General features: G+C 60.0%; 51 protein-coding genes and 3 pseudogenes (2 of these 54 running past the window's edge). 30 read left to right on the forward strand and 24 right to left on the reverse strand.

Annotated features, from left to right (window positions below; translation table 11 throughout):
• The 3 genes from AC13C2_RS01345 to AC13C2_RS01355 all read left to right on the forward strand — a co-directional run.
• On the forward strand, positions 1-2,648 hold the 3' portion of the coding sequence (locus AC13C2_RS01345; RefSeq protein WP_482885703.1) for a polysaccharide deacetylase family protein. Its footprint begins 1,279 nt before the window's first position; 2,648 of the gene's 3,927 nt are visible here — the last part of the coding sequence; its start codon lies off the left edge, out of view; its stop codon occupies positions 2,646-2,648.
• Positions 2,649-3,007: 359 nt separating this feature from the next.
• Positions 3,008-4,054 carry a UDP-glucose 4-epimerase GalE gene (galE, locus tag AC13C2_RS01350; RefSeq protein WP_482885704.1) on the forward strand — a complete coding sequence of 349 codons (1,047 nt, stop codon included), beginning with the start codon at positions 3,008-3,010 and terminating at the stop codon, positions 4,052-4,054.
• Positions 4,055-4,238: 184 nt separating this feature from the next.
• A complete protein-coding gene (locus tag AC13C2_RS01355; RefSeq protein ID WP_482885705.1) occupies positions 4,239-5,228 on the forward strand; it encodes an endo alpha-1,4 polygalactosaminidase in 990 nt (329 codons plus the stop codon).
• On the opposite strand, the gene AC13C2_RS01360 is transcribed toward AC13C2_RS01355, so the two are convergent.
• Together AC13C2_RS01360 and AC13C2_RS01365 are read right to left on the reverse strand one after the other, a co-directional pair.
• Positions 5,170-6,525 (reverse strand): tetratricopeptide repeat protein, encoded by a 1,356-nt coding sequence (locus AC13C2_RS01360; protein ID WP_482885706.1) that lies wholly within the window; start codon positions 6,523-6,525, stop codon positions 5,170-5,172. The genes AC13C2_RS01355 and AC13C2_RS01360 overlap by 59 nt on opposite strands.
• A gap of 1 nt (position 6,526) precedes the next feature.
• Positions 6,527-8,800: a polysaccharide deacetylase family protein gene (locus AC13C2_RS01365; protein WP_482885707.1), complete on the reverse strand. Its 2,274-nt coding sequence runs from the start codon at positions 8,798-8,800 to the stop codon at positions 6,527-6,529.
• Between the two features lie 315 nt (positions 8,801-9,115).
• Here AC13C2_RS01365 and AC13C2_RS01370 point away from each other — a divergent pair, with 315 nt between their 5' ends.
• From AC13C2_RS01370 to AC13C2_RS01405, 8 genes are all read left to right on the forward strand, one after another.
• Positions 9,116-10,687: a polysaccharide biosynthesis/export family protein gene (locus AC13C2_RS01370; protein WP_482885708.1), complete on the forward strand. Its 1,572-nt coding sequence runs from the start codon at positions 9,116-9,118 to the stop codon at positions 10,685-10,687.
• Positions 10,684-11,709, forward strand: coding sequence for a hypothetical protein (locus tag AC13C2_RS01375; RefSeq protein ID WP_092758783.1), 1,026 nt, complete (start codon positions 10,684-10,686; stop codon positions 11,707-11,709). Before AC13C2_RS01370 ends, AC13C2_RS01375 begins: the two co-directional genes overlap by 4 nt.
• The gene (locus AC13C2_RS01380) at positions 11,702-12,574 is read left to right on the forward strand and encodes a hypothetical protein (RefSeq protein ID WP_482885709.1); all 873 of its coding nucleotides are present in this window, start codon (positions 11,702-11,704) and stop codon (positions 12,572-12,574) included. The genes AC13C2_RS01375 and AC13C2_RS01380 overlap by 8 nt, the downstream gene beginning before the upstream one ends.
• Entirely contained in the window at positions 12,571-14,082 is a 1,512-nt protein-coding gene (pelF, locus tag AC13C2_RS01385; RefSeq protein WP_482885710.1) for a GT4 family glycosyltransferase PelF, read from the forward strand. Before AC13C2_RS01380 ends, pelF begins: the two co-directional genes overlap by 4 nt.
• Positions 14,082-15,506 carry an exopolysaccharide Pel transporter PelG gene (gene pelG, locus AC13C2_RS01390; RefSeq protein ID WP_482885711.1) on the forward strand — a complete coding sequence of 475 codons (1,425 nt, stop codon included), beginning with the start codon at positions 14,082-14,084 and terminating at the stop codon, positions 15,504-15,506. The genes pelF and pelG overlap by 1 nt, the downstream gene beginning before the upstream one ends.
• A 283-nt stretch (positions 15,507-15,789) precedes the next feature.
• Positions 15,790-16,635: a LuxR family transcriptional regulator gene (locus AC13C2_RS01395; protein WP_092758789.1), complete on the forward strand. Its 846-nt coding sequence runs from the start codon at positions 15,790-15,792 to the stop codon at positions 16,633-16,635.
• Positions 16,636-17,085: 450 nt separating this feature from the next.
• Positions 17,086-18,831: a type I secretion system permease/ATPase gene (locus AC13C2_RS01400; RefSeq protein ID WP_482885712.1), complete on the forward strand. Its 1,746-nt coding sequence runs from the start codon at positions 17,086-17,088 to the stop codon at positions 18,829-18,831.
• Positions 18,828-20,186 (forward strand): HlyD family type I secretion periplasmic adaptor subunit, encoded by a 1,359-nt coding sequence (locus AC13C2_RS01405; protein ID WP_482885713.1) that lies wholly within the window; start codon positions 18,828-18,830, stop codon positions 20,184-20,186. The genes AC13C2_RS01400 and AC13C2_RS01405 overlap by 4 nt, the downstream gene beginning before the upstream one ends.
• Positions 20,187-20,525: 339 nt before the next feature.
• Here AC13C2_RS01405 and radC read toward each other — a convergent pair whose 3' ends face one another.
• On the reverse strand, positions 20,526-21,488 hold the full coding sequence (gene radC, locus AC13C2_RS01410; RefSeq protein WP_092758797.1) for a RadC family protein: 963 nt from the start codon (positions 21,486-21,488) through the stop codon (positions 20,526-20,528).
• Positions 21,489-21,646: 158 nt separating this feature from the next.
• Here radC and AC13C2_RS01415 point away from each other — a divergent pair, with 158 nt between their 5' ends.
• Entirely contained in the window at positions 21,647-22,438 is a 792-nt protein-coding gene (locus tag AC13C2_RS01415) for an inositol monophosphatase family protein (protein WP_092758799.1), read from the forward strand.
• Between the two features lie 34 nt (positions 22,439-22,472).
• Here the strand turns inward: AC13C2_RS01415 and AC13C2_RS01420 are convergent, their stop codons facing one another.
• Positions 22,473-23,492, reverse strand: a complete 1,020-nt coding sequence (locus AC13C2_RS01420; protein ID WP_482885714.1) for a hypothetical protein — start codon at positions 23,490-23,492, stop codon at positions 22,473-22,475.
• Between the two features lie 181 nt (positions 23,493-23,673).
• On the opposite strand from AC13C2_RS01420, the gene deoC reads away from it, so the two are divergent.
• Both deoC and AC13C2_RS01430 read left to right on the forward strand, forming a co-directional pair.
• Positions 23,674-24,594, forward strand: a complete 921-nt coding sequence (deoC, locus tag AC13C2_RS01425) for a deoxyribose-phosphate aldolase (RefSeq protein ID WP_482885740.1) — start codon at positions 23,674-23,676, stop codon at positions 24,592-24,594.
• 54 nt (positions 24,595-24,648) lie between these two features.
• Positions 24,649-26,958 carry an aldehyde dehydrogenase family protein gene (locus AC13C2_RS01430; RefSeq protein WP_482885715.1) on the forward strand — a complete coding sequence of 770 codons (2,310 nt, stop codon included), beginning with the start codon at positions 24,649-24,651 and terminating at the stop codon, positions 26,956-26,958.
• 45 nt (positions 26,959-27,003) lie between these two features.
• Here the strand turns inward: AC13C2_RS01430 and AC13C2_RS01435 are convergent, their stop codons facing one another.
• Together AC13C2_RS01435 and AC13C2_RS01440 are read right to left on the reverse strand one after the other, a co-directional pair.
• Entirely contained in the window at positions 27,004-27,753 is a 750-nt protein-coding gene (locus tag AC13C2_RS01435; RefSeq protein ID WP_482885716.1) for a TSUP family transporter, read from the reverse strand.
• A gap of 48 nt (positions 27,754-27,801) precedes the next feature.
• Positions 27,802-28,722: a hydrogen peroxide-inducible genes activator gene (locus AC13C2_RS01440; RefSeq protein ID WP_092758807.1), complete on the reverse strand. Its 921-nt coding sequence runs from the start codon at positions 28,720-28,722 to the stop codon at positions 27,802-27,804.
• Between the two features lie 97 nt (positions 28,723-28,819).
• Between AC13C2_RS01440 and AC13C2_RS01445 the strand changes: the two genes are divergently transcribed.
• The 7 genes from AC13C2_RS01445 to mnhG are packed head-to-tail and all read left to right on the forward strand — an operon-like array spanning position 28,820 to position 34,506.
• Positions 28,820-31,057 carry a putative monovalent cation/H+ antiporter subunit A gene (locus AC13C2_RS01445; RefSeq protein ID WP_482885717.1) on the forward strand — a complete coding sequence of 746 codons (2,238 nt, stop codon included), beginning with the start codon at positions 28,820-28,822 and terminating at the stop codon, positions 31,055-31,057.
• Positions 31,054-31,473, forward strand: coding sequence for a Na+/H+ antiporter subunit B (locus tag AC13C2_RS01450; RefSeq protein WP_092758811.1), 420 nt, complete (start codon positions 31,054-31,056; stop codon positions 31,471-31,473). Before AC13C2_RS01445 ends, AC13C2_RS01450 begins: the two co-directional genes overlap by 4 nt.
• Position 31,474: 1 nt before the next feature.
• Positions 31,475-31,834 (forward strand): Na+/H+ antiporter subunit C, encoded by a 360-nt coding sequence (locus AC13C2_RS01455; protein ID WP_092758813.1) that lies wholly within the window; start codon positions 31,475-31,477, stop codon positions 31,832-31,834.
• A complete protein-coding gene (locus tag AC13C2_RS01460; RefSeq protein ID WP_482885718.1) occupies positions 31,831-33,330 on the forward strand; it encodes a Na+/H+ antiporter subunit D in 1,500 nt (499 codons plus the stop codon). Before AC13C2_RS01455 ends, AC13C2_RS01460 begins: the two co-directional genes overlap by 4 nt.
• The gene (locus AC13C2_RS01465; RefSeq protein ID WP_092758817.1) at positions 33,327-33,803 is read left to right on the forward strand and encodes a Na+/H+ antiporter subunit E; all 477 of its coding nucleotides are present in this window, start codon (positions 33,327-33,329) and stop codon (positions 33,801-33,803) included. Before AC13C2_RS01460 ends, AC13C2_RS01465 begins: the two co-directional genes overlap by 4 nt.
• Positions 33,800-34,165, forward strand: coding sequence for an MrpF/PhaF family protein (locus AC13C2_RS01470; RefSeq protein ID WP_245737458.1), 366 nt, complete (start codon positions 33,800-33,802; stop codon positions 34,163-34,165). The genes AC13C2_RS01465 and AC13C2_RS01470 overlap by 4 nt, the downstream gene beginning before the upstream one ends.
• Positions 34,162-34,506: a monovalent cation/H(+) antiporter subunit G gene (gene mnhG, locus AC13C2_RS01475; protein WP_092758819.1), complete on the forward strand. Its 345-nt coding sequence runs from the start codon at positions 34,162-34,164 to the stop codon at positions 34,504-34,506. Before AC13C2_RS01470 ends, mnhG begins: the two co-directional genes overlap by 4 nt.
• A gap of 12 nt (positions 34,507-34,518) precedes the next feature.
• Here the strand turns inward: mnhG and AC13C2_RS01480 are convergent, their stop codons facing one another.
• The 8 genes from AC13C2_RS01480 to AC13C2_RS01515 are packed head-to-tail and all read right to left on the reverse strand — an operon-like array spanning position 34,519 to position 41,430.
• The gene (locus AC13C2_RS01480; protein ID WP_482885719.1) at positions 34,519-35,169 is read right to left on the reverse strand and encodes a DUF1523 family protein; all 651 of its coding nucleotides are present in this window, start codon (positions 35,167-35,169) and stop codon (positions 34,519-34,521) included.
• An 11-nt stretch (positions 35,170-35,180) separates the two neighbouring features.
• On the reverse strand, positions 35,181-35,447 hold the full coding sequence (locus AC13C2_RS01485; protein WP_339640445.1) for a hypothetical protein: 267 nt from the start codon (positions 35,445-35,447) through the stop codon (positions 35,181-35,183).
• Between the two features lies 1 nt (position 35,448).
• The gene (locus AC13C2_RS01490; protein WP_482885720.1) at positions 35,449-36,765 is read right to left on the reverse strand and encodes a DUF6638 family protein; all 1,317 of its coding nucleotides are present in this window, start codon (positions 36,763-36,765) and stop codon (positions 35,449-35,451) included.
• Positions 36,762-36,965 (reverse strand): hypothetical protein, encoded by a 204-nt coding sequence (locus tag AC13C2_RS01495; RefSeq protein ID WP_339640447.1) that lies wholly within the window; start codon positions 36,963-36,965, stop codon positions 36,762-36,764. The genes AC13C2_RS01490 and AC13C2_RS01495 overlap by 4 nt, the downstream gene beginning before the upstream one ends.
• Before the next feature lie 11 nt (positions 36,966-36,976).
• A complete protein-coding gene (locus tag AC13C2_RS01500) occupies positions 36,977-37,282 on the reverse strand; it encodes a hypothetical protein (protein WP_482885721.1) in 306 nt (101 codons plus the stop codon).
• Positions 37,279-39,195 carry an AAA family ATPase gene (locus AC13C2_RS01505; RefSeq protein WP_482885722.1) on the reverse strand — a complete coding sequence of 639 codons (1,917 nt, stop codon included), beginning with the start codon at positions 39,193-39,195 and terminating at the stop codon, positions 37,279-37,281. Before AC13C2_RS01505 ends, AC13C2_RS01500 begins: the two co-directional genes overlap by 4 nt.
• Before the next feature lie 49 nt (positions 39,196-39,244).
• The gene (locus AC13C2_RS01510) at positions 39,245-40,363 is read right to left on the reverse strand and encodes a hypothetical protein (RefSeq protein ID WP_482885723.1); all 1,119 of its coding nucleotides are present in this window, start codon (positions 40,361-40,363) and stop codon (positions 39,245-39,247) included.
• The gene (locus AC13C2_RS01515) at positions 40,360-41,430 is read right to left on the reverse strand and encodes a coiled-coil domain-containing protein (RefSeq protein ID WP_339640451.1); all 1,071 of its coding nucleotides are present in this window, start codon (positions 41,428-41,430) and stop codon (positions 40,360-40,362) included. Before AC13C2_RS01515 ends, AC13C2_RS01510 begins: the two co-directional genes overlap by 4 nt.
• A 128-nt stretch (positions 41,431-41,558) precedes the next feature.
• Between AC13C2_RS01515 and AC13C2_RS01520 the strand changes: the two genes are divergently transcribed.
• The 7 genes from AC13C2_RS01520 (at position 41,559) to AC13C2_RS01550 (ending at position 47,282) form a co-directional block, all read left to right on the forward strand.
• Entirely contained in the window at positions 41,559-42,827 is a 1,269-nt protein-coding gene (locus AC13C2_RS01520) for an acetylornithine deacetylase/succinyl-diaminopimelate desuccinylase family protein (protein WP_482885724.1), read from the forward strand.
• On the forward strand, positions 42,824-43,171 hold the full coding sequence (locus tag AC13C2_RS01525) for a YigZ family protein (protein WP_339640453.1): 348 nt from the start codon (positions 42,824-42,826) through the stop codon (positions 43,169-43,171). Before AC13C2_RS01520 ends, AC13C2_RS01525 begins: the two co-directional genes overlap by 4 nt.
• Positions 43,172-43,364: 193 nt before the next feature.
• Positions 43,365-43,820: a hypothetical protein gene (locus tag AC13C2_RS01530; RefSeq protein ID WP_482885725.1), complete on the forward strand. Its 456-nt coding sequence runs from the start codon at positions 43,365-43,367 to the stop codon at positions 43,818-43,820.
• Entirely contained in the window at positions 43,817-44,392 is a 576-nt protein-coding gene (locus tag AC13C2_RS01535; RefSeq protein ID WP_092758843.1) for a hypothetical protein, read from the forward strand. The genes AC13C2_RS01530 and AC13C2_RS01535 overlap by 4 nt, the downstream gene beginning before the upstream one ends.
• The gene (locus tag AC13C2_RS01540) at positions 44,392-44,982 is read left to right on the forward strand and encodes an SCO family protein (RefSeq protein WP_482885726.1); all 591 of its coding nucleotides are present in this window, start codon (positions 44,392-44,394) and stop codon (positions 44,980-44,982) included. The genes AC13C2_RS01535 and AC13C2_RS01540 overlap by 1 nt, the downstream gene beginning before the upstream one ends.
• A 60-nt stretch (positions 44,983-45,042) precedes the next feature.
• Positions 45,043-46,500, forward strand: coding sequence for an ABC transporter substrate-binding protein (locus AC13C2_RS01545; protein ID WP_482885727.1), 1,458 nt, complete (start codon positions 45,043-45,045; stop codon positions 46,498-46,500).
• 77 nt (positions 46,501-46,577) lie between these two features.
• Positions 46,578-47,282: a hypothetical protein gene (locus AC13C2_RS01550; protein WP_092758849.1), complete on the forward strand. Its 705-nt coding sequence runs from the start codon at positions 46,578-46,580 to the stop codon at positions 47,280-47,282.
• Between the two features lie 6 nt (positions 47,283-47,288).
• Here AC13C2_RS01550 and AC13C2_RS01555 read toward each other — a convergent pair whose 3' ends face one another.
• A complete protein-coding gene (locus AC13C2_RS01555; RefSeq protein WP_339640459.1) occupies positions 47,289-48,068 on the reverse strand; it encodes an SDR family oxidoreductase in 780 nt (259 codons plus the stop codon).
• A gap of 144 nt (positions 48,069-48,212) precedes the next feature.
• Here AC13C2_RS01555 and AC13C2_RS01560 point away from each other — a divergent pair, with 144 nt between their 5' ends.
• The gene (locus tag AC13C2_RS01560; protein WP_482885728.1) at positions 48,213-49,205 is read left to right on the forward strand and encodes a Hint domain-containing protein; all 993 of its coding nucleotides are present in this window, start codon (positions 48,213-48,215) and stop codon (positions 49,203-49,205) included.
• Between the two features lie 3 nt (positions 49,206-49,208).
• On the opposite strand, the gene AC13C2_RS01565 is transcribed toward AC13C2_RS01560, so the two are convergent.
• The 7 genes from AC13C2_RS01565 to AC13C2_RS01595 form a co-directional block, all read right to left on the reverse strand.
• On the reverse strand, positions 49,209-49,670 hold the full coding sequence (locus tag AC13C2_RS01565) for a molybdenum cofactor biosynthesis protein MoaE (protein WP_245737459.1): 462 nt from the start codon (positions 49,668-49,670) through the stop codon (positions 49,209-49,211).
• On the reverse strand, positions 49,670-49,921 hold the full coding sequence (locus tag AC13C2_RS01570; protein WP_092758855.1) for a MoaD/ThiS family protein: 252 nt from the start codon (positions 49,919-49,921) through the stop codon (positions 49,670-49,672). Before AC13C2_RS01570 ends, AC13C2_RS01565 begins: the two co-directional genes overlap by 1 nt.
• The gene (gene pgsA, locus AC13C2_RS01575; protein WP_092758857.1) at positions 49,918-50,586 is read right to left on the reverse strand and encodes a CDP-diacylglycerol--glycerol-3-phosphate 3-phosphatidyltransferase; all 669 of its coding nucleotides are present in this window, start codon (positions 50,584-50,586) and stop codon (positions 49,918-49,920) included. The genes AC13C2_RS01570 and pgsA overlap by 4 nt, the downstream gene beginning before the upstream one ends.
• Before the next feature lie 87 nt (positions 50,587-50,673).
• Positions 50,674-52,542 (reverse strand): excinuclease ABC subunit UvrC, encoded by a 1,869-nt coding sequence (gene uvrC / locus AC13C2_RS01580; RefSeq protein WP_482885729.1) that lies wholly within the window; start codon positions 52,540-52,542, stop codon positions 50,674-50,676.
• A gap of 304 nt (positions 52,543-52,846) precedes the next feature.
• The gene (locus tag AC13C2_RS01585; protein WP_482885730.1) at positions 52,847-53,617 is read right to left on the reverse strand and encodes an SDR family oxidoreductase; all 771 of its coding nucleotides are present in this window, start codon (positions 53,615-53,617) and stop codon (positions 52,847-52,849) included.
• On the reverse strand, positions 53,614-54,540 hold the full coding sequence (locus AC13C2_RS01590) for a calcium/sodium antiporter (protein ID WP_092758863.1): 927 nt from the start codon (positions 54,538-54,540) through the stop codon (positions 53,614-53,616). The genes AC13C2_RS01585 and AC13C2_RS01590 overlap by 4 nt, the downstream gene beginning before the upstream one ends.
• Positions 54,541-54,709: 169 nt before the next feature.
• Entirely contained in the window at positions 54,710-55,513 is an 804-nt protein-coding gene (locus tag AC13C2_RS01595) for a S49 family peptidase (protein ID WP_092758865.1), read from the reverse strand.
• Between the two features lie 257 nt (positions 55,514-55,770).
• On the opposite strand from AC13C2_RS01595, the pseudogene AC13C2_RS01600 reads away from it, so the two are divergent.
• Positions 55,771-56,026: pseudogene (locus tag AC13C2_RS01600) on the forward strand (IS481 family transposase); the annotation flags it as partial.
• A gap of 104 nt (positions 56,027-56,130) precedes the next feature.
• Here AC13C2_RS01600 and AC13C2_RS01605 read toward each other — a convergent pair.
• Both AC13C2_RS01605 and AC13C2_RS01610 read right to left on the reverse strand, forming a co-directional pair.
• Positions 56,131-57,084: pseudogene (locus AC13C2_RS01605) on the reverse strand (IS5 family transposase); the annotation flags it as partial.
• A 428-nt stretch (positions 57,085-57,512) separates the two neighbouring features.
• A pseudogene (locus tag AC13C2_RS01610) lies at positions 57,513-57,671 on the reverse strand (IS481 family transposase); its annotated part runs 16 nt beyond the window's last position; the annotation flags it as partial.

A 57,671-nucleotide genomic window follows, 5' to 3' on the forward strand; every position in this document is an offset into this window, starting at 1 on the left:
TCGATTTCGGATTTTCCGCCGACGGAACAGGGTTTGAGGTCGCGATCTCGAAAGATCTCCTCTCGGGGGCACCTGATCAGGTGCGGATTCTCGCCGACGTCAACGACGCTGTTTTCCTTCCGGGCGACTATAGCAGTGCGAACCTTGTCGTAGGTGCTCCCCTGCCGCCGCCGACGGATGCGCCCGAGTCACGCATTGCGATAGTCTATTCGGCGACCACCGCTGCAAACTTCTATGACATCACGGCCTATGGTCAGCTTTTCATGGCCGCGCAAAATCAGGCCATGCAGGCCGGAATCCCGTTCGACCTGCTGACCGAGGCCGACCTGCTCGATCCGACCGGCCTGGCCGGTTACGATGCCATCGTATTCCCCGGCTTTTCGAACGTTCAGGCAAGCCAGGCTGCTACCATCGCCGCATCCCTGACGACCGCAGCGCAGGATTATGGAGTCGGCATGATCGTCGCAGGTAATTTCCTGACCAACGATGAAACCGGCGCGGCCCTTCCCGGAAATTCCTATGCCCGCATGAACGCTCTACTGGGTGTCACTCTCGAAGGTTTTGGCGCCACTCAGGGAATTACACTTAACGCCTCCAATGCGGCCAACCCTATCCTCGATGGCTATACCAACGGGCAGGTCGTGGGCAATTACGGCAACCTTTCATACCTGAACTTCACCGACACCACCGGATCAGGGCAGGTTCTTTTCGAACAAGTTGTGAGTGATGGCACCTACGATGCCGTCATTGCGACACAGACCGCCGGGCGCAATGTCCATTTCGCGACCGATGCGATCATGGGCAACAACAACATCCTGGGCGAGGCGATCGACTGGGTTCTTCAGGATAATGCGCCGGACATCTCGCTGCTGATGACCCGCAACAGCTCAATCTTCTATTCGCGCAATGACATGGACCAGTCGCAGGAGACGTGGGACGTCAGCGGACAGACTCCCGGCATCTATGATGCGATGCTGCCGATCATAGAGACCTGGTACGAAAACTACGGCTTCGTCGGGTCATACTATGTCAATATCGGTTCCAACCCGCCCGATCAGCAGACCGACTGGTCTGTCTCGAAGCCCTATTACGATCGGCTTCTGGCGCTTGAGAGCGAGATCGGAACCCATTCCTATACACATGCCGTTGATACGAACCTGCTTTTCCCCGATGTGGTGACGGATGAGCTTCTGCAGGCGCGGAACTTCGTTTATCCGGACATGACAGCGAGCGAGTTCAACGCCATTCTGGCTGACACACTGGCACGGACCGACCCCACCAACCCCAACGCCATCGACCCCGCCGACCTGACCGTTCAGGAAAAGGCGGTCCTTGAAGCATCATACCGTTTCCAGTTCGAATATTCCAAACTGGTTATCGAACGCGAGATGGGTATCCAGGTCACTGGGGCCGCAGTATCCGGTGCGCCGGAACGGATCGACGCCACGCGTGAGATCATCCAGTTCTTCGACTATATCAGCGGCGGGTATTCGGGGACCGGGGCGGGCTACCCCGGTGCTTTCGGATACCTGACGCCCGGTGAGAACGATCGGGTCTATCTGGCCCCCAACATGTCTTTCGATTTCTCGCTTGTCGGCTTCAACGGCATGACCCCAGAACAGGCCGAAGCCACGTGGCTTGCTGAATTTGCCGCACTGACCGCCAACGGCACGACCCCGATCCTTGCATTTCCCTGGCATGATTACGGACCTACCGAATGGAACCTCGGAACCCCTGGGCAGGTCTATAGTTTTCAAATGTATGAAACGCTTATCGCGGCCGCGGCTGCATCCGGAGCCGAGTTCGTCACAGGAAAGGACCTGGCCGAACGTATCGCGAGTTTCTCGGCAAGCAGCCTGACCACATCACGTGTGGGCGATGTTGTGAACGTGACTGTCGGCTCCAGCGACGCGGGGAAATTCGCGATCGACCTCGGCAAGGAGGGCCAGATTGCATCCGTCACCAACTGGTACGCGTGGGACAGCGATTCCGTCTTCCTGCCCAGCTCCGGCGGAACCTTCGAGATTACGCTGGGCACTGAGATGGCGGACGTGACGCGTATTTCCGCACTACCGATGCGTGGCGATCTTCTGTCCGTTTCTGGCGACGGGTCCGATCTCGACTTCAGCTTCTCGGGGCGCGGAGAGGTTCTCGTCACTCTCAGATCGCAAGACAGCGCACCCATCCGCATCACCGGTGCCGACAGCGCGACCTTGCCTGATGCCGGATCCGTATCGCTGACTTTCGATACGGTTGGCCTGAACACGGCCTCGGTCGACTACCTTGCACCGGGCACCCTTCTGATCGGTGATGCCGGCTCCGATATACTACTTGGCGGCAGTGCAGCAGACACTCTTGAAGGGCGCGGCGGCAATGACATCCTCTCCGGCGGCGGCGGAGATGATTACTTTGTTTTCCGTCTGGGCGATGCTTTCGACACGATCCTCGACTTCGCGACCGGGATCGACACGCTGGAGCTTTCCGGTTTCGGATTTGCCGATGCCGAGGCTGCGTGGGGCGCCTTCGTAGACACTGCTGAAGGGTTAGAGCTGACTTTCGGTGACACGGATCGTCTGCTTCTGGCGGGCCTCAACCAGGGGGATCTTTCATCTGCTGACATCGTCACCGATCCGTTCCTCTTTGCCTGACCATTCCTCCAGCTTCTTCCATTACGCATCCCGAAGCGTCATAACGATCTGCGACTCGCACAGAACGCCCTTTGGGCCAGATGGATATATGTTCCCGGCTACCGAGGAGGTCACGATGGATCAGAGCGGTAATCCGGCGGAGCCATCTTCCACCGGGCAGGCCAGTGACGGCGTATCCTAACTTGCATTGTGCCTCCGCCGGGATCGCACAGCTTCAGCCTGGAATTGCGCAAAACGCCTGAGGAGAACTCGCATATGTGTGGAATTGTCGGTGTGATCGCCAATCGATCGGTCGCCCATATCCTTCTTTCCTCGCTGACGCGGCCCCACAACCTTGCAAAATCAGTCACGGTGGAATGATGCGCCTTCCAACAAAGCCCCCATCGGGCAAGACCATCCTGGCGACAGGTGGTGCCGGCTACATCGGATCGCACGTCGTTGTCGAACTCCTCCAGGCCGGCCACCGGGTCGTTATCTTCGACAATTTCGAGAACTCAGACCGTCGCGCCGTGGCGTGCATTCCGAAAATCGCCCCCGGCACAATCGTCCTTGTCGAAGGTGACGTCCGCAATCGGCTTGTCGTCGAGGAGATCCTTTCCCGATACAACATAGATGCCGTCATCCACCTTGCCGGCAAGAAAGCCGTCGGCGAATCCGTGGCCGATCCCATGCTCTATTTTCACGACAATCTTCTCGGTGCGATCTCCTTGTTGCAGGCAATGCGCAACGTCGGCACAAAGAATCTCGTCTTTTCATCCTCGGCCACGGTCTATGGGGTCCCGAAGGTTCTACCGATCCCGGAAGCCGCGCCGACCCAGGTTACGAACCCTTACGGCCGCACCAAGCTGATGATCGAAGAGATGATCGACGATTTCGCCGTCGCGGAACCGGATTTCCGCGCAATCTCCTTGCGATACTTCAATCCGGTCGGTGCCCATGCCAGCGGTCTCATCGGGGAAAACCCCAAGGATGTACCGAACAACCTCTTTCCTTACGTGGCGCAAACGGCCATCGGTTTGCGAAAGGAGGTTCAGGTCTTCGGGGCGGATTACGACACTCCCGACGGAACCGGTGTCCGCGACTATATCCATGTGGTGGATCTTGCGTCCGGACATGTCGCGGCGATCCAGCATCTTTTCGATACCTCTCCCGAAGATCGCCATCTCCGGATCAACCTCGGCACCGGAACAGGATATAGCGTCCTTCAGATCATCGAGGCGTTCTCGGTCGCCTGCGGCTTTGCGATCCCTTATCGCGTAACAGATCGTCGTCCGGGTGACGCGGCAGTGTCACTTGCAGATCCCAAGCGCGCCGCTGCCCTTTTGCAATGGTGCGCGACCCGTGACCTATCCCGGATGTGCGCCGATCATTGGGCGTTCCAGCGACAGACGGCTCTGGTCACTTAGCCCCCCGGTCCGCTCCAACCCTGCGCCGGGGAGCAGCGCCTTTCGGAAAATATCTGCCTTGAACCTCATGTCCCTGTTTCGGCCAGCTGCCTTTTTGGGATTCGTCGTTGCCAGCGTTCCCGCCGTCATCGTTCTAACCCAGGAGGCTTCTGCAGCCCTCCAGCCTCCCGACCGGGAATGTGCCATGTCCAGTGCAAGATTACGCTCCGCACGGCTTGCCTCGGCGTTGCAAAAGGGGTTCGGCGTCCAGTACTGGGGAGCTACATACAGTGCCGAAACGCTGTCCCAGCAGCCGCACGGCCTTCTGATCCTCGAAGTAACCAAGATCGGCGCGACCTACAGCGAGACTGGCCGCGAGGTCTTCTTCAGCCCCGAAGAGATCGCAAAGATTAACAGGGACGGCACCCGCCCTACCCTCGGCTACCTTAATGTCAGCGAGATCGAAACCTATCGCGATTACTGGATCGACCTTGTTACCGAACCTGACACCGCATCGCCCGATGACCTTCCAGAGTGGTACGGCCCCACCTCCAGTAGTGGTGAGCATCTTGCCGCCTATTGGACAAAAGCCTGGCAGGGCATCGTCCTGGCGCGGGTTGACCGTCTGATGCAGACGGGCATCGATGGCCTCTTTCTGGACGACGTGCTGCACTATTACACTCAGGCGCTTGATGGCACACTCCGCTGGCCGACAGGTAAACGTCCCGAAAGTCCCGAGGATGCCCCGGAATTCGCGCTTGAAATGATGCGGCTGGTCGAACTGATCGCAGCCCGCGCCCGCGAATGGAAATGCGATGCATATATCGTTGTGAACAATGGCGTCTTCATCGGTCGCGATGCAGCCGGGGCAGAGCCCGGACCCGAAGGCAAGGCCGGTTTTTCATCCTATCTGAAAGCCATCGATGCCGTCATGCTCGAAAACTTCTCGGCCGCGACCACGAACGCCGGCACGATCGAGGCGCTGCAACAGGACTTTCGCGACCAGGGAGTCGCCGTTCTGTCGCTCGATATCTTGACTCAATTTCCGGACCAGGACCCTGAAAAACTGCGCCAGACAATTGCGAAGAAGGCGGCGCAATCGGGCTTTTATCCCTATATCGCCGCCGACGAAGCCTTCAACCAGGTTGCCCCTCCGATCCAGCTTCCGTCAGGTCGGCCGGCCGTAACGGAATGATGCTTTCGCGCAAGCGATAGCGCAGATCCGGATTGTCCACCACGCCCGTCAGAAGCGTTCGATGCAAAGGGCTGCCGCGCAGCCCCTCGAGCAACGACATCCAGATAAGCTGGTCCCATTCTCCCAGCGGGTATTTTGCCGCGGCGACCAGATGCCTGTAGGTCGCGGGCTGATCACCTCTCCAGTTTGCCCAGGCTGCGCCTACCAGCGGTGCTTCCTTGAAAATCTCCTCGCTCAGCAGTTGGCGATACGGGACCAGGGCTCCGGCGCCGCGATAACGCACCAATTGCATCAGGGCCTGCCCGGTCGCCCGCGGACTTGCCAGTTTGCGCTCGGACGCAAGCGCGCTTTGCAAGCCCCGCATATCGCCGGTGCTTTCCGCAAGAAGGGACAGCGCCGCCCATTCCGCCTCGCTCAGGGTGTCGCGGGTTGAGAGCCATTCCGCCTGCAGGATGCGCGCAACACCACCATGGCCGCTATTGGCAAAGACAGCCAGGACCACGTATCCATCCTGCGGTAACACGCGAAATCCTTCTCGGGCCACCAGAATTGCCGCATCGATTGCGCCACGTCCGATCAATGCCCGCACCGAAGTCTCGAGCGCCTCAGAGCCCTTGGGCCCTTCGGCCCATCGCGTTGCAACGACCACCGCTTCCATTGGCCGTCCCGCCTCGACCAGGAATTCAAGTAACCTCCGCTTGAACGCGAGGTTCTCCTGTATGTCGCTTTCGGCAAATGACGTGAGCAGTCTCTCGTAGCTATCGACCCGCCCGGCGGCAATCAGCAGGCGCCCCAGACGTTCGGCCTCCCAGACCGAAAGCTTTGTCGGATCGACGGACAGAAGAAGCGCACGCTCGGCTTCGGCCATGCGCAGGGATCTGTACCAGCCGCCAAGGCGCACCCGACGATCCGGCGTCGGGTAGGCATCATATGCCTGCCGAAGGAATACCGCCGCACCGGACAAATCGCCCGCAGTCACCTCTATACCCGCAAGTGTCTCAAGAATATCCTCGGACGGCCCAGCCTGCGACAGCAGCCTCAGGAACGACCTGCGGGCCCCGTCCAGATCACCGTCCGCCAAGGATAGCCGACCAAAGACAAGCTCAAGATTGTCGTGAAACACAATCTTGCCCTCTGCCTGGCGCAGCTCTTTCAACGCCTCCTCGGGTTCCATACGCGACAGATCTGCTTCGAACTTTATTGCAGGGTCGGGTCGCAGTGCCACGATTCCTCCGACCGCGATCACCCCAACAACCACAGACACTATTGCGTAGTCGCGCATCGCCTCCAGTCTCATCCTAGCACGCTCCCAAAACGGACAGACCGGTCAGGCCGCCGGGCGTCGCCGGGACCAGAACTCTCAGCAGTCCCGCCTCGTCTGCCATTTTCTCCTGCCGTCGATCCTGATCGGCATCCGAGATCGCGACCCCGTATCGGGCCTGAGGCGGCCCGAACAGAACCACCTCACCCTCAGCAAAGCCCGAAACCTCCAGTTCCACGCCACAGTCGCCCCGCTTCCAGTTTTCAATGATCAGTCGGCTTTCGATCAGCGCCGGGGCTTCGGAGCCAAGTACGATGCCGCTCTGGATGCCCTCCTGCGTCAGCGCAACCAGCGGCACATCGACTCCGGGATCGAGCGAGACATAAAGGCTCTCGCCCTTTCGCCGCGCGCCCATGACGCCCTCGCTACGTCGCATATCAAGGGCCCAGTTCTCGGCCTGATCCAGGCGCACCGTCTGCAGCGCACCCCGATCACGAATCTGCCAGGTGCCGGGCCCCTTGGAAATGATCCGCGCCGATAGAAAGCCCTGAACGGTTTCCGCATAGGTCGACGCACGGATAGGCACTACTTCTGATGACCGCGCCAGATCCAGGTAAGACGCGATCGCCCGTCGGGTTTCAAAGTAGATCGTCGACCGCGCGGCGAAAGAAAGCTGGAAGGGTTTCAGCCGCCGGGGATTTTCGGTTTGTTCAAGGGTCTCTTTCAACCTGTAAAAACCGTATAGTGGTGATGTCCAGTATCCCGTATAGGACGCGTCCCCGCTGAGCGCGTCATAGACTTGGCTATAATCGCCGACTTGGGCTGAGAACGGCCAGAGGCCCGTCAGCGACGATCCTTCCGCATCCATGATACCGCCACCACCGCCTATGGCGGGCACGCTTGTTGCCGCCTGCGCTTCAAGCGCCTCTTCAAATGGCCGGGCATTGCCACTCCAGGCATAAAGTTGCACAGGACGTTCGCCGTGCGAAAGCGCGTTCAACTGCTCGATCGCCCCCTCCAGTTCCATGCCCAGGTCGAATGGTGCTGTCGCATATTTTCGAGGCGCCCCCGGAGTGTGCGAGAACGTCGATGCCCCAGTGTCCGTAAATGCACCTCGCAGCGTTTTCACTGCTGACGTTACCAGCGCGTCCCGTCCTTCCTCCACTTCCGGCGCATCAAGTATCTCGGCCTCTTGGCCCTCGTCATAATCTGCGAAGAAGCTCCAGTCACGGATATCGCTGAAGCCCTGCGCGGCCCCCTGCACATTCGCCGCCGCGAAGGCGCGCATCGCCGCCTGACGTCCCCGGTCTGCAAAGTTCCCACCGGGTTCGCGGACAAGATCCCCTGCCAGGACAGCAATCGACATCGGAATGTCGAAGAAGGGCTCGACCAGCCGCTCCACAAGGACTTCGGACGCCAGTCGTTCCGGCTCTCCAAACACCCGCGTCCGCATCACATCCAGCCATCCCACCGAGGAAACGGTGACGAAAAATGTGCGCAGACCCTGAAATGTTGTGGGGTCCGGCTTTGGAACCGCATCCTCTTGCAGCACGCGCTGGAAAAATTCGAACGGATCAATGATCCAGAAAGCCTGCCCCCGCGCGTCCGTATCGACCGTTGCAGTGGCGTGAACATAACCACCTGCTGGCCCTGCCACCGCCAAGGCGACCTCCTTGCCCGGAGTGGAAATCTGCAAGAGCGGGAGAGCGGCGGCTGATGCGACTACACCTTGATAATCACCCGGTTCAATCAGGAAATCTGCTTCATAATCCAGCAGGTCATCATTCTTTTGGGAAACTACAGATGACACACCCACGGGGTAAATTACACCATCGGTTTCCATTCCCATTGAAGCTAGAGCTTTATTGGAAATATCATCCTGAAGTCCGGTCCAGGGATCGAAATTTCCGAATGCTACAATTTTAGGGCCGCCATTGCAAAAAGCATCTTCTTGCGCCAGCCATTTCCCTACATTCGGCATTCCGACCGCAGGCCCATCAAACCAAGACATGACAAGCCCCACTTCGGTCGGATCAACCTCGGGCGGCGTCTCTTGCGCCACATCGTAGTAAACGACCACTTGTCCCATGTGATTGAGAACCACCTCGGCATATCTGTGAATCCGCGTGTCCCGCGGCTCGCCTTCACGATCGCTATCATACAGAGCCAGCGTCTTTCGCGGCAAAGATTCGCAACCCCAGACCCCAGCCGCGGAAATGCCCCAGACAAGTAACGTCATAAGGGCGATGGGCGCAGCCTTGTAACGTTGGCTGAACGCCCGTTTCTCATGGACCAGCAAAGGTCTCCTCATGCTTCCGATCATCATTCGACCCAACTTATTCCGGCCTCTCCCTAAGGTGTCATCCGAAGGGTTAAGCGCCTCGCAGGCGCTTAACTCGCAAGCGCTGACTGGCCGAGGGTTCCTTCGGATTCACCCTGTGGCCAGTCATTTTAAACCTTCGAATATCTTTTTCACTATTGGCTGAGTGTCACTTGGCTGTTTCCCCAGTCGACTCTCCCTAAAGTCAATTGAAGACAGGTTTGATTTATCGTAATTTTTACATGCTTCAAAGATATTTTTTTGAGTCGGTTGCGCGAGTGCGGCCATAATTTTAGGGGAAACGAAATGTCGAGCGGATTTGGTGGTTTTCTCGTCAGCGCGACAATCGTAACATCCGGGTTGACCGGTATTTGGGCTTGGCCCGCCGTGCAGGATGGCGGCATTCAGGCGTTAACCACACAGGCAAGCGACCTTTATCGCCGCGCCGATCTCCGCCTGCGCCCAGCCATCTCGGCGTTTCAATCGCCAGTGGATCAATCGCCTACGGAAAGCTCTGGCGAACCTGTCACAATCGCCACAGCCATCGCCGTGTCGCTTCCGTCTCCGGAACCGGTTAAGATCAAACCGCTGCAGACCGGGGTATCTGCACCGATCGTCCCGGATCGTTGCAATGCTCCGGAGGCCAGATATGACGCTTCAGTCATTGGCGACCGGATCCAGTTGAGGATCTTTGAAACTTCCACCCTGGCCGCTGACACGACCTCCGGCGGCAGCATGTCGCCAACCGATATAGTCTTTGAGCGTCTCGACCTTTCCGGAACCTATGAGGTCGGCGACAGCGGCGCGGTTTCCCTGCCGGCCATTGGCCGTGTCGATGTCGCCGGGCAAACATTGTCCTGCATCGAGGCCATTGTCGCACATGCCGCGTTCAAGCGCATGCGTACGCAGAATACCATCACCGCGGCTTTTACCACGCGGCCTCCGATCCTCATGCGCGGCGCTGTTCGCGCACCCGGATCCTATACCTACAGCTCCGGACTGACCGTCGAGCGAGTCCTCGCCCAAGCCGGTGCAATTGATGAGCGTGACCCTATGGAGGAAGTCCGTCGCATTGCGCTCGAATCCCGCCGTTCGGAACTGGGCAAGACCCGCATTAGTCTGTCGCTGGAACGCATGCGCATCGAAGCCGCTTTGAACGATCAGGATGTATTTCCCGAAGATGACAAGGCGATCAGGATAGCGCTGGATCTTTTGGGCGAAGATCGGGTCACCACCGAACGTCGTGCCCTGGCCGCGGAGATCGAGGCTGAACGCATGCGCCAGATTCGAACCGAAGCCATGCTTAACGACATGACCATAAGGATCGAGACCGCTCGCCAACAGCAAGAGGTGGCAAAATCCCAGATGGACTACTACTTCGCTCGCCGCGAGCAAAAGACCGAGATGCTCCAGAAAGGGTTGATTTCCGCCTCTGGTCTCGACGACACAGCGATGCGCGCCATGGACGCCGAACGCATTTTCCTCGAAAAGCAGGATCTGTTGCTTCGTCTTGAGGCAGAACTGCGACTGGCACAACATGACGCAGAACTGGTCAAGGCAGACCGTATCAAGACCCTGACGGCCGAATTGCGCGGCCTTTCCGCCAGGTCCGACGCGGTCGACAGGGAATTCCACACTGTGCTTGCCGAACTGGACCTCTTCAAGAACGACGGGATCGGGTTTGCTGTCACTATCGACCGACCCACCGACGAGAACGAGACCCGCACTATCTCCGCCAATCTAAATACCCTTGTTCGGCCCGGTGATTTGGTCACCGTAGCGGCGCGGACGGCGGATGAAGATGATGAAGACGCACTAACCAACGCTTCGGCGGCCCGGGACCGGCCTGTATTCATCCAGAGTGCTTATACGAGATGACCTATGCAGATAATGTCGTCCCTCAAGATCTGAAACTTCCGCGTGCCGAAACCGGCCTGTTCCTGCGAGGCCTTGTCGGCAGTGCAGTACTGCTGCTTGCTATCAAGGCCTCCGAGTCCCTGTTTTTTGGCGCAGGCTATTTTTCCAGCCTCACCTATCACCCATTCTGGATCGTCATTCTTCTTGCCGCAGTCCAACATGGTCTTTTCGTCGGCCTTTCGATCGTTGGCCTCGCGACCATGATGATGGACTGGCCGTCGCGCGCCGTCGGGACTGACATCACCGAATATTACGTCGATATCGCCACCCAGCCGGTACAGTGGCTAGTTGTTGCCCTTGTCATCGGCCTTTATCGACAGCAGCAACTGGGCCGAGAGCGCGCTCTGGCCCAAGAAGCCGAGCGGCTTCGGAACGTCAACCTTACGCTGGCTGGAGAAATCCACCGCCTTGATGCATTCGTCGCCCGGACCGAACTTGCAGCGGCCACTCGTGCCTTCGAGACCGCGCTTCCCCATGATGCTACCGGCGCCGATATTCTGGAAGCTCTTGATCGCCTCTCAAGGGCGGACGCTTCCCATCGCCCAATGGCTTTCATCGAAGCTGCGCGCACCTGCCTGTCCACACCGGTTGTCTGGCTTCATCTCGACAAAAATCAAAACCTGTCGCCGGTCATCGCCACCCATGACAATATCCAAATGCCAAACAGAACGCCGGCTCATATTCTGACCTCTGCTATCATGACCTCTGCGTCCGACCAGCCCTTGCGCTTTGCTCCGGGCGAGGGACCTGCACCTGCCGGATATAACGCCATCTGCCGTACGGTGTTCTCCCAGGTTGGCCGCCCTATAGGAGCAATTCTTGCCCTCACGCCGTCAGAGCGTGGCATGGAGGATGCTGAGCCTGCCCTTGCCGCCCTTTGTTGTGCAATCGAGAGCAGCCTTCGACGCTCCCCGCCAAGTCGTGCTCCGTCGATGATTTACCTCGCGCCCCCGCGTGAAGAACCCGCGCACGCCCATGCCTGACATCTTCGCCATGGCACCTCGAAGAGCGGGAATTTATTCCAGCTTCCTCGTAGGGTTGGCCGCGCTTGGAGATATCCTCTTAATCCAGGCTTGGCTGAGTCAGGACCTGTCGATGATCCTGGTCATTGCCTTTCACCTCGGTCTGGCGCTGGCGTTCGGTATTCTGTCAGCCCTACTCTGCCCTCGGCCCCTATCCGCAACCGTCGCCAGTTTCGTCATTCTCGTTCTCTTCGGGCCGTTCGGTGGCCTCGCTCTGATGATGATCGCTCCGGGGCTTGGTCTGCCGCAGGCCCGCATTTTATCCAGCCGTACGGCGTACCAGTTTTCACGTGATCCGCAGCTGCACGATGCTGCGGACAAGCTATTTGATCAGATCTGCCAGCGCCGACGGCACCCATTGTCCGGTAATGCGGTATCAAGCTTCCTGAAAACCTTCCGCTCGGGCACGCTTCACCAGCAACAGGAGGCTATCGCCGCGATTTCGCGCAATTATCATCCCGATATGCGGCCAGCCCTGTCCGCTGCCCTGGCATCCCCCGTACCTGCGCTTCGCGTTCAGGCGGCGGCCGTCTATGCCAAGCTGCGCGGGACTTACGGTACCCGGGCCAAAGATCTTCTAGACCAAGCCGAGCGCGAGGACCACGCGCGCCCCGCCCTCGACGCAAACGCCTTTCTGGAAGTCGCCGCTTCCGGGTTCGTTGACAATGAGACCCGTGAGAAACTCCTCTTTCTTGCTTCTAAGCTGAAAGAAGAAAATACCCCGCCCTCTGTTCCCTCCGCCTCCGCCTCCGGACCTGGGCCTTCTCGGTCGATGCTTCGGGCGATGCCTCGCCTCAAACGATACGCATGCGGCGGCTTGGGATGACCCCCGATGAGCCCTTTGTCGATGTCTGCATCGTTGTCGAGGGCTGCTATCCATTCATTTCCGGAGGGGTCTCGTCGTGGCTCGACTGGCTGATCCGGACTCAGCCGGAAACAACCTTCGCTGTGGTAGCCATCGTTTCAGATGAGCGGGTCCGCGAGATAAAATACGAGCTGCCTTCGAACGTACTCTCCTTTCATGTGGTCCCTCTTGCGCCTCGGGTCCGAAAGCCCGGACTGCGGGGGCCTGCGATCAACCGAGTCCGCTTTGCGGATCTTATGTACAGTGTGCTGTGCGATGGCGACCTTGATGCCTTCGGTGACCTTCTCGACTTTGTCTCGCAACCGGTGCGACGAAAGCCCTTAGGGTTCATCGCCGCGCCTCGTCCGCCTGACTATGGCGACCTTACAACTTCGGCTGCTGCTTGGTACGCGATTACCGACTGTTACCGGCGCATCGCGCCCGAAGCCGCATTCGGCGACTTCTTCTGGGCCTGGCGCACCCTTGTCGGAAGCCTTCTTTCCATAGCGACCGCACCCATACCGCCTGCGCGCACCTATCACGCCATCTCGACAGGCTATGCCGGTCTTTACGCCGTGCGCGCTGCACGCGTTACGGGACGCACCGCCGCCATTACTGAGCACGGTATCTACACTAACGAGCGCCGCATCGATCTTGTCATGGCCGACTGGATCGCCGACACGATCGACAGTGGCCTTTCTGGCAACGATGCGCGCACCGACGTCCGACGGTTCTGGATCGATACGTTCGAATCATTCGCCAGTATCGCCTATGACGGCTGTCTCAGGATCACGACGCTCTATGGGGCCAATCAATCGTTCCAGCGCACACTTGGTGCCGCCGAAGCGAAGCTTCGGGTCATCCCGAACGGCATCGATCTCGAGAAATTCGACGCGATCCGGCCGCAACGATCCGGTCGGCGCCCAACCGTCGCACTGATCGGGCGCGTCGTTCCGATCAAGGACATCGAAGCCTACATCGCTTCCGCAGCGATTGTCCGCCGCGCCATCCCCGACGTCCATGTTCTTATCATCGGGCCGACTGACGAGGACGAGGATTATCATGCCCTTTGCAGGCGTCGGGTGGCCGAACTGGGGCTGAGCGAGACTGTAAGCTTCACGGGCAAGGTCAACATTGTCGACTTTCTGCCTCAGATCGATGTTCTCGTCCTGACAAGTATCAGCGAAGCCCAGCCGCTTGTCCTGCTCGAAGCCGGTGCCGCGAAAATTCCCTGCGTGGCCACGGATGTCGGGTCCTGCCGCGAAATCATCGAAGGGGCGCCAGACGAGCATCCCAATCTGGGACTTGGCGGCCGTATCGCCCCCCCGATGGACGCCGATGCCATCGGCCAGGCCATCGTCGAACTTATGGCCGATCCGGCCCTTCGTGCCGCCTGTGGCGAAACGCTTCGCAAACGTGTCGAGATGTACTTCACTTCGGAGATATCGGCCGGACGCTATGCTGCGCTCTATCAGGAGCTTGTCGCCTGATGTCGCATTCCCGCCGAATACATGATCGCCTTCGCGCCGTTGCCCGCGATGCAGAGTGGCTGATGGCCGATCCGCTTCTGGCCGGTATTTGTCGATTTGGTGCTGCCATTATTGTCGCTGCCGGGCCCTGGCTGGTCTCCGTCATCGCGCTGGCCATCATTTCCGTCACAATGACACCGATCATGGGGCTTGCCGCCGTCGAGGATCTCCGGCTCACCTTTGTATATGCCTTCAGTATCGCTCCGCTGGCTGCCGGACCTATCGGCGCGGTCACGGCGCGTAGCATCTCTGCTGCGGTCGAAGCCGGCGAGCACGCCACCATCGCAGAGCTTTTCCTGTCTTCTGCCGCACTTTCCGGCATCGTGGCGCAGATCGTCGCCATTGCCGTAATCCTGCTTCTCGGAATCGGCCCGGTCGGCGTCGCGACCGGATTTGTCTTCCTGACCGTCTCGGCCGCGTTGCTATGGACCAGTTTCGCCGTCCTGGCCGCCGTAAAATCTTACGGCTTCCTTATTGCAGCCTTTACCTGTGGCATGGCGCTTTCGGTCGGCTGCGCGCTTCTGGCCGCGATTTATGCCCCGACCACCGAGGTCCTCATCTGGTGTCTCGCTGCGGGAATTTCGTTCTGCGCCGCCCTGTCCATCCGACACATCCAGCAGATGTTCCCCTGTCGCTACGATAGATTTGCGGATACCTTCCGTCAGCTTCTGCGAGAATTGCGCGCAAACGCCATCCTGTGCATAGGCGTCTTTCTCGCGATCTGCGGCGTCTGGATCGACAAATGGGTATTCTGGTTCGGTCCCGATGGCGTCCGGTCAACTGCAGGCTTCCTTCACTACAGTGCCTATGACAGCGTCATGTTTCTGTCGCACCTCTCGGTTATCCCCACCTACGCTGCGTTACTTGTCTTTCACCATGGCGATCTTGTCGCCGTGATTGAGCGTTTCAAAACCGTCCTCGAGTCGCGCGCGACCCATGCGGTCCTCCGCAACCGTATCGATGGCCTTGCACGGGTTGCCTGGTCCGGCCTGTTCAACATCGCCTTGGTACAAGCCGCAATCACCATAGGCCTGATATTGATGTCACCCCTGCTGGCAAAATCATTCGATTTCAGCTTCGGACAGTTTCTGATGATGCGCGTGGGCCTGATCGGCGTGTTCTTCCACTCGTTAATGTTTCTCTGCGCGTCGCTGCTTCTTGTCGCCAATCGTACCCGTCACTTCGCCATAATCCAGGGCGGGTTCCTGCTGCTCAATCTTGGTCTTAGCCTGACGCTAAATGCGACAATCGGAATTTCCGCCTACGCTTTCCTTGTAAGTTCACTCGTCGCAGCGTTTGTCGCTTTCTACGCCGCCTACATGGCCTTGCAGGCGTATGACTACCATCTGTTTCTCGGAGAGAACGATTCGCTATACGGGAGGTGATTCTTACTTGTGATAATCACTTCATCCTGAAGACGAGCCGGTCTGGAAGGCTGCCCCCCTTGGTAACGCCATGGTTACCAAGCCACTTGACGCCTAGCCTATACATGCAACCAGTTGAATATTTACAGGTTTGCTGCAACCTAAAGCTCCTGAAAACGTTAACAGTAAAGTTGGCAGGAAAAATCTGTGACATGCCTGCAACTTTATGTTAAGATTTGGTTAATTTTATTAAACCTTTGAATAACGCTGGACATGAGAATTTTTCTCAAGTTCGCGCCGGACAATGACTTTTGGGGTGGGGTATATCATGGTTTCCGATGCATTTATTATTGTCGATACGTGTGAGTTTCGTGCGGCTGCCTTTGCCGCCATTCTTGCGCCCTGGGCGAGGCGGATAGACGCCGATATCCACGTGGTCCATGATCCCGATAAGCTTGCCGATCTTCCTGATCACGTGCCCTTGGCATGTTTCTATTCCATCGGAGGGCTATCCCTTCGCGACCAACGCGTTACTCAGACCATTGCTCGGCTCCGCGACCTTTTTGCGGCCTGTCCGCACATCGTTTTTTCTGATATCCACGACAATCTCGAAATTGCCGCTGCGATCGATTGCGGATTGCATGGCTTCATCCCGACCAAGATGCCGGCACATATCGCTCTTGCAGCCATCCAGTTCATTCTCGACGGCGGAACCTATCATCCGCACTCTGTAACGAACGCGGAGACGTCGGTTAAGACGCGCTCGCCTTCTGTCGTTGTCAGTCACATTGGCAGTCATCAAACACCGCAGGCAGCGTCGCCCGAGCGGTCGCAAACTGTCCCTCCCGCACCCCGCTGGACTGCATCACCCGACCGGCATGCTGCCTCTTCAAGATGCGCCGACGGGGCGTATGAGCCAAGGCAGGATGATGCTCCTACAAAGAAACGTCATATCGAAGTGCTGGAATTTCTCATCAAAGGCGAGACTAACAAGGAAATCGCACGCCACCTCGACCTGACGGAAGCGACCATTAAGGTCTACGTCCGCGAGTTGATGAAGCATTTCGGAGCGAAAAACCGGATGCAGGTGGCCCTGAAGGCTTCCGCTCTTCGTCAACACACGGCTTCCGGCAACCCTGTCAGCCAATGAAAGCTCGGTGAACATGGGACGCGGCAGCCGCGTCGCCATGATTGAATGTAACACCGTGCAGTCCATCCCGGCCCGCAAGCCCGGCAGACCATGGAAAGACAACTGCCTGACAGTAATAGCCTGGTATGAAACGCTCCTCGCCATGCGACACTATGGGAGTGGCCGAATGTCACATCAACGCGCTGAACCAGATCAACGATCCTACAAGACATCGGTTCACAGACCCGGCACTCCATCTGTGAATAAGAGTTGCGTGGTAGACGTTCTTCCTTTTCGCGGCCCTGGAAAACAGTTTTTCTAAGATCGACAGTTAAAGGGAAGAAGAACTCTTGTTTGGTGAACTCCAGCAATCGGCGGCGCAAGTCGGGGTGTGCCCAGCGCGCCGCAGATGTTATCGTACCGACATTCCGCATTGCGTCGTCCGATGCAAACCGTAACGATGCTCGGCAGATGACCAACCGCTCTTCCACCCATTTCAAGTCCGGCGCGCAGGAAGTCGGGGATGTCCGCAGCAAGAGCACGCACCTTCTGATGATGGTGTTTGTTGTCTCGATAGTCGTGAACGCGCTCATGCTGACCGGTCCGCTGTATATGCTGCAGGTCTACGACCGGGTGCTGGGGTCGCGATCGGAGGAGACGTTGCTGGCGTTGTCGGTTCTGGTGACGTTCCTGTTCCTGATGATGGGCATCCTAGATTATGCGCGCGGGCGTATCACGACGCGGGCCGGGGCCCGGTTTCAGGATCTGCTGGATGGTCGGGTGTTTCAGGCGCATCTGCGCCGCGCGGCCGCCACGCCGGGCGGTTCGGGCGCGCGCAATCCGCTGCGCGACCTTGAAGCCGTGCAGAGGCTGATGGCCTCGCCGGTCTTCCTGGCGCTATTCGACGCGCCCTGGACCCCGTTCTTCCTGGCCGCGATCTTTCTGTTCCATCCGTGGCTGGGTATCCTGGCGATAAGTGGCGGGGCCGTCCTGATGGCAATCGCCGTTGTCAATCAATGGCTGACGTCCGGTCCGATGGCGCAGGCCAATCAGGCGACCGCGCGCGCCGAGTTAACAGCGCAGCAACTGTCCTCCGAGGCGGAGCTGGTGCAATCGCTGGGCATGCGCGGCGCGGCGTTCCAGCGCTGGCGGACGGCGCGCGGTGCTTCGCTCGAACAGTCAGTTCTGTTTTCCGACTGGTCCGGCCTGTTCACCGTCACGACGCGAACTCTGCGGTTGTTTCTGCAATCGGCCATGCTGGGTCTCGGGGCCTATCTGGTTTTGCAGAACGAGATGACGGCGGGCGCCATGATCGCAGGTTCCATCCTGTTTGGCCGGGCGCTGGCACCGATCGAGATGCTGATCGGACAGTGGCAGCTGGTGCAGGCCGCGCGGCGCGGCAAAGCGTCGGTCATTGAACTGCTGGATCAAGTGCCGCCGGAGGAGACAAGGATCAGCTTGCCGCACCCCAAGGCGCTTCTGGTCGCGGAAAACATCAGCGTTGTGCCGCCCGGAGCCACACAGGCAAGCCTGCGCAGCATTTCCTTCGTGCTCAAACCGGGTCAGGCGATGGGGGTGATCGGCCCGTCCGGGGCGGGAAAGACTTCGCTGGCCAAGGCTATCACAGGCGTCTGGACCCCGATTGGCGGCAAGATGCGACTCGATAGCGCGACGCTCGATCAATACGATCCGGACACATTGGGCCGGTACATCGGCTACCTGCCGCAAAGCGTCACTCTATTCGACGGAACGATTGCCGAAAACATCGCCCGCCTTGATCCTGCGCCGGACTCGGCAAAGGTGGTGGAAGCCGCCAAACAGGCCGCAGCGCATGAGATGATCCTGCAACAGCCCAAGGGTTACGATACCCCAGTCTCGGCAGTCGGAGGACGGCTGTCAGGCGGACAGGTTCAGCGGATCGGCCTGGCGCGGGCAATATACGGCGATCCGGTGATCCTTGTGTTGGATGAGCCGAACTCGAACCTCGACAATGACGGCACAATCGCACTGAACCGTGCCATCAAAGGTATGAAGGATACGGGCCGATCCGTGGTCATCATCGCCCACCGGCCTGGGGCGATCCAGGAATGCGAACTGCTGCTGATGCTGGACCAGGGCGTGCGGCAGGCCTTCGGACCAACGCAGGAAGTTCTGTCCAAGATGGTCAAAAATCATGGGGCGCTTGCAGGGCACACCGTTTCGGGGACCGTTTCGTGACACGGACCACGGCAAATTTGTCTACGGTTCCACCAGTCCGGCCTGATCCGCCCGAGGCCCGGGCAGGTCAGGCATGGTCCGCCCGATGGTACACGACACTCTGCATTCTGGGGATGCTGATCCTGTTCGGTGGCTTCGGATCCTGGGCCGTTCTTGCGAACATCTCGGGGGCCATAATCTCCACCGGCCGGGTTGCGGTCGAAAGCAATCGTCAGGTTGTGCAGCATCCGGATGGTGGAGTGGTGATGGAAATCCTCGTCGCCGAAGGAGACCGGGTCGCTGAGGGGGATACCCTGATCCGTCTCGATCCGGAAGACCTGCTCTCCAGTGCAGATATCCTCGGCAGCCAGCTTCACGAGTTGGCCGCGCGAACGGCCCGGTTGGTCGCGGAGCGAGATGACAAGGCCGAGATCGACTTTCCGTCCGATCTCCTTGAGGCAGCCAGTCTCACCCCCGAAATCGGCGAGGTCGTCCAGGGCCAGCGCAATATGTTCGAAGCCCGGGCGGCTTTCGTCGCACGGGAGACGGAGCAGCTGAACCAGCAATCCGATCAGATCGACAGCCAGATTGACGGGATCGAAGCGCAAGCCCTTGCGCTGAAGTCACAGCTTGAGCTGATCCGAGAAGAGCTGAAAGCACAGGAAAGCTTGCTGGATCGCGGTCTGACCCAAGCCCAGCGTGTCCTCACACTGCGCCGGGACGAAGCCTCGCTAATGGGCACGGTCGGAGAGTTCGAGGCTTCCATCGCGGAGTTGGAAGGACGACGGATCGGGATTGGCCTTGAGATCATCAAACTCCGGGCCAGAGCCCATGAGACAGCCATCGCCGAGCTTCGCGACCTTCAGGCACAGCAACTCGAACTGTCGGGAGAGTATCGTGCCACGATCAAGCGGATGAGCCGGCTTGATGTGACGGCGCCCGTGGACGGTATCGTCTACGACCTCCAGGTCTTTGCCCGCCGCTCGGTGATCCGGCCCGCCGATCCGATCCTCTATCTCGTCCCACAGGATCGACCACTGGTGATCCAGACCGAGGTCGATCCGATCCACATCGACCAGGTCTACCCCGGTCAGCCAGTGACATTGCGCCTGCCGACCTTCGATGCCCGCACCACGCCGGAACTGTTCGGGACTGTCATCCGCGTGTCGCCCGATGCGTTTACCAATCAGGCGACCGGAGCAACATACTATCAGGCGGAGGTGCTTCCCGACGAGGGAGAGATCGCGCGGCTGGGAGGTCTGGTGCTGTTGCCCGGGATGCCGGTGGAGGCTTATTTGAGAACGGAAGATCGGACGCCGTTGGGCTATCTTGTGAAGCCCTTGGCGGATTACTTCAATCGGGCGTTTCGTGAGTGAGAAATGTAAATTCAAACAACAGAGCCTTATGGCTCTGTTGATGGCGTGGATGCCCCTCCCGACGGCATCGACAGAGCCCAATCAAACCGTAAAATCGGACAGCCGGGTCAGCGCGGCGGGCTTTGCAATTCAGGCGGATGACGGCTGTCCAGCTATCCGAACATGCAGGCATGGTTCGACAAGGTAAATGCCCGACCCGCGACCATCCGAACCGAGGGTTTCATCGAAATTCCATTTCAAAGCCGAGGTGAACGAAGTCATGATGCGCGCGACAGTCCCGCAAACCTTCTGACCCCTTTATGCGGTCGCCGAGAACTGCAGCCCTAAAGGCACTTCCGATTAGTCCTCGATCAGGCCCAGCGTGCGGAACGAAACTTCCTGATCCTTGCCGATGATCATGTGGTCATGGATCACGATCTCCAGCGCAGCGCAGGCGGCGACGATTTTGCGCGTCATCTCGATGTCTGCGTTACTGGGCGTCGGGTCGCCGGACGGATGATTATGGACGAGGATCAGCGCGCTGGCGTTCAATTCCAGCGCCCGGCGCGTCACTTCGCGCGGATAGACCGGCACATGATCGATGGTCCCCTCGCCCTGCTCCTCGTCGGCGATCACACGGTTTTTGCGATCCAGAAACAGGATGCGGAACTGTTCGGTATCGCGGTGCGCCATCGTCGTGCGGCAGTATCCCACCACGTCCGTCCACGACGACAAAACTTCCTTGTTGAGTATCTTCGCCTGCCCCATCCGATGCGCAAAGGCCTCGGCGATCCGAAGTTGCAGGTAGACCTTGTCGGTCGCCCCATCGACGCGGAGGAGGTTACGCTCGGACGCGGCGACGACTCCGTTCAGGTCCCCGAAGGCGGCCAGCAGGCGCTTGGCCAGTGGTTTCACGTCGATGCGTGGAATCGCATTGAACAGCATCAGTTCCAAAAGTTCGTATTCCGGCATCGACTTGTGCCCGCCGGACAGGAAGCGGATGCGCAGGCGTTCACGATGCCCCCAATAATGTGGGCGCGTCGACCCATCGGAATGCCGCACCAGCCCGCCGCCCGCGCTTTCCGATGGAGAGAGCCGATCAGTCTGACGCCAGCTTGGCGAGTGGACGGGTTGGGTCGGCACGTCACGCGGCGGCAGGCGCGCCTCCAGATCGGCAAGCCCCCGCTGTGCAGCCTCATTGAAACCAGACGTCCGACAAGTGGAGGCTTCGGGGTAGGTCGGAATTTCCGGCCGACGCCCCCTCACCCGGTCTGGCAGCCAGTCTGTCAGTCGCGTCAGGTCGAAAGACCGTGGATTCGTCATCAGCCCGCCTCTTCACATCTCTCCGGGACTGTAGGTGAAGAATAGTAAACGGCGGGTTAATGACGGGTTTCTTCCCGCGAACGGAACGGCGTGATCGGGGGCTGGTCCCCCGCGCCTTCCTCGGCTAGATGCCGCCCCTGACCGAACGGAGCGACCCGATGCAAGGCAGTGCCAACCTCAACGTGATGATCAAGACGGCCCGCAAGGCCGGGCGCGCCCTGCTGAAGGATTTCGGCGAAGTCGAGGCCTTGCAGGTCTCGGCCAATGGTCCGCGCGATTTCACCAACAAGGCTGTCGCCAAATCGGAAGATATCCTGCGCGCAGACCTGGAAAACGCCCGCCCCAATTATGGCTTTCAGGCCTTGTCCGGCAGCGTAGAGGGCACCGACCCGACCCGCCGCTGGATCATCACACCGCTGGACGGGTCAGTGAACTATCTGCACGGCATCCCGCATTGGGCCGTGTCCATCGCGTTGGAGCACAAGGGCGAGGTAGTCTCTGCCGTCACCTATGACCCGCTGCGGGATGAGTTGTTCTGGGCTGAAAAAGGTACCGGTGCCTGGCTGGACGGTCGCACCCGCCTGCGCGTGTCTGGTCGCATTGCGCTGGTCGAGTGCATCTTCGCGACCGGCCTGCCCGCCGCCGCCGAGAAATACCTGCCCGCCGCGATCAAGGACCTTGTGCAGCTCCTTCCCGTCTGCGCTGGCGTGCGTCAGTTGGGCGTCCCTTCGCTGGATCTGGCGCATGTCGCCGCCGGACGTTTCGATGGCTTCTGGCAACGCGGCATGAAGCCTTGGGAATTTGCGACCGGCATCCTGATCCTGCGCGAGGCGGGCGGGTTCGCAGAACCGATCCGCGACACCCAGACCATGCTGCAGGACGGGCATGTCATCGGTGGTTCCTCCGCCATTTTCGAAAAATTCTCGAAGATTATCCGTTCGACGGATTGATTGCGCCGCCGAGGCGAGGCTTTGACCGCAAAGCCTAATCCGGCGCCCGCGCAATCAACGCCTTGCCAACCGCTCTGAACCAATCTTCGAAGCCCGCCGTCAATGGATCGCTGGCCGCGATCTGGGGCATCCGCGCGCACAGATCGCGCACAACTTCTGGCACCGCACCGATCCGGTCCAGCCGCAGCGCGTCGTCGGCATCCGCCCAACCATCGGCGTCGATCCGCGCCGTGATCCGTTTCAGCCGGTTCGCTGCGACCAGAACCGCCATACGCAACGCCAGCCCGCGTGCGTCGGCATCGGGCATGACCTCTGATAGAAGAGCGGTCGTGGTCGCCGGGTTCAGTCGCCAGTATTCATCGGCGATGGCCCAGCCCAGATCCTCGACCCCGGCGCGCCGACCAAACAGGTCCCAATCGAACCACGTCACAGATCCGTCCGGCTGCACTGCGGCATTGGCCAGTCGCGCATCCCATCGGGTAAATACCAGCGGGTCATGCGCCAGCGACATGGCGAGCGCGTTTGCATCGACATCCGGCATGTCGATGCCGAGATCGCCTGACAGGAAGAATGGCTGAGACACGAAATCCTCGGCCCAGCCGGGACGCGTCCCCAGACCGGGTAGCTTAGACAATATGTCGGGCCGCCGGTCCATCGCAGCGCGGCAGGCCTGCAGACTGGTCAGCGCCGCACGGGCCAGCGCGGCCTTCTGGTCCGCATCCGCAGAGGCCATCGCGAATGACAACCGTCTCCGGCCCACGTCTTGCTGCACCAGCAGGCCGTGACGGAATCCGATCACCGCGGGCACCGGGGCACCCTCACTCGACAGAACCTGCAACAGCGCGGCTTCTGTTTCGCTGCGGGCGGGTGTTTCACGCCGCGTCACGATCACGCTGCGTCCATCTTCCAGAAGCGCGCGAACGGACTTGCGCCCGCGCCCTCCCGGTGCAGTCAGCGTTTGGATCGGGCTGCCCGTCAAGTTTAGGACCAACGCCTTGGTCCAGCCGATCGAACCGGGCTGGAACAGGGCCGAAGAAATGCCGGTGGGGGCCATAAAAGCGTCGCAACCTCTTGCAAGTCGGCTTGAGTATCCGTGTCGGACCCAAGCATCGCGGGCCCCAGGCGTCGCGGGGTCATGGTTGCACTTGGCCAGACCCCGTGCAACGCTTTTCAGGTAAATTCAACCATTCCGGACCGTCTGTGTGACCGCATCCGACCTGCCCCGAAATGCCGGTATGCCGTTCGACCCTGCCGTGGTTGAAGCGGTGCGCGTCAACACGCCCGCAACACTGCGTCGTGCTGCAACGATCCCGGCGCGCCGGTCCGTCAAGAAAGACCATCAGGCCGCCTGGCTGGCCCGCGCCGTGTCAATGATCGACCTGACGACACTGTCGGGCGATGACACGCCGGGCCGGGTTCGTCGCCTCTGCGCCAAGGCCCTGTCACCGGTCCGCGCTGATCTGCTGGAGGCGATAGGCCTGCCCGATCTGACCACCGGGGCGGTCTGCGTCTATCACGAAATGGTCCCCGTGGCGGTCGAGGCCGTTGCTGGTCGTATTCCCGTCGCTGCCGTCTCTACCGGGTTTCCGGCGGGCCTTTCGCCGTTTCACCTGCGCCTGCGCGAGATCGAGGAGTCTGTCGCTGCCGGTGCCACCGAAATCGATATCGTCATTTCCCGCCGCCATGTTCTGGCTGGCGACTGGGCGGCGCTCTATGACGAAACGGCGCAGATGCGCGCGGCCTGCCGCGATGCCCATATGAAGGCTATCCTTGCCACCGGCGAGCTTGGTACGTTGAAAAATGTAATGAAGGCCAGCATGGTCACGATGATGGCCGGGTCGGACTTCATCAAAACCTCGACCGGCAAGGAAGCGGTGAACGCGACCCTGCCCGTCTCTCTCACCATGATGCGTGCAATCCGCGCCTATGATGCTGCGGCTGGTTTCAAGGTCGGCTACAAACCTGCGGGCGGGGTCTCCAAGGCCAAGGACGCGATCACTTATCTGGCGCTTCTGAAGGAAGAACTGGGCGATCGCTGGCTGCGCCCGGACTTGTTCCGTTTCGGCGCGTCGTCCCTGCTGGGCGATATCGAACGGCAGTTGGAACATCATGTAACAGGGCGCTATTCGTCCAGCCATCGTCACGCAATCGGATAGCGGCGGGGCGCTGCACCCGACCCCGGAATATTTGAAGAGCAAAGAAGGCACTAAATGACTGTGGCCGAAATTTTCGAGACGATGGACTGGGGCACAGCACCCGAAGCACGGGCGGAGGCGGACGCCTGGCTAAACGCGCATGACAGCGTTTTCGGACATTACATTGGCGGCAAACGTCAGGCCCCCGGCAATACCTTCGCCACCACCAGCCCCGCAACCGGCGCACATCTTGCTGAAATTACCCAAGGGACCGAGGCTGACGTCGCAGCAGCCGTCAAGGCGGCACGCAAAGCCGCGAAGGGCTGGGCCGCAACATCCGATCACGACCGGGCCAAGGTTCTCTATGCCATTGCGCGTGGCCTCCAGAAGAATGCCCGCCTGTTCGCCGTCTTGGAAACCCTCGATACCGGCAAGCCAATCCGCGAGGCACGTGACATCGACGTGGCACTGGCGGTGCGCCATTTCTATCATCACGCAGGCCACGCCGAATTGCGTTCCGAAATCACACCCGATGCCGAGCCATGGGGTGTCTGCGGCCAGATCGTGCCGTGGAACTTCCCCTTGCTGATGCTGTCGTGGAAAATCGCGCCCGCGCTCGCCATGGGCAATACCGTCGTTCTGAAGCCCGCCGAATGGACTCCGCTGACTGCATTGGCCTTCGCCGATATATGTGACGCCGCCGGGGTTCCGCCCGGGGTCGTCAACATCGTAACCGGAGACGGCGAAACCGGGGCCGCGTTGGTCGCTGCCGATATCGACAAGCTGGCCTTCACCGGCTCAACGGACGTGGGCCGCATCCTGCGCCACGAGACCGCAGGGCGTGGAATTGGCCTGACGCTGGAGCTGGGCGGTAAGTCCCCCTACGTGGTATTCGAAGATGCCGATATCGACTCGGCCATAGAGGGTCTGGTCGACGCGATCTGGTTCAACGGGGGGCAGGTCTGCTGTGCCGGGGCGCGTTTGCTGGTTCAGGAAGGCATCGCGGACGATTTCACCAGCCGTCTGAAACACCGAATGGACCGCATCCGCGTCGGCAACCCGCTGGATAAGTCCGTTGACATGGGCGCGATGGTCCATCCCGATCATAAGGCGAATGTCGAGGCGATGCTGGCGCGCACATCCGGCAAGGTCACGCAGGGCAGTTGCCCCGATGGCTGCTATCTGCCCCCGACCCTCGTGACCGACCTGCACGGCGCAGACCCCCTGATGCAGGAGGAAGTGTTTGGGCCCGTCCTCGCCATGACCACTTTCCGCACCCCTGCCGAGGCGGTGCAACTGGCCAACGATACGCGCTACGGTCTGGCGGCATCGGTCTGGTCGCAGGACATCGATGTGGCGCTGGACACTGCGCCGAAGATCCGCGCGGGCGTCATCTGGGTCAATGGCGCGAACATGCTCGACGCCGCTGCACCCTTCGGCGGCATGAAGGAGTCGGGCTTCGGGCGCGAAGGCGGCATCGTCGGCTTGCAGGCCTATCTGCGTCCAGCGATGGGATCGAAGCTGGCTGTGCCCAAGACGTTCGAAACCTCGCAAAATGTGAGAGCCGGTATAGACCGGACCCCAAAAATGTATATCGGCGGCAAACAGGCACGCCCCGATGGCGGCTATTCTCGTTCCGTGATCGGACCGAAGGGCATCGTCGGCGAAGTTGGCATCGCCAATCGAAAAGACCTTCGCAATGCTGTCGAAGCCGCAAACTCCGCCAAGGGATGGAGTCGGTCGACAGGTCACATGCGCGCGCAAATCCTGTATTTTCTGGCTGAGAACCTGTCTGCCCGCGCAGATGAATTCGACGCCCGGCTGAGCGCGCAAACCGGCGGAAAAGGCGAGACGGACCAAGCCGTTCGCCACTTGTTCCGTTGGGCTGCCTGGGCCGATAAGCACGATGGTCGAACGCTGGGTGTGCCGACCAGTGGCATGGCGCTTGCGCTGAACACTCCGCAAGGGAATATCGGTGCGTTTGCCGCCGAAGACAGCCCGTTGATCGCGCTGGCGCAGATCATCGGCGCGACTTTGGCGACGGGCAATCGCCTTATCCTGATCGCCCCTGAAACTGCACCTCTGACGGCGACTGACCTGTATCAGGTCATTGATACGTCCGATATTCCGGGAGGTGTCGTTAATATTCTGACCGGTTCGCATATCGACCTCGCTCCGGATGTTGCGGGCCATATGGATATTGATGCGGTTTGGAGCTTTTCCTCCGCCGACATCTCCGCCACCATCGAGCGCGAGGCGGCACACGATCTGAAGCGCACGTGGGTGAATTACGGCCGGTCGCGCGACTGGAGCTCGGCCGACGCGCGACCGTTCCTGAATGCCGCGACCGATACACAGACGATCTGGATTCCATTCGACACCTGATCATCTGTCTTTGCTCCGGCAATATTTCCGCCGGAGGATGCCCGATCAATTCAGGACAGACCGGATCAGGCTGAGCATAGCCAAACTCAGCAACAGGCACAGCGCGAAGGGCTTGTAGAACCGCTCGAGCGAAGGCCGGAACAGCACCTTGCCGATGACTACGCCCCCTGCGACAGGCATGGCCAATATTACGCCGCGTTGTAGGGCCAGTTCATCCATCACACCATATCCGAGCAACCACATGAGCGAAAATAAGGATGACGCGAACAGGAACAGCACCAAAGAGGCGCGCATTACCCGTGCCGGATGGTCCTGAGCCAGCACGTAAAGTGCCACGACCATGCCACCGATCGAAGCAATGCCAGTGACGACGCCTGCGACCAGGCCGGATGCATACAACCCGAAATTGCTGGCCAGAAACGGCAACCTCACGCGGGCCAGTTGCAATGCCGCCAGCGCAATCAGAACCACCAGGGCCAGCATCCGGGTCTGATCGACCGGCAATGTCGTCGTAAGGTAGAGGCCAAGCGGAACACCCAGTGCCGACGACACGGCAAGACCCAGTGCAATGCGCTTGTCCGCCTCGGCAATTCCCCCACGCACCATCATAAGCGAAGCCGTCATTTCAAGAACCCAGCAGACCGGGATCAATTCCCTTGGTGGCAAGATCAGCACCGCAGACGCCATCACCAAAGCTGACAAAGCGAAACCGGAAAAGCCGCGCACGACCCCGGCCGCGAAGGCGATGACTATCAGGACAATCAGGTCTGGCAGGGTCAATGCGGGAAGTTGCATCCACGTGGCTTGCCATTCCGGACCGTCCGCCGATAGGGCCAGATCAACCTATTCTATGACCCTAACTTCGGGCGCGGTTTTTGCCAGTGTGTCGCGAATTGCTGCGGCAAGCTCTCCATAGGCATTGCCCTGCGCCGCCGCCTTCCGCCAGACCATGCCGATGTCCCTGCCCGGTGCCGGGTCGGACAGCGGACGGGCGGTCACCAACGCCTCGCGCGTGACTTCGGACCTGACGTAAAGTGCGGGCAGGACAGATAATCCCAATCCCATCGCCACCATTTGTCGCAGGGTATCGAGCGATGTCCCTTCGTAATCCAGCGACAGTTGCGCGCCAGTTTCGGTGCACAGATCGGCCACTGTGTCATGCAGGCGATGCCCCGGTTCCAACGTCATTACCGTCTCGCCCCGAAGGGCAGTGCGATCCACGACCGGCGTAGCACTCAGCGGATGATCGGCTGGTAAAACGATCAGGAGCGGCTCATGAAACAGCGGGGTGATATGCAGGCTGCTTTCGTCCAGCGGGGTCGGAAAGAACAGCACGTCAAGCGAGCCTTCACTCAGCCGCGAAAGCAGATCAGCCGCCGTGCCCTCGCGAACATAGAATTTCAACTTCGGATACTGCGCATGGAGAGACGGAATGACGAGCGGCAGGAAATACGACCCGAGGGACCCGACTACGCCAACGCGCACGGTTCCGGCAAGCGGGTCGGCTGCGGATCGGGCCAGCGCCGCGATGTCAGCCACGTCGCGCAACACGACGCGTGCCCGAGCCGCCACTTCGGCACCAATGGCAGTCAGGGTCACACCGGAACGGGACCGTTCGACCAATTGCACCCCGAGTTTCTCTTCCAGTTCCCGCAACTGGGTCGACAGCGTAGGCTGCGTGACATGCACATTTTCAGCAGCACGACGGAAGTGCAAAGTCTCGGCGATGGCAACCAGATAACGAAACTGTTGTAGGGTGGGCATCAAGCTCTCGATAGATAGCGGCTATTGAAATTAAGTTATCATTGTGGGTTGAACAATCAAGGCGTTCCTCTATCTCGGGTCAAAGCAAAGGGTGCAGATGGCAGACCACGGATCAAACAGCCGCGTTCTGGGCGGGCCGGCAGGTTGGATATCAATCCTGCTTCCGCTGGGTTTGTTCCTCTGGTTTCTTCAGTTTCTGCCTGCAATTGCCGCGGGCGAGGTGCTGGTCTGGCAAATCGACTGGGTGCCGTCCCTTGGTGTATCGCTCGGCATCCTGCTGGATGGATTGTCGCTGACCTTCGCGCTGTTGATTACCGGTATCGGCGCACTGGTGACGCTCTTTTCGTCCAGCTACCTGGGAGGACACATCCATTACACGCGATTCGTGATTTACCTTCTGGCCTTTATGACGGGCATGCTGGGGCTGGTTCTGTCAGACAATCTTCTGGCCCTTTTCGTCTTCTGGGAAGTAACGACGGTATCCTCTTATCTGCTGATCGGCTTCGACGCTGATCTGGCGAAAGCCCGACGCGATGCGTTACAGGCCCTTCTGGTCACCGGTATCGGCGGCCTCGCATTTCTGGCGGGCATCGTTTTGATCGGCATCGCGAGCGGTGGCTTCTCGATCGCGGCTATCGAAGGGTCGCTGGCAGACCACCCCCTCTATCTGCCGATCTTTCTGCTGGTCGTGGCCGGAGCGTTCACCAAGTCGGCACAGGTGCCATTTCATTTCTGGCTGCCGAACGCGATGTCGGCCCCAACGCCGGTATCGGCCTATCTGCATTCCGCCACGATGGTCAAAGGCGGGGTTTACCTGTTGGCGCGACTGAACCCCAGTCTGGGTGGCACAGACATCTGGTTCTGGACGCTTGTGGTATTCGGTGGTGTCACGGCCGTCTTCGCCAGCGTGCTGGCGATCCGACAAACCGACATCAAACAGGTGCTGGCCTATACGACGCTGATGGCGCTTGGGACGTTGGTGATGTTTATCGGGGTCGGGTCGGATTACGCCATCGAGGCGGCAATGGCGTTCCTGATGGTTCATTCGTTCTATAAGGCCGCGTTGTTCCTGATGATCGGGATCGTCGACCATGGCACCGGCACGCGGGACGCGACGGTTCTGCGCGGTTTGGGCCAGGCGATGCCATTCACAATGCTGGCGGCAGTGCTGGCCGCGCTCAGCATGGCGGGCCTGCCGCCGATGTTCGGCTTCGTCGGCAAGGAGTTCCTCTATAAGGCCGCGCTCGGCGCGCCTGCGATGCTGTGGGTTACGGGCTGCATCTTTGTGGCGTCGGCCCTGATGTTTGCGGCGGGTGGCATCGTGGCGTTTCGCCCCTTTACCGGCAATCTGGCGAAAACGCCTGTAACTCCGCATGACGGGGCGTGGCCGATGCTGGTCGGGCCAATCCTTCTGGGTCTGTTCGGTCTGGCATTCGGTCTGATGCCGGATTGGGCTGAACCCCTCGTCAGCCCATCCACAGCAGCCATTCTGGGCAGGGACGCAGAGGTGGATCTATACCTTTTCAAGGAGGTCAATGCCGCCTTCCTGCTGTCGCTGGCAACCTTCGCTGTCGGCTTCGTCGTCTATCTGATCCACCCCCTTCTGCGCGTGGGATTGGCCCGTGTGCCCCCTCTGTTCGATCCCGGCTGGAATCGTGGGATGGACGGCGTCGCGGCGGGCACACACGGGTTCACGGCGCTGATCCAGACGGGTCGTTTACGGCGTTATATCTTCGTGACGTTCATGACGCTCGCGTTCGCCCTCGGGGCTGCGATCTGGCGCGCCGATCTGACACCGGAAATCCCCGCACTGGAGGATTTGCGGGTCAAACACTGGGCGGTCCTGATCTTCATTCTGGCCGGTGCGCTTCTCACGGCCTTCACCAATAGCCGGATGACCGCCGTCGCGGCACTCGGCGTCGTGGGCATCGGCGTGGCCCTGGTGTTCATCATATTTGGCGCACCCGACGTGGCGATCACGCAACTGCTGGTCGAGGTGCTGCAGGTCGTGCTTGTCGCCGTTGCCATGCTGAAGCTACCGAACCTGAACCCCGAATACATCCGGACCATTCGCGGCTGGGATCTGGCGCTGGCCGTCACCCTGGGCGTCATGACGACGGTGATTTTGCTCGCGGTCATGGCCGTGCCACTGGACCTGCGCCTGACCGAATTCTTCGAGGTGACGTCCGTGCCCGAGGCTTTCGGCCGCAACATCGTGAATGTGATCCTTGTGGACTTCAGGGCTTTGGACACCTTTGGCGAGATCGCCGTCATCGCGGTCGCGGGCCTTGGCGCTTATGCCCTGCTGCGCGGTACGCGGAGGCCGAACCCATGACGTCGCTTATCGTTCGCGCCGCGACACGGCTTCTGGTCGGCTTGTTGCTGATGTTTTCGATCTGGATGCTGCTGCGTGGTCATAATGACCCGGGCGGCGGGTTCATCGGCGGGCTGATCGGTGCGACGGGTTTTATCCTTTATGCCATCGCTCATGGCAGTAAGGCCGCGCGTGAAGCGCTCCGGCTGGACCCGCAGACGATTGCAGTCTCGGGACTTGCAGTTGCCTTTCTGGCTGGATTGGCAGGGCTGATTCCCGGCGATGCGATCTTCACCGGGCAATGGCTGTTTCTGGGGGCGACGGAAGGTGACAAAGGGCTGCCGCTCTCGACCATTCTGGTCTTCGATCTGGGTGTCTATCTTGTGGTGCTGGGCGCTGTCCTCACCCTTGTCTTCGCGCTGGAAGAGGAAATCTGAGATGGAATTCCTGATCGCCCTGATGGTCGGTGCGTTGGTTGCTGCCGCAGTCTATCTGATGTTGGCGCGCAACGTGCTGCGCTTCCTCTTCGGTCTTCTGCTGATCTCGAACGCGGCGAACCTGTTGATCTTCGCATCCGGGGGCCTGACACCGGAATCGCCGCCCCTCATCCCCGAAGGGGCCAAACTTCCGCCCGAAGGTGTTGCCAACGCATTACCACAGGCGTTGGTCCTGACGGCGATCGTTATCGGTTTCGGTCTGTTCGCCTTTGCGCTGGTGCTGATCTACCGCGGCTATCAGACGATGGGCACGCTCGATTCCGATGAAATGCGTCTGGCCGAGCCGGAGGACGGGCATTGACCGACCTTTTGCTGCCGCTGCCGATCCTGATCGCTTTCGCCACTGCGATCCTGACGTTCTTTTTCCGCAAGGGGCCCGAGGGGCGCTGGATTTCGGTCGCCGGATCGGCGCTAATGCTGGTTGCAGGCGGTATGCTGCTGGCCGAGGTGCTGGCAAACGGGGTCCAGGCCGCACAGATGGGCAACTGGCCCGCACCATTCGGCATCACACTGGTGGCCGATACGCTGTCCGCAATCATGGTAGTCATCACCGCCATCACCGCGCTGGCCGTCAGTGTCTACGCCATATCCGACGTCACGCGAGAGATGGAGGCGGTCGGCTATCACACCCTGTTCCATACCCTTATCGCAGGCGTCATGGGCGCGTTTCTGACGGGCGATCTGTTCAATCTTTATGTCTGGTTCGAGGTGATGCTGATTTCCTCCTTCGGCCTGCTGGTGATGGGCGGCAAGCGGGTGCAGATGGACGCGGGCATCAAATATATGACGCTCAACCTGATCTCGACGGTGTTGTTCCTGTCTGGCATCGGGCTTCTGTATGGCGTGACCGGCACGCTGAACATGGCGGACCTGCATACAGCGGTGCAGACCGCCGATGCCGGGTTGATCACAGTGATCGCCATGATGTTTCTTGTCGGCTTCGGCGTGAAGGCTGCGGTCTTTCCACTCTTCTTCTGGCTACCCGCCGCCTATCACACCCCGGCCTTTGCAGTGTCTGCCGTTTTCGCGGGATTGCTGACCAAAGTCGGTGTCTATGCGCTGCTGCGAATGTTCACGCTGGTCTTCACGCGGGACGTCGGATTCACCCATGGCCTGCTGCTCTGGGTTGCCGTGGCGACGATGGTGACAGGCGTTCTGGGGGCCGCCGCACAGACCGATTTCCGCCGCATCCTGTCGTTCCACATCGTCAGTCAGATCGGTTACATGGTGCTGGGTCTGGCGCTGTATACGCCGCTCGCGTTGACCGGCGCGGTCTTCTATCTGGTCCACCACATCATCGTGAAAGCGAACCTGTTCCTGGTGTCGGGCGTCGCGAACCGCATCGCGGGCGGCACGAACATAGACCGGATCGGGGGCTTGTACAAAGGCGCGCCGCTTCTGGCGTTTCTGTTCCTGATCCCGGCATTTTCGCTGGCGGGCTTTCCGCCGTTATCGGGATTCTGGGCGAAATTTGTGCTGGTCAAGGCGTCGCTCGATCTGGAACTCTGGTTTGTCGCCTTCGCCGCGCTGGCTGTAGGCCTGATGACGATCTATTCCATGACCAAGATCTGGGGCCGCGCCTTTTGGGCCCCGCATCCCGGCGGCACAGTGCCCAGCCTGTCGTCGCTGCCCCTGAGCGAACGTGTCACCCTGCTTGTACCGATCGCATTCTTGGCCAGCCTGACCATCGTGATCGGCCTGTTCCCCGAGCCGTTCGTGCAGGTGGCCGCACGCGCGGCGGCGGAATTGCTGGACCCGACCGCCTATCTGGCCGCCGTATTGGGAGGACCGTCATGAGTGTCTTTCTTCTGAACCTTCTGCTGGCCATCGCATGGGCCGCGCTGACCGGTCAGTTCACTCTGCCTGGCCTGGCGTTAGGATTCGCCGTGGGCTTTGGCGCGCTCTGGGTCATTCAGCCATTGTTTGGAACGACGGGTAATTATTTCGCCAAGGTTTATCGCTGGGTTAAATTGCTGGTGCTGTTTCATTACGAGTTGATCGTATCGTCTATTTCGGTTGCCTGGGATGTGCTCACACCGCGCCATCGCGCACGCCCCGGCATCATCTGCGTCCCTTTGAAAGCCAGGGGTGAGGCCGAAGTTCTGTTGGTCACCAACCTGATTTCTCTGACCCCCGGTACCCTGTCGCTGGACGTGACCGAGGATTGCAACACGCTCGTCGTCCACGCGATGTTCGCGGACGATCCGGCCAAAATAGCGGCGCAGATCGAGAACGGTATGGAACGCTGGGTGCGGGAGGCATTGGAATGAAAGGAGACACCTTGCTGGCGGTCAGCCTGACCGAACAGATGCCGATCCTGAATGCTGCCGTGCAAATCGCCTTCGTGATGGTGATGGCCGGAGTCATTCTTGCCATGATCCGGCTGATTAAAGGCCCGTCCCTGCCCGACCGGGTTGTCGCGCTGGATACAATGACGGTGCTGGTCGTCGCATTCAGCGGTTTGTTCGCCATCGACACCGGCGTGGCGGCGTTTCTGGACGTCGCAGTCGTTCTGGCCTTGATCGGCTTTCTTGCAACCGTAGCACTTGCGCGTTTTGTCGAGCGCAGGACCAGCCGTCCGGACGCGCAACGCCTGCACCGCGCGGGCGAAGACAGCGAGGACGGGGCATGATCCTGGAACTGTTCATGACGGCTTGCGTCCTTCTCGGCGGGTTCTTCGCATTCGTGGCAGGGCTGGGGGTATTGCGCCTGCCGGATGTTTTGATCCGCATGCACGCGACAACCAAGGCTGGCACGCTGGCGTCGGGTCTGATCATGCTGGCGGTCGCGGCGGGCTTTGGCGATGCTCCTACAGTTGCGCGCGCAGTGGCTATCGTGATTTTTCTGCTCATAACCGCGCCTGTCGGCGCCCATATGATAGGCCGCGCTGCGTTCAGGTCGGGCGTAGCGCTCTGGCCGCCAACCAAGATCGACCCCGAAGCGCGGATGAAGCTGGGGGTGCGGGACGATTGACCGAAGGGGCCATCAGGCCCGCGGCTTGCCCTTCCAGGTATCCAGCCATGCCCGGAACCCCTTGCGGCGGCGCTCCACTGCATCGCCCGCATCGTCCCAGACCTCGCCCGCATCTTCCAGAAGGGGGTCTATCCGGTTGCGGCGGAACCGCAGGATACGGACCGTGATTGCCCAGATCAAAGCCGCCAGCAGTGTCAGGAAGATGATGTTGAACCACGGAATGATCGTGACGTCCGGCCCTTCGACCGGGCGCACGCCGACGGCGTTTGGGAAGATCGTCAGAAACTCCGACCGCCAACCGTAATGCGTGAGCGCCACCCATTGAGGGGCACCAGACGTGGAAATCTGATCCCGCGCCTCGGCCTGAAGGTTCGATGAATCCAGCTTGAAATACGGCGGCCAGCCCCAGCCGGTATCTTCGTTGCGATAGACAGATGCGCGACCCGAAGGCTTTACCGCTTCGATGAAACGCACGTCGCGGGTCGCAAGACCCGTAGTGCCGACATCAGGGGTTGCCCAGAAGATCGAATTCTCGCCGAAATCAATGCGTCGGTTCTCGGTCCCGACGATCCGCACGATATCGGTCTGGGGCAGGGTGTAGTGCAGGAAGCCCCCGACGACGGCCACGACCAGCAGAAGGAAAATCCATTTCACATAGGTCATCGCGCGGTCCCTCAGGCGTAGTTAACAAGATAGATCAACAGCAAGATGGCCCCGATCGGTACGATATACACCCCCCAGAGCAACTTGCGCCGAAGGCTTCGCCGATAATCGCGGATGCCGTTTTCGACGTAGGTATGCTGTGGCAGGGGCGGTTGTTTCGCGACCCACTCCGCTTCCAGACGATCACGTTCGCCGGCGCGGAAATAGAAGACCAGCGCCCAATAGACGATCGTCAGAACAATCAGCAGCACGACGCTCAGTCTCAGAAGTCCGAACATTCTATCCCCATGGTCCCTTGGCCCGCGCGGCCTTTTTCAACACTACCTGCGGCATAGGCGCTGCGACGTCAGACGCATACAAATGCTTCCACACCCCTGCCCGGTCGGCAGCATAATCCTTTGTCAGCCGTTCGGCGACCCATGCCTTCAATGGCTCGGGGCTGGCGCGATAGCGGTCATAGAACAGCGGCTTGTGGCAAATATGCAGCTGCCGGAAATCCTGCGGTGCCAATTCCGCCAGCAACATATTGGTCAGGTCGCGCAGCGGGCCAGGGGCGGCGCGCAACGTATGGAAATACGCAGGGTTCGCGCTGTCGATCCGGGGCCAGTCGCCACGCCCTTCAGCCCAGGCCAGCATCGCGCCCAGGGCATGAACAGACGGCGGCAGGTCGGCCCCGCTCGCCTGCATCGCACGGCGCAAAGACCTGTCGTCGATGGACTCGGGCAACTGACCGGCACGGCCCAGCGCGTCGATGGCCAGATGTTCCATTTTCTCACGCAGAATACCCGCCGCCGCTTCGCCCCGTCCCTCGACGATGGGCTGGGTCAGGCCGTTCACCTGCAGGAAATTTGCGACCCCGTTGCGATTGGCAAGGTCATGGACGCCAATCCCGCTGGCCTCGAATGGCACGTTGGCCACTACGGCGGGGCTGCCGACCGATCGAAAGACATAGAGCCCGCCGTGATGCGCTGTCCAGAAATCGTCCTGCCGGAAACTGGGCGTCTTGAACGTGACGGGCGCGCGGGTCACGTCGCCGGTGGAGCGCGCCAGCCCGATCATCTGCGCCACCAGCACATCGTCCCACCACGCGTCAGGCTCGTCGCGGAACCGCGCGATCAGCGTGTCGAGCTTGGCGGCATCGCGTACGATGCCGGTGGTCGTATCCGCCTCGACCGTGACCGAGCGGATGTCGAGCAGGCGCTGCGGTTCCGGTACCGAAAAGACCGAGTTCTGCAACTCCCCTGCCACCGCATCGCGGGCGGTCAGGGTAAACAATTGCGCTTCGTTGGCGTTGATGAAGTCGCGGATGATGTTCTGGGTCGTGGAGAATTTCATCTCCAGCAACGGCGCGCCCTTCTGCTGCGTGGACAACAGGATGATCTGCCGGTTGCAGCCGCCCGGGTTGAGGTAGTCCATGTCGCCCAACTCATCGCCAACTTCGGGGGAAAAGCCGCTGAGGTCGATGTGGAAGTTGTCGAGTTTCGTGCGCTTGCCGGTGAGATGTTCGAGCGCGCGATTGTAGCGCTCGATGAGCGCGGGAGAGGAAACCTCGAAGAGGTTGGCGAACATGAGGCCGTATTGGATGAGGCGCTTCATCGAATGGGCCTCCCATAGAACGATTGCCCATATCCCCTAAATGCATCTTCAGCGCTGCGGTCGACGAATACGGCCACCGAGGACCACAGATAACCAAAAAGGATCAGGGGGATTATGGAAACCACTACTGTCCAGTGGATTTTCCATGCGGAGTAGCCGGACAGCAGCGCAATGCCCGGCGACAGGATCGCGGCAGTCATCATAATCCAATTCACCAAACCGCCCTCTTCCACCGCTTCGGCAGGGCACTCAACGACAGCACCATAACCGGCCCCCAGACGATCCCCGCCTTCGCCGACAGCAACACGAAGTGCCATGGGGCTTCGCGCCAGACGACACCGCCTGCCTCGCCGTAAAGCCAGACGAACCCGGCGGCAGCGACGACGGCCAACAACAGCGCCGACAGCACCCCGTTCACCAGCAACCAGATGACCCCTTCGGGCACCAGCTTGCCCAGCAGCCACGGCACCAGCCACGCCACGACCGCCAGACCGACCAGAGGCAGGATCAGGTTCAACTTTTGCCCTCCAGATAGCGGCGCTTGGCGACCTCCATCCGCTGCATGTCGCGGACTGCGGTATCAATGGCGACCTCGTCGGACTTATCGGCATAGCGGAACTCGGAATCGGCGTAGCGGTTGACCTCTTGCAGCACCATTTCAGTGGTGATCGGCACCCGCATTTCGGACACCATTGCCAACTTGTCGTCATAGGATTTGTGCATGAAGGCGTCCGGCCTCTCGAACCATGCATCGGGCAGTTCAACGTCCATCGCGCGGACCTTTACCGCGTCGGTGATGTTCTTGATCGCACGCCCGGTGAAGCGTTCATCCGCCTCCTGAATGCCCTTCAGATAGCTGCCGATCCTGGCGATGGTGTCCAACTCGCCGATCCGGTCTTTCACCCGGTCGAACACCTCTGCCAGCTTCTGCTCGGCGGGTCGCGAATGCTTGGCAAAGCTTTCGGCCACGGCACGCGTCAGTTCCTGCGCGGCGAACAGGTCGTGATCGCCCAGCGGAATATCGTGACGTTTGCCCAACAGAAGCGACAGGATATCGATGTAGTCATCCCGCGTCTGCGGGCCATCAACCAGAAACCGCGCCCCCGCCCGCTGGCGCAGGGCATCGTCGACGTTTTCAGGATAGTTCGAGAACATGCCAAAGGTGCAATTGCCCCGCACGACGGTGTTCGCGCCTGCGAAGCTTTCCATCAGGACGGAGGTAATTTCCAACTGTCCCGCCGACGCCTGCCGGTCACCGCGCTTGCCCGCCAGTTGGTCGATATCGTCGATCGTGCCGAAGCCGATGACATTCGGGTCCAGTATGCCGGTGACGAAGGCCTTGGCATTCTGCGCCGACTTGCCCTGATAGCTGTCGATGCTGTCGGTCGACAGATTTTCGTAACGGAACGGATAGCCCGCGATCTCACAATATCCGTGGATCAAACCGGCCATCATCTGGATCAGGGTCGTCTTGCCGGTGCCGGGCGCGCCATCGCCCATGAAAGTGAAGATGAAGCCGCCAAGGTCGGCAAAGGGGTTCAGCCTGCGTTCGAAATCGTAGGCCATCAGCATCTTTGACAGCTTCAGTGCCTGATGCTTGGCGATGTGGTTGCCAACGACTTCATGCGGTGCCTTGAACTGCATCACCAGGGGTCTGCCCGTTGTGCGCAATGCGGGAGTGAATCCATTCAGCGACAGGTCGTCGGCTTCGATCCGATAGGTCACGTCGCCGAAGATCGCGCTGCGGGCAGCGGTGCGGGCGCGGTCGGAAAGGCGATCCAGCAGCGCCTCGGCCTGGGCGGCGAGGGTGGCGACCAGTGTATCGTCGTCCAAAACATTCAACCGCTGGTCGATCTCCCACAGTAGGCCTTCCAGCATAAGCTGTGCGTTGTCGGTCAGGATTTCTTGCGGGGCAGGCACTTCTACGGTGGTCGTGCCGCGCAACGGAGCGATCAGAAATGCCAGCGTATTGGCGAAGACATGGCCGACGGCCAGCGCCTCGGCTTCCAGCAATTCGGTGAACTTGGCGCGGTCGCCCTCGGGCAGGCGGCCGGCAAGATTCGCAGCCTTGAGCCCGTCCAACCCCGTGCGATCTTCCAATGCGCCGCCGACTGCCAAGGCCACCGCCAGCGCCCGCCGCAAACCCTGCAATACCTGCGCGCGGGCAGGCGTGACCAGTCCTTCGCCTTCGACCGTTTCGCGCAGATGAACGCCACCCGCTGGCGTCGTGCGCCGTGTCACCAAACCCGGCGTGGTGGAGCGGAACCGCGTCCGTGTTCCGATGCCGGGCGAGCGTTCCGATCGTTGAGACTCGGACGCCCTGCCCAGCCGTGGGGCGTGATCGAATCCCGACAGAAGCGTCAGCGCCGCATCATAACGCGCCGTGACTTCGGCCTCAGACAGTTCCATCGCATCGCCCGACAAGCTCATCCCACATCCCTTCTGTACGTTTCAAATATCCCCGCGTACGGATCCGGCCTCACTCCTCCGCCCGCCACAGACGACCCCCGCCCACGACATACTTGATCACGTCCGAAAATCCCGCTGCAGCGGTCTCGGTCATCGCCTGATAGACCCGTTCCGGCAGGATGGCGGCGCGTTCGGTGTGCGTCGCACCTGCTTCGGTGCCTTCCAGACCCGGCAAATCCCAGACCTGCTTGTCGACGGTGGAGAACCAACCGGCCTTTTCCTTTTCGACGCGCTTGGACTTCAGCGTCTCCAGCGTCCAGGCCAGCGCCCAATCCTCGCCCGCAGGTGCGCGCGCCGCCTCAAGCACCGCGCCCAACCCTTCGGTCTGAAGCGTGAAGGCCGACGAATACATCGGGCCGACCGTCAGTCGCAGCAACCGCTTGGGATGCAGGCCTTCGAAATCGTCATCAAAGCCCTTGGCGACCGTTACCAGCTTCAGATCGGGAAGTGCCTGCGCCATCAGATGGCCCTGCACTCTTGCCAGCCGCGCGAAATCCTGCGGCAAGGGTCGACGACCGTTATCCTCGATCTGCATCAGCCAGATCACCGGCAGGTTGCGCTGGCCATCCCACGCCGACCAATGCAGGAGATAACGCGCGTCTTCCGTGGCCAGCGTTTCGATCTGAACGTCGTTGCGCGGCCAGAACAGATCGCCATTCCGCAACTCGTCCAGATAAAGCCGTTGCGACATCGCATATTGCAGATCGGTCGGGATGCGGCGCTCGCCGACGATGGTGGCGATCATCGCTTCCTTCAGGTCGTCGGCCGCGGGCAACCGGGTCAGCGCATCCGCCGCCTGCGCCGCATCCGCTGCCATGGACAGCAATTCCCGCAACACAGGAAAGCCGGATGCGTGTCGATCCACCGTCAGCGAGCCCAGAAACACGCCGGTGTCGCGCCCGGTCATCAGATACTTGTGGCTGAGTGCGCGGAACGTGCGGTTCAGGGCGGTCAGATGGGTTGAGACAGCGGCCAACTCGACGCGGTTCAGCTTTCCCCGCGCCTCCATCTCACCTGCGATGCGGGGCAGATTGTCCAGGATGCGCTCGAACTTGGCGAAGTACCGGCGGGCCTGGCGATTTTCCTGCAGGCCGACATGATCGCGGACAAGGTCTTCCTTGAGGGTCATCCGCCGTAGAGATTCTTGTCGTGCTTTTCGACGATGGCGCTGAACCGTCGGGCGAACCGCTCATCCGCCTTGGCCTTGGCCTCCAGTACGTCACGGGCGAAAACCATATGATCTTCATGCGCCTCCAGCATTTCCGCCATGCGGGTATTGGTGGCCGCGCCGATAGCGGCCATTGCTTGTTGCGCTTCCTGATCGGTCTTCACGCCGATCTCGTTGATGCGGTGGGCCACGTCCTGCTGCTGCGCCGTTTTCAGCGACTTGGATAGCGCGTCATACAAAACAACTCGCTGCCTGGTGTCCGTCTCCAGCTTGTTGATCAGGACCATCTGTGTAGCCGCCTGGTTCTGCAAACTGTCGACCCATGTCTTGCCCTTCTCGATATACCGCTCCAGCGTCTGCGAGCGAGCCAGAGCAACCTGCTCTTGCTGAACCAGATCGTTATGGCGCGTGTTTGCCTCTGCCAATTCGGTCTCCAGCTGGGTGCGAACCGAGGCATCCTGTTCGACGCTGATCTTGTTCTCCAGCTCGATCAAACGAGGATCCATGGAAACGATCTCGGCGCGGATGCCTTCCAGTTCCGAAACGGCGGCTTCCCGATCAACCAGCGTCGTCGACAGGTTCGTCTCGACCTTCGATTTCTGCTCGTTCAGCATCGCAAGTTGCCCTTCCAAAAGGCGCGTGATCGTGTCGGATTTGGAAATCAGATCCTGTAGCTTGTCGTCGATACTGGCGGAGCGAAGCCGCTCCTGCCGCATCGCCTCCGACTTGCCGCGCGCGAAAATGCCGATGAAGCTTTCCATGCCGGTCTTGGTCCGCATCTCATCGAAGTCCTTGGAGAACCCCGCCGTCACGTCATCCAGCCCCATGATCAGCTCGGCAATGTTCGCGTTCATCGTGTCAGTATGGGCGTGCACATCTTCAAGCGTCGCGTTTTCCACGTCGATGGTGATGCCCTGATCCAGCTTCTGGCGTGCGGTTTCTATCCGGCTGGTAATGTCGGAAATCTTGGATTGCGCCGCCGCAACCTGAGCTTGGCTTTCCCGTACTTGAGCTTCAAAATCGGCCATTGGTAACGCTCTCCCGTTCAAAACTTATTCTTATTATGTCATTCTTACATGGATACGATTTTCGCGGTTTGCAGTGACATCGCAAGCGGTTTCGACACAGTGTGACCCCCGCACCACGAGGAGATTTCATGAACGCGCTGATGCAGCGGATCGAAAATCGACGCGATGACCTCATCACGCTGACACAGGATCTGATCCGTATTCCAACCTTGAACCCGCCCGGTCGACACTACCACGACATTTGCTCTCTCGTCGGAGAGCGCATGAGCAAACAGGGGTGGAAGGTCGAAATGGTGCGCGCCGAAGGGGCGTTGGGCGACAGCGGCAGATACCCGCGCTGGAATGTCGTCTGCCGTCTGGAGGGGCGCGCGGCGGGCGACTGCGTTCACTTCAACAGCCACCATGACGTCGTGGCCGTGGGCGAAGGCTGGACCCGCGACCCGTTCGGCGCGGAGCTGGACGGCGGCAAGATTTATGGCCGGGGGGCCTGCGACATGAAAGGCGGCATGGCGACGTCGATCATCGCCGCCGAAGTCTTTGTTGCCCATCATCCAGAGTTCCGTGGAGCGATCGAAATTTCGGCCACTGCGGACGAGGAATCCGGTGGCTATGGCGGAGTGGCGTATCTGGCGGAGCGGGGTTTTTTCGATCCCGCCCGCGTGCAGCATGTCATTATCCCCGAGCCGTTGAACAAGGACCGCATCTGTCTGGGTCATCGCGGCGTCTGGTGGGCCGAGATTGAGACCAAGGGACATATCGCCCATGGCTCGATGCCATTTCTCGGCGACTGTGCCGTGCGTCATATGGGGGCGGTTCTGGATGAAATGGAGGCGACGCTGTTCCCGCTGCTTGCTGGAAAGCGAACCGATATGCCTGTGGTGCCCGACGGTGCGAAATCCTCGACCCTAAACATCAATTCGATACACGGGGGGGAGCCGGTGCAGGACGCCGATTACACGGGCCTGCCCTCGGCCTGCGTGCCCGACCGATGCATCCTGACCATCGACCGCCGTTTCCTGATCGAAGAGGACATCGCCGAGGTGAAAGCCGAAGTCGCCCGTATGATGGATAAGATCCGTACCACCCGCCCCGACTTTCGCTACGAGATCCGCGACCTGTTCGAGGTCATGCCCACCATGACCCCGGAAGATGCCCCCATCGTGCGGACCGTGCAGGATGCGGTTCAAAAGGTGATGGGAAAACCCGCTGAATTCGTCGTCAGCCCCGGAACCTATGACCAGAAACATATCGACCGGATCGGACGATTGAAGAATTGCATCGCCTACGGTCCCGGCGTTCTGGACCTGGCGCATCAGCCGGATGAATGGATCGGAGTCGATGACATGGTGGACAGCGGCAAGGTAATGGCGCTGACCCTGACGAAGCTGCTGACGTGAATACCATCCATCTCGACATAAACGACAAAGGCAGTAAATACGCGGTCACCGGAGCGCCCGCAGCGACTGCAGACGACGCGAAAGAGGTCGTGAAGGAACTTTGCCGTAACAAGAAATTCGCCAAGGCCACGCATAATACATGGGCGATGATCGGTGCAGATGGGCCGGTCAAGACCGACGATGGCGAAGCCGGTGCGGGTCTTGTAATCCTTCGCATGCTGGAACGGGATGCGATCCGAAACCATGTGGTGATCGTTACCCGCTGGTATGGTGGCAAGCATCTGGGCGGCGACCGTTTCCGGCATGTGCAGACGGCGGTCAGGACATATCTCGACGCATTGTAACGGCGCTGCCTTCACAGATGCGCCGCGCACGGCTGGATGGTCTGATGGTTTTGTTCATGACCCGCACAGGTCTGGATGTCGCGGCAAGGCTGCGATGCCTGCCTTTCTGACCGACCTGTGGGGACCCACCCGCAGATCGTGATTTGCCAGTGAGGGGTTCCTTAAGGTCAATTGGGCCGATCAGGAGGAAATCATGCATCGTCTCATTCCGTTCGCCCTTGCCGTAATCGCAAGCCCTGCCGCAGCCGCCATAGAAGGCGAACGGGTGCAGATTACCGGCGAAGTCATCGACACCTGGTGCTATTTTTCGGGCGTAATGGGCGGGCCGGATGCAGTCGTGGGATCGGCGCACCGGACCTGCGCGCTCTGGTGCAGCGCGGGTGGCATTCCGGTTGGCCTGCTGGCTCCGGACGGACAGGTGTACATGGTGTTGAAGATGGCCGGCGACGATAGGACAGCGGGCGGCGACACCAGCCTGAACATCGCGGCCCATACCATCGAAGTGGACGGAATGCTGTATCGGCGCGACGGAATGAATTATCTCGTGGTCGAAAAAATCACCGCTGATCAGGATATCATCAATGCCACGCATGAGGACTTCGGGGTGATTCCCGGCTTCGCCATCCCGGATTCGGAGGCACTGAAATGATCCGCCCGACTCTCAAGCGTTCCATCATCTGCTTTGCTGCTCTGGCTATACCAGCCACTGCACAGGATTTTTCCGAAGGCTCTGAAGCCCGCGAATGGGGTCTTTACGCAGAACAGAAGGCGCTGTTCACCGCGACCGTAACCGACCCGCTGTGCGTACTGGCCGGCGATTGCGCGGATAATTGCGGTGCGGGCAATCGACAGGTCGTCCTGGTCCGAGAAGCCGATGACGTCATGATCTTCCCCCTCAAGAACGCGCAATCGGCTTTTAACGGAGCGGTCGCAGATCTGGCACCGTTCTGCGGCCAGACCGTCGATGTGGACGGATTGCTGATCGAAGATCCGGAAATCGGTGCGATGAGCGTCTATATGGTCCAACGCATCCGTCCAGAAGGCGGCGACTGGCAGCGCGCCAATACCTGGACCGACGACTGGGCCGCGAAGAACCCGGATGCCAGCGGCGATGGCCCATGGTTCCGCCGCGACCCCCGCGTCCGGCAACAGATCGAGGAAGAGGGCTATCTGGGTTTGGGCAAGGAGGTCGACAAAGCCTTCATCGCGGATTGGTTCTGATGCGCGCGATTCTGCTGGCGATTGTCATGGCTGCCCCCGCAGGAGCGCAAGAGAACAGGCCAAGTGCGCCATTGCCCGACACGCTGTTTCCCTCGAATTTCGGCGGCGATTACGCCTTGATCGATCACCGCGGCAACACGCGTACTCAGACCGATCCGGATGGCAATATTCAACTGGTGTATTTCGGCTATGCATCCTGCAGGGCGATCTGCACTGTCGCCTTGCCGATCATGTCGAACGTGACCGCAGAACTGGCCGCCAGCGATATCTACGTCACGCCGTTGCTCATCACTGTCGATCCGGCGACCGACACGGTCGAGGCGATGGGTCCGGCGCTGGACAGATTCGCCCCCGGCCTGACGGGGCTGACTGGGTCGGAAGCTGATTTGGCAGCCGTGCGCGACATGTTTCACGTCGAAAGCGCATATCTGTTCACCGACCCGAGCGGCGTCGACGTCTATTCCCACGGATCGCATATCTTCGTCATGGATGGAAATGGCGGTTTCCTGACCTTGCTGCCCCCGATCCTGTCAGCCGAACGTATGGTCGAAATCGTCAAGGGCTATGCCCGTAACGTCTCGGGCGGCTGACACTTGCCCCCTGCCCCCCGCGGAGCCTAATCTGCGCGCGACATACGGGAGGGAGACCCCATGCTCATCAGAACCACCGCCGCACTTTGCCTGCTGGCGACCGCCGCATTGGCCCAGCAGACCGACATTACCATCGGCATGCAGCTGGAGCCGCCCAATCTGGACCCGACCGGCGGGGCCGCCGCCGCCATCGACGAAGTCGTCTATGCCAATGTGTTCGAAGGCCTGACACGCTTCGGACCCGACGGATCGGTGCAGCCGGCCCTTGCGGAAAGCTGGGACGTGTCCGAAGACGGCACCGTATGGACCTTCAAACTACGCGAAGGCGTGGAATTTCATGACGGCAGCACAATGGATGCCGAGGACGTGGTGTTCAGCCTTGACCGTGCCCGCGCCGAAGACAGCACAAATGCCCAAAAGGCGCTGTTCGAAGCTATCGAGAGCGTTGAGGCCCTCGATCCGTCCACCGTCAAGATCACGCTGAGTGCGCCGAACGGAAACCTCGGCTTCAACCTGGCCTGGGGCGACGCGGTGATCGTCGCGCCCGAAACTGCGGATACGAATGCCAGCAACCCCGTCGGCACTGGCCCCTTCGTCTTTACCGATTGGGTGCAGGGCGACAGGGTCGATCTGACGCGAAACCCCGATTATTGGGGCGAGGCACCGGCGTTGGAAAAGGCGACATTCAAATTCATCTCGGATCCGAATGCAGCATTCTCGGCGATGATGGCAGGCGATCTGGATGCCTTTCCGAACTTCCCTGCACCCGAGACCCTGTCAAGTTTCGAGGCCGATCCCCGCTTCAATGTCATCATCGGCTCGACCGAGGGCGAAACGATCCTGGGCATCAACAACGCCAACATCACAGACGTCAAAGTGCGGCAGGCCATTGCTCACGCCATCGACCGTCAGGCAATCATCGATGGCGCGATGTTCGGATACGGCACGCCCATAGGCACCCACTTCGCGCCGCATAATCCCGATTACGTCGATCTGACTGCGCAGTCGGCCTATGACCCCGAGAAAGCCAGGGCCCTGCTGGCCGAGGCGGGTGCGACCGACCTCAAACTGCGCCTGATGCTGCCGCCCCCGGTCTATGCCCGGCGCGGCGGCGAGATCATCGCCAGTCAGTTGCGCGAAGTCGGGATCGAGACCGAAATCAGCAATCTGGAATGGGCACAGTGGCTGGAGCAGGTCTTCAAGGGCAAGGACTTCGACCTGACCATCGTCAGTCATACCGAACCTGCGGACATCAATATCTATGCGCGCCCGGATTACTACTTTCAGTACGATAACCCAGCATTCCAGACCCTGATCGAGAACATCGGCATCACGACCGACGACGCGGAGCGGAGCGCGATGCTCAGGCAGGCGCAGCAGATAATCGCCGACGATTACGTCAATGCCTATCTGTTCCAACTGGCCAAGACCGGCGTGGCGGATGCCCGCATTCAGGGTCTGTGGGAAAATGCGCCGACGCAGGCGAACGACCTGACCGGGGTCAGTTGGTCGGAGTGAACGGCTGACATGACCTTCGGGCCACCCGCCACATGGGCGCGGGTGGCCTTTTTCATTCTCGGTCCTAGGTTTGACGCATGTTCATACGCTCGATCCTCGTGCTCATTGCGGCGATATTTTTCGCCATTTCCCCCGTCTTCACGCCGGGGTTTGGCGGATACGATCCGTCGCAGTTTCCCGTGGCCATCGAAAACCCTCCGGCTCAACCTGCCGGATACGCATTCTCGATCTGGGGCATCATCTATCTCTGGCTGATCGTCATGGCCGGGTTCGGTGCATGGAAGCGGCGCGACGTCGCAGGCTGGGATGCCACGCGTCTGCCATTGCTGGGCAGTCTGGCCATCGGTGCCTTCTGGCTGGCCGTTGCGTTCGTCTCACCGATCTGGGCGACGGTTCTGATCTGGGCGATGCTGGCCGGTGCGCTTATGGCTCTGTTGCGCACACCGGCCGCAGATCTGTGGCTGCTGCGCGCACCGCTAGGCCTTTATGCAGGCTGGCTGACTGCGGCCAGTGCAGTATCGCTTGGCATCTTGTTGCCGGGCTATGGCATCGGTCCGTTCGGCCCCGAAGGCTGGGCCATTGTGGCGCTGTCCATTGCGCTTGCCATCACGGTGGCGATGCAACGGGCGCGCCCATCCCAGATGTACGGGCTTGCGGTGTTCTGGGCACTGGTCGCCATCTACGTTCAGAATGGTGCGACTGTAGTCGGCATCTTCGCCATCGGGGCGGCCATAGTTGTGGCCGCCCTGACTTTGCTGAGGTTCAAGGCATCGCAGCGCTGAACAATCTCAAATCGTCGCGTTCGTCGCGCCTCCATCCAGAAGGACGTTCTGGCCGACCATGAAACCAGCGTGCTGCGAACAGATGAAGGCACAGGTCGCGCCGAACTCGGCCGCCGTACCATAGCGCCGTGCGGGGATCGAAGCTTCGCGTCGCGACCGCGCCTCGTCCTGGCTGATGTTCTGGGCACGGCTTACGCCTTGATCCAGCGAAGTTGCACGATCCGTGGCGTGGATGCCGGGCAGCAGGTTATTGATCGTGACTCCGGACGGCGCGACTTGGCGGGCCGTTCCGGCAACATAACCGGTCAGACCCGTACGTGCCGCGTTCGACAGACCCAGGGCGGGGATCGGGGCTTTGACTGACTGCGATGTGATGTTCACGACCCGGCCCCAGCCCCGCTCCATCATCGCAGGAAGGCATGCCGTCATTAGTGCGATCGGCGTCAGCATGTTGGCATCAAGGGCCGCGATAAAATCATCACGATCCCAGTCAGACCAGATACCGGGTGGTGGCCCGCCAGCGTTGGTCACCAGAATATCGGGCGATCCGGCAGCGGCCAAAACCTCGGCACGTCCCTCTTCGGTAGTGACATCGGCCGCCACGGTCGTGATCTCAACTCCGAACTGCGCCCTCAGGTCTGCGGCCGCTGCCTCCAGCGCCTCTGACCCACGGGCATTCATGACCAGATTCACCCCCGCTTCTGCCAGCGCAGTGGCACAGCCGAGCCCCAAGCCTTTTGAAGACGCACAAACAAGCGCGCGCTTTCCTTTAATTCCCAAGTCCATCGTGAAACCCTTTCGTTATTCTTGCGTGTGTAACATCGGGAACCAGCCGAAGCATCGGACAATTTCGCACTTTTTTTGCTTCTGCCGTCCATTTGCCCGGCTGTCGCCCCGTTACGGTCACTGACGATCTGGAATACTGAAAAAATGACAAAACCTGCCCCTCTGCTGACTGCCCTCAGCCATTGCACTGTATATCCAGCCGCAGCCCTCTCTGTTGAAACGGGTGCGCTGATGGGCGATGCCATCGGTAACGTCACCGATGTCGTGGCCGGCGATATCTATATTCTGGACCCGAAAGCGATGTCGCAGGAACTGGTTCTGGGCCGTCAAGGGGCTCAGTCCGTCGTGGCCAAAGGCTCTTCAGTCGGAGCCGCCGGCCAGATCGTGACTCCGCTGGCCCGACATCAGATCATGGGGGAGCGGGGCGCATCGGTCGAGGTCCTCGTTCTGGATATAGAAGGACAACGGCTGGCACTGCCTTTGGGACCGTTATCGTCGTCGGATGAATATACCCTGATTTCGTCCAATACGGTTGACGGCGAACTGAACCATGTCTCTCAGGTCAGCTTCGCGCGCGGGACCCGGATCACCATGGCAAACGGGTTGCAGATCCCTGTCGAACAACTGACCGCTGGCGACCGCGTTCTGACCCGCGACAATGGCCCGCAGCCAGTGCGCTGGACCGGCATGCAGACCGTCCGGGCCGAAGGATCGAACGCCCCGGTCGTAATCGCGCGCAAAGCGCTCAATAATGCCGAGGATCTGGTCCTGTCGCCGGATCACCGCCTGTTCATCTATCAACGCCACGATACCATCGGCATAGGAATGGCGGAATTGCTGGTTCGTGCCCGGCATCTGGTGAACGGCGAAACCATCTGGCGTGGCCGGGGTGGGCACGTCGACTATTTCCACCTTCTTTTCGATGCACACGAGATTATCTATGTCGAAGGCATCCCCGCCGAAAGTCTGCTTGTCTCGCCCGAGGTCTTGGCCGGCCTTGGCGAAGACCTTGCCGAAGAATTGCGCGGCAGCATGGCAGGGCAGGTCCAGACGCAGCACCACGGGGTAGAACCGTCGGCTTCCGATCTGGGCGGCGTTAATGCAGCGGAAATTCTTCGGCGCGCCTCACGGCGCTGATGATCAGGGTTTGCCCCAGCGATCAAGCGCGGCTTCATCGCTGTCACAGGACGCGACCCAACCTTCACCCTGATTGGTGACTTCCTTCTTCCAGAAGGGTGCGCGGGACTTGAGGTAATCCATCAGGAACGCAGCCGATTCAAACGCGGCATCACGATGCCGCGATGCCGTGGCAACCATCATGATCCGGTCGCCGGGTCGAAGCTTGCCATATCGATGGATCACAGTGACGCCTGACAGCGGCCATCGTGCAATCGCCTGTTGCGCGATGTCGGTCAGCGCAGCGTCCGTCATACCGGGATAATGTTCGATCTGCATGTGCCGCAGCCCGTCGGCCACGTCTCGGACCCGTCCCGTGAATGTCACAACCGCCCCGGTGTCCGGGCCAGCCTCGAGCGCCGCCGCTTCGGTCCCCAGATCGAAATCGTCCTCGCTGACGACGACACGAATGGAGGGCGTCGACATCAACCGCCCGTCATCGGCGGAAAGAATGCGACCTCGCGCGCGCCGACCAGCGAAGTGTCCAGCGGCATCAGCATCTGATCGACGGCGCAGCGCACCGCCGTCATGTCTGAAAACGCCAGATCATAGCGATCTTCGCGTGCCCGCAATTCCGCAATGAGGTCCGCGACCGTGGCAGCTTCGGTTATCACATCCTCACGCCCCAGACCGATGCGCTCACGCAGCCATGCGAAATACAGAACCTGAAGTTTCATCTCTGCCGATCCATCAGAAAAGGTTTTGCCTTTATGAAATAATCCCATCCGGTGATCGCCGTCAGGGCCGCCGCGATCCACAGCAAGACAACGCCGGCAAAGAAGGTTGCATCCTGCCACCAGAGCAGTCGGCCAAGGAAAAACTCGTCAGGCAGATCGCCCGAAAGGATCGCGCCGATCGTCGGTCCATCCATGTCCTGAACGCGTTCGGCGAAATGATATTTGAATATCCCGGTCGAAAACAGGACGGCCAACGCAACCATCTGTGCCGTCGTCTTCCACTTAGCCAGCCTGGTGACCTTGAGCAGTCCAGCCGTGTTGCCCAGAAATTCGCGCAGCCCACTGACGAATACTTCCCGGAAAAGGATCAGCGTAGCGGGCAGCAAAATCCATGCGTTCATCCCGGAAAAGCCGGTCACCACCAGCAGTGCGATCACGACCATCGTCTTGTCGGCAATCGGATCGAGCATCGCGCCGAAGCGGGTCTCCTGCTTCCATTCACGCGCCAGATAACCATCGAACCAGTCGGTGACGGCGGCGGTGACGAACAGCACGAGTGCAAACCAATCCGCCCAGGGCCGGGCAAAGAACAGGAACATGACTGCCACACCAGGAGCCGCGAGAAGGCGCAATACGGTCAGGATATTTGGTATGGTCCAGGTCATTGATTGCATCTGTAACCTGCCTGCTCGCGCTCGACCATAGCAGGAGCGCCAAGGATCGGTTCGATTACATCGCGCCCGACCTTCGCATCAGCCCTTGTCGTGGAAATGCGCATGGATCGTTTCGGCAAGGGCGTCACTGATCCCATCGACCGCCTTGAGATCCGCCAGCGCGGCGCGAGACACCGCCTTGGCGCTGCCGAAATGGGCCAGCAAGGCCCGCTTGCGACCGGGACCCACGCCCGCCACTTCGTCCAGAGGGTTCGCGACGAAGGCCTTCGCGCGCTTGGCGCGGTGGGTGCCGATCGCAAATCGGTGCGCTTCATCGCGCAGACGCTGAACGAAATAAAGGACCGGATCGTTACGCTGCAACGCGAAAGGGCGCAGGCCTGTGCGGTGAAACTCCTCCTTCCCGTGGTCGCGGTCGACGCCCTTGGCGACGCCGACCATGGCAACCTCTTCGACTTGTAAATCACGAAGGATCTGTCGCACGGCACTGACCTGCCCCGCACCGCCGTCGATCAACAACAGGTCAGGCCACATGCCGGAGGTCCGTTCCGGATCTTCCTTCAGAAGCCGCTTGAATCGCCGGGTCAGCACCTCTTTCATCATGCCGAAATCGTCGCCGGGCGTCAGTTCGTCACCCCGAATGTTGAATTTGCGATATTGCGATTTCTCGAAGCCTTCTGCACCCGAAACGATCATGGCGCCGACGGCGAAGTTTCCCTGAATATGGCTGTTGTCGTAAACTTCGATCCGCCTTGGTGGGGCCGGAAGATCGAAAGCCTCGGCGATGCCCTTCAGCAACCGGGCCTGCGTGGCGCTTTCCGACATCTTTCGGCCAAGGCTTTCCCGTGCGTTCCGCACCGCGCCCTGGACCAGATCGTATTTTTCGCCCCGTTGCGGCACCAGAAGCTGCACCCGGCGACCTGCGCGTTCCGACAGCGCCTCAACCATAAGATCCCTTTCTTCAATGGCATGGGATAGCAGGAGCATCTTCGGCGGCTCTTTCCCGTCATAGAACTGACCGAGGAAGGCTTCCATCACTTCGGTCGGATTCATGTCGTCGGCAACGCGCGGATAGACATCCACGTTGCCCCAATTCTGGTTGGCGCGGATGAAGAACACCTGAATGCAGGCCTGTCCGCCATCCATGTGCAGGCCGATGACATCCGCCTCGGCCACGCCTTGCGGGTTCACGCCCTGCACTGACTGCACGTTGGTCAATGCCTTGATCCTGTCACGCATGGCGGCCGCGCGTTCGAACTCCATATCCTGACTTGCGCGCGCCATTTCACCGGCCAGTTTTTCCTGAATGCCGGTGGTTTCGCCCCGCAGAAACCGCTCCGCATCCTTGACGCTGGAGGCATAGTCCGCAGCCGAAATCAGACCGACGCAAGGGGCACTGCAGCGCTTGATCTGATAATTCAGACAAGGCCGCGTGCGCGTCTCGAAATCGCTGTCGGAACAGTTTCGTAACAGGAATACGCGTTGCAACTGGTTCAGGACACGATTGACGCCCCCCGCGCTGGCGAAGGGTCCGAAATACAGGCCGTCTCCCTTCTTGCCGCGATGCTTGCGGATCTGCGGAAAGCTGTGGCTTGTCGTGACTTCGATGTTGGGAAACGATTTGTCGTCGCGCAGCAGCACATTATAGCGCGGCTTGAGTTGCTTGATCAGGTTCTGCTCCAGCAACAGAGCTTCGAGTTCCGTCTCGGTCGTCAGCACCATCATCGAGGCCGTTTCCGCGATCATCCGTGCAATCCGACCCGAATGCCCCTGCAACCGCGTGTAACTCGCCACCCGGTTCTTCAGGTTGCGCGCCTTGCCGACGTAAAGAACCCGGTTCTGTTCATCCAGCATCCGATACACGCCCGGAGACCCGTCCAGCGTGCGCAGGAAACGTTTTATGACCTCGGGTCCGGTCAGCTTTCGCGTCTCTTTCGTGGTCCCGGTCATACGTTTGCGATTCCTTTCGGCGCTGCCTCGGATGCACCAGGAGATCAAGGGGTGCAAGCGAGTCCTGTTCTGTGGATAAACCTGAGGGGCAATTTATCAGCCCTCTGTGATGCAACGGAAAATTCACAAACCTGTTACATTATTGCAAAACTCATATTTATCGTAAGACACTAATATAAATAGATTATTTTATCCCGATAAATTTAGTCATGCTGCTGTCTGCGCAGAGCCAGCATCCATTTTCCTACCCTGACGGCAGGTGGAGTAATTATCGTTCAGGCCGCCGCATCCCATCCTGAAACGCTTATTCGCGCCCGATCACATCCGGTGTCTGCCAGGCCAGATGTTGTCCGCCATCGACACAAATCAACTGGCCCGTCACAGCCTTTGCACCGATGATATAGCGCAACGCCCCTACGACATCATCGGTATCCGATCCACGACCCAAAACGGTCGCAGCCCGTTGCGCGGCAAAATGCTCGGCAGATTGTCGACTTCCCTTCAGCGTCGGACCGGGTCCGATCGCATTGACCCGGATCGCAGGTGCCAGTGCCCTCGCCGTCGTCCGGGTCAAGGTCCACAACGCCGATTTCGCCAGGGTATAGGTCATGAACTCCGGCGTCAGCTTGCGGACCCGCTGGTCAATCATGTTCACGATGCAACCCGACGCCAATGGCGCGCCATCCGATGCGACAGCCGGGGCCTGCGCAGCGAACGCCTGCGTCAGGATTAATGGGGCACGCAGGTTGGATCCAATATGACGGTCCCATGTTTCGCGGCTGGCGGTATGGATATCATCGTATTCAAAGATAGAGGCATTGTTGACAAGCACGTTCAGCGGCCCGCCCAAGACGCCAGCCGCCCTGTCGACCAATGCTTCGCAGGCATCCAGATCTAGCAGATCGGCTTGCACCGGCACTCCCGTGCGCCCTTCGGATGCAACCGCCTCGGCCGTGTCCTCAGCCCCGTTGCAACTGCTGGCAAAATGGATAGCGACATCGTGACCAAGACGGGCAAGCTCGATCGCCATGGCCGCGCCCAGTCGGCCACCTGCACCAGTGACCAGAGCCCTCATGTCAAGGCCCAAACAAGATATGATAAATACAAACCGGTCAGCGCGACTCCCCAGGTTCGGGTGATATCCCGCCCAAAGAACACGAACGGCACCAAAAGCATGGTCGCCGCCAGCATAACCCAGAGGTCCGACTTCAGAAAAGACGTTTCAACCGGGATCGGACCAATCAGGACCGCGACCCCAATGATACCCAACAGGTTAAAAAGGTTGGATCCAATGACGTTCCCCAGGGCCACGTCCGCATGCCTGCGCAGAGCCGCCATGACGGTGGTGGCCAGTTCCGGCAGGGACGTTCCGATAGCAACGAGTGTCAGGCCGATGACAGTTTCGCTGACCCCGAATTCGCGCGCGATCAACGTGGCTCCCTCGACAAGAAGATTAGCGCCCAGCGGCAGCCCGATCAGCCCAAGGATCAGATAAGCCGTGATCTTCCAACCCGGCAATCCCGGTTCTGCCCCCTCGACCTCGATATCTTCGGCTCGACTGGAAAAGAAAGTCGCCAGAAGGATCCCAGCAAGAACAATCAACAAGATGACGCCATGCCACCAGACCAGATTCCCGGTCAGGGAAAACCCGATGAACAGCAATGTCGCGGCAAGCATGTAAAGGAAATCGCGACGTGTGTCGCAACCCGCTACGTGCATTGTCGCAATAATCGCAGGGATGCCCAGTACAAGCAGGACGTTGGCTGTATTCGACCCCACGACGTTACCCAGTGCGAGCCCCGGTGCCCCATCCAGAATTGCCTGCACACTGACCAACAGTTCGGGGGCCGAGGTGCCGAAGGCCACAACCGTCAAGCTGACCACCAAGGCAGGAATGCCCAGCCGCAGCGCAAGGTTGACAGCACCTTTGACCAGGGCATCGCCAGCGAAAATCAGGATCAGCAGACCGACAGCCACCATCAGGAATTCGACGATCATCGGCGCGTCATTCCTTTTCGCAAGGGCAAGCCCCGCGGCCAACACGAGGGGCCCCGCAATTGTCGCAGGTCTTACGTGACAAACGTCCGCCGCCCGGAAATCGCAAGCGCCCGAACATGGCGAGTACGGCCATACCGATCAGAAAGAGTGTAACGATCTTGAAGATCATTCAGAGGCCATACCTTGTCCAGCCGACGCGATCCTCGACCGCACCAATGGCATCGGACAGAATACCGGGGATAAAGCGTTGAAGAAGCGGGCGGCGCTGACCCAGATGAACCAGGCGAACCTTCTTACCGTAAAGCTCCTGCAATTTCGGCACCATATGCGCGACACCGTCGGCCAGTCCTGCGGTCACAGCCTCGGCCCCGATAAAGATCTCTCCCGTAAAAAGATCCTTCTCCCTATTCAGGCGTTCGCCCCGACGGGCTGTTACGTGAGCGATGAAATGGGTATGAATCCGTTGTTGCACGGCCTTGAGCCTGTCGATGTCCTGCGCCCTTTCAGGTCGAAAGGGATCCAGCATCGACTTGTCTTCTCCTGCCGTATGGACCCGCCGTTCGATACCGTAACGAGCGATCAAGTCCTGAAAACCAAAACCGGCCGAGATGACACCGATGCTGCCGGTAATCGAACTGTCGTCGACCCAGATATCATCCGCTGCAGTCGCCAGCCAATATCCCCCAGAAGCGGCGACATCTTCCACGAAAGCGTGAACCGGCAAGCTGATTTCATCCGCAAGTCGACGAATCTGCGCTCCAATCAGTGCGGACTGTACGGGCGACCCACCGGGTGAGTTTATCGCCAGTGCCACGGCATCGGGTTTTCCCTTACGGAAGGCTTTCTCGATTACCGCTGCGATGGATGCATGCGCCAGCGCGCCCCGCCCGCCGGTCGCCGAGATGACGCCCTGCAAACGCAACACGGAAACCTTACGGGACGATTTACGGCGGAAAGGGGGGAAGCGCAGCATGAAGGGGGATGTATATCCCGCCCGGACCGGGAACAAGGCAACTCCAAATCTTTTACCCGGACCGTCCGATGCAGATCCAACCTGAGATTCCTGTTCGTGATCCCAACCTATATTCGCCCAAGTGGCGTATCGGGCAGTATGGTCCGGTGGGCGAAGCCTCACATGCGCTTTTTTTTGGACTGGCGAAGACGCGCAGGATCTTGACGGATCGCAAAAGCCAACTCCCTGCCTCTGGGACACCGCGCCATACTTTTCTCAAGTCACTCCACATCCTGGGCCGGGATCGGGGCATCAACCCGAAGACAGCCGCCAGGTGGCGAAAGCGTGAGATCGTTGAGGATCGCCAAGACGGGGCCGAAAGAGCCGCGATCTACTGCTCATTGCGATGCAAATGAGGCAATGGTCGTCGCGTTCCGGCGCCACACACTGCTTTTGTTGGACGATTGCCTCTATGCACTGCAGCCCTCGATCCCGCATCTGACACGCTCAGTTCTAGAAAGATCTGAACAACGCCTCGGCTTGGCGGTTTCAATCTGATCTTGACTTGCGGTAGCTGATTTCCCCTCTGTTCTGGCGGTTTGCCGCGTTTTCACTGCCATCGTCCTATCTTTGGTGAACTCATCCCGTCGCACCATCCGCCGCCTTCGGTCCAGATACGGGTTGCCGAAAGCGAACAGGCGGAACAACTGCGCCGGTTCTTTGCCAGCCCACGATACCGGGTCTAGATTTAGCCGAACTGGCGTTTCTATACCCCGGAACGGATGCTCGACCCCTGGACCTGCCTTTGGCAATCAGACGGTTGATGTGCTCATCACTGGGCTGCAGCGAGTCGCCCTGGCTTGCGCATTACCCCCCAAAACTTGCCGGGACCGTCGAATGTGGCCTCACGCTCGGCGATGACACAAGCCTTGTCCACTAAGCCTTGTCCGCCCAGACAGGTTTTCACCACCATGCAGAAGCTCGTCCCAGACACGGCAGTCCTGCACTTTCGCCGTTGAGGCCTCAGGGCTATGCACCACGCCGCTATCGGCATCGACGTGAGCCTTCATGCCAAAATACCGACCGTTGCCTTTCTTCGTACTCGTCATCTCGGGGGCCACGCTTGCCAGACTTGTTCTTCGTCGAGGGCTGAGAGTCGATGATCGCCGCATCGACCAGCGTGCCAGAGCGCCGCATCACGCCCTTCTCGCCAGATGTGCTTCACTTCGGCAAAGATTGCCTATGGCAACGCATGGTGGTCCAGAAAGTGGCGGAAGTTCAGGATCGTGGTTTCGTCCGGAATACGGTCATCTCCGAGTTCCAAACCGGCGAAGCGGCGCATAGCGTCGCTGTCGTAGAGGCTTCCTCGGCCATCGGATCGCTCAGCGCATCCCACTGCTTACGCAGCATGGTTTTCAAAGGCATCGCCGGTCGCCCACCCTTGCTGCCCACCTTCGGGTAATGCGGTTCGATCAATGCCAAAAGCCGCGACCAGGGCACACAGCATCCATCTCGGACAGGAACTTCTCCCGCCGCGTCACCTTCTTCTTGGTGGCGTGGGAGAGTGCGGCAAATGTCATCCGTTTGGGCATCGGCGGGTTCCTTTGTCGTTCGATCCGAACCTACCAGATCACGCCGCCAAGCCGAGGTTTTTCAGATGTTCCTCTACATCGCTGCCTTCAGCGTCATGGCATTTCCCGGCTGGCCGCGAAGGCTTTGATTTGCGCAGGCGGCAATTGCCGCGTCGCGATCCCGGTAGTCTCCAGGGTGGACCACAGACGCCATTCCTGTCCCTCAGTGGTCTCAAAATACACCAACGCACCGATTGAATGCGCCAAATCGACAAGCGCCGTGTGTGCTTCATCCGTGTTTGACAGCCGCTACCTCTGGCCGTCCGGTAGACAATGAACATCCAACCAATCGCGGCTGACATCTATGCCGGTGATCCGATCCTGTGTTACCGTATCCATGTTCTCTTCCATCTGATCCGTGATCCAATCTGGCCACATGCTACGTAGGTGTTTAGTCCCGTCATCTGGTGGATCGGATCGACTATGAAGCGGTCTGGCTCTGAAGTCCAGATTTTGCAGATGTATTCGTAGGGTGTGAGCCCGCTGAGAGTCTTGAGACGACGGGCGAAGTTGTAAGCGTCCAGGAAGTCCGCGATATGGCCGCGGAG

Source organism: Jannaschia sp. L-14R (assembly GCF_056857695.1).

Coding starts and splice junctions, on each gene's coding strand:
- AC13C2_RS01570 (WP_092758855.1), bottom strand. CDS start 49,921: ATGAAACTTCAGGTTCTGTATTTCGCATGGCTGCGTGAGCGCATCGGT.
- AC13C2_RS01470 (WP_245737458.1), top strand. CDS start 33,800: ATGAAAGGAGACACCTTGCTGGCGGTCAGCCTGACCGAACAGATGCCG.
- AC13C2_RS01440 (WP_092758807.1), bottom strand. CDS start 28,722: ATGCCCACCCTACAACAGTTTCGTTATCTGGTTGCCATCGCCGAGACT.
- AC13C2_RS01490 (WP_482885720.1), bottom strand. CDS start 36,765: ATGAAGCGCCTCATCCAATACGGCCTCATGTTCGCCAACCTCTTCGAG.
- AC13C2_RS01530 (WP_482885725.1), top strand. CDS start 43,365: ATGCATCGTCTCATTCCGTTCGCCCTTGCCGTAATCGCAAGCCCTGCC.
- pgsA (WP_092758857.1), bottom strand. CDS start 50,586: ATGACCTGGACCATACCAAATATCCTGACCGTATTGCGCCTTCTCGCG.
- uvrC (WP_482885729.1), bottom strand. CDS start 52,542: ATGACCGGGACCACGAAAGAGACGCGAAAGCTGACCGGACCCGAGGTC.
- AC13C2_RS01380 (WP_482885709.1), top strand. CDS start 11,702: ATGCCTGACATCTTCGCCATGGCACCTCGAAGAGCGGGAATTTATTCC.
- galE (WP_482885704.1), top strand. CDS start 3,008: ATGCGCCTTCCAACAAAGCCCCCATCGGGCAAGACCATCCTGGCGACA.
- AC13C2_RS01435 (WP_482885716.1), bottom strand. CDS start 27,753: ATGCAACTTCCCGCATTGACCCTGCCAGACCTGATTGTCCTGATAGTC.
- AC13C2_RS01450 (WP_092758811.1), top strand. CDS start 31,054: ATGACGTCGCTTATCGTTCGCGCCGCGACACGGCTTCTGGTCGGCTTG.
- AC13C2_RS01455 (WP_092758813.1), top strand. CDS start 31,475: ATGGAATTCCTGATCGCCCTGATGGTCGGTGCGTTGGTTGCTGCCGCA.
- AC13C2_RS01485 (WP_339640445.1), bottom strand. CDS start 35,447: ATGTTCGGACTTCTGAGACTGAGCGTCGTGCTGCTGATTGTTCTGACG.
- AC13C2_RS01370 (WP_482885708.1), top strand. CDS start 9,116: ATGTCGAGCGGATTTGGTGGTTTTCTCGTCAGCGCGACAATCGTAACA.
- AC13C2_RS01400 (WP_482885712.1), top strand. CDS start 17,086: ATGACCAACCGCTCTTCCACCCATTTCAAGTCCGGCGCGCAGGAAGTC.
- AC13C2_RS01360 (WP_482885706.1), bottom strand. CDS start 6,525: ATGAGACTGGAGGCGATGCGCGACTACGCAATAGTGTCTGTGGTTGTT.
- AC13C2_RS01375 (WP_092758783.1), top strand. CDS start 10,684: ATGACCTATGCAGATAATGTCGTCCCTCAAGATCTGAAACTTCCGCGT.
- AC13C2_RS01595 (WP_092758865.1), bottom strand. CDS start 55,513: ATGCTGCGCTTCCCCCCTTTCCGCCGTAAATCGTCCCGTAAGGTTTCC.
- AC13C2_RS01520 (WP_482885724.1), top strand. CDS start 41,559: ATGAACGCGCTGATGCAGCGGATCGAAAATCGACGCGATGACCTCATC.
- AC13C2_RS01535 (WP_092758843.1), top strand. CDS start 43,817: ATGATCCGCCCGACTCTCAAGCGTTCCATCATCTGCTTTGCTGCTCTG.
- AC13C2_RS01540 (WP_482885726.1), top strand. CDS start 44,392: ATGCGCGCGATTCTGCTGGCGATTGTCATGGCTGCCCCCGCAGGAGCG.
- pelG (WP_482885711.1), top strand. CDS start 14,082: ATGTCGCATTCCCGCCGAATACATGATCGCCTTCGCGCCGTTGCCCGC.
- AC13C2_RS01465 (WP_092758817.1), top strand. CDS start 33,327: ATGAGTGTCTTTCTTCTGAACCTTCTGCTGGCCATCGCATGGGCCGCG.
- AC13C2_RS01480 (WP_482885719.1), bottom strand. CDS start 35,169: ATGACCTATGTGAAATGGATTTTCCTTCTGCTGGTCGTGGCCGTCGTC.
- AC13C2_RS01560 (WP_482885728.1), top strand. CDS start 48,213: ATGACAAAACCTGCCCCTCTGCTGACTGCCCTCAGCCATTGCACTGTA.
- AC13C2_RS01555 (WP_339640459.1), bottom strand. CDS start 48,068: ATGGACTTGGGAATTAAAGGAAAGCGCGCGCTTGTTTGTGCGTCTTCA.
- AC13C2_RS01415 (WP_092758799.1), top strand. CDS start 21,647: ATGCAAGGCAGTGCCAACCTCAACGTGATGATCAAGACGGCCCGCAAG.
- AC13C2_RS01355 (WP_482885705.1), top strand. CDS start 4,239: ATGTCCAGTGCAAGATTACGCTCCGCACGGCTTGCCTCGGCGTTGCAA.
- AC13C2_RS01510 (WP_482885723.1), bottom strand. CDS start 40,363: ATGACCCTCAAGGAAGACCTTGTCCGCGATCATGTCGGCCTGCAGGAA.
- AC13C2_RS01505 (WP_482885722.1), bottom strand. CDS start 39,195: ATGAGCTTGTCGGGCGATGCGATGGAACTGTCTGAGGCCGAAGTCACG.
- pelF (WP_482885710.1), top strand. CDS start 12,571: ATGACCCCCGATGAGCCCTTTGTCGATGTCTGCATCGTTGTCGAGGGC.
- AC13C2_RS01590 (WP_092758863.1), bottom strand. CDS start 54,540: ATGATCGTCGAATTCCTGATGGTGGCTGTCGGTCTGCTGATCCTGATT.
- AC13C2_RS01395 (WP_092758789.1), top strand. CDS start 15,790: ATGACTTTTGGGGTGGGGTATATCATGGTTTCCGATGCATTTATTATT.
- AC13C2_RS01365 (WP_482885707.1), bottom strand. CDS start 8,800: ATGAGGAGACCTTTGCTGGTCCATGAGAAACGGGCGTTCAGCCAACGT.
- AC13C2_RS01515 (WP_339640451.1), bottom strand. CDS start 41,430: ATGGCCGATTTTGAAGCTCAAGTACGGGAAAGCCAAGCTCAGGTTGCG.
- mnhG (WP_092758819.1), top strand. CDS start 34,162: ATGATCCTGGAACTGTTCATGACGGCTTGCGTCCTTCTCGGCGGGTTC.
- AC13C2_RS01545 (WP_482885727.1), top strand. CDS start 45,043: ATGCTCATCAGAACCACCGCCGCACTTTGCCTGCTGGCGACCGCCGCA.
- deoC (WP_482885740.1), top strand. CDS start 23,674: ATGCCGTTCGACCCTGCCGTGGTTGAAGCGGTGCGCGTCAACACGCCC.
- AC13C2_RS01565 (WP_245737459.1), bottom strand. CDS start 49,670: ATGTCGACGCCCTCCATTCGTGTCGTCGTCAGCGAGGACGATTTCGAT.
- AC13C2_RS01420 (WP_482885714.1), bottom strand. CDS start 23,492: ATGGCCCCCACCGGCATTTCTTCGGCCCTGTTCCAGCCCGGTTCGATC.
- AC13C2_RS01550 (WP_092758849.1), top strand. CDS start 46,578: ATGTTCATACGCTCGATCCTCGTGCTCATTGCGGCGATATTTTTCGCC.
- AC13C2_RS01445 (WP_482885717.1), top strand. CDS start 28,820: ATGGCAGACCACGGATCAAACAGCCGCGTTCTGGGCGGGCCGGCAGGT.
- AC13C2_RS01430 (WP_482885715.1), top strand. CDS start 24,649: ATGACTGTGGCCGAAATTTTCGAGACGATGGACTGGGGCACAGCACCC.
- AC13C2_RS01585 (WP_482885730.1), bottom strand. CDS start 53,617: ATGAGGGCTCTGGTCACTGGTGCAGGTGGCCGACTGGGCGCGGCCATG.
- AC13C2_RS01495 (WP_339640447.1), bottom strand. CDS start 36,965: ATGACTGCCGCGATCCTGTCGCCGGGCATTGCGCTGCTGTCCGGCTAC.
- radC (WP_092758797.1), bottom strand. CDS start 21,488: ATGACGAATCCACGGTCTTTCGACCTGACGCGACTGACAGACTGGCTG.